This is a genomic window from Marinobacter sp. DS40M6, from assembly GCF_028581595.1.
Classification (GTDB): Bacteria; Pseudomonadota; Gammaproteobacteria; order Pseudomonadales; family Oleiphilaceae; genus Marinobacter; species Marinobacter salarius.
Genome location: NZ_JAFCAE010000008.1, coordinates 114737 through 172407, shown reverse-complemented (window position 1 = coordinate 172407; position 57671 = coordinate 114737). Strand labels below are relative to the sequence as shown.

At 56.5% G+C, this 57671-nt stretch carries 47 protein-coding genes (1 of these 47 cut by a window edge); 16 read left to right on the top strand and 31 right to left on the bottom strand.

Features of this window, described 5'->3' with window-relative positions:
• The first annotated feature begins 49 nt into the window (after positions 1–49).
• The gene (ispB, locus tag JJO78_RS18640) at positions 50–1018 is read left to right on the top strand and encodes an octaprenyl diphosphate synthase (protein ID WP_036203639.1); all 969 of its coding nucleotides are present in this window, start codon (positions 50–52) and stop codon (positions 1016–1018) included.
• Positions 1019–1034: 16 nt separating this feature from the next.
• On the opposite strand, the gene JJO78_RS18635 is transcribed toward ispB, so the two are convergent.
• Complete coding sequence (locus tag JJO78_RS18635; protein WP_151981407.1) at positions 1035–2036, bottom strand: glutathione S-transferase family protein; 1002 nt, start codon at positions 2034–2036, stop codon at positions 1035–1037.
• Between the two features lie 278 nt (positions 2037–2314).
• Between JJO78_RS18635 and JJO78_RS18630 the strand changes: the two genes are divergently transcribed.
• Positions 2315–3226, top strand: coding sequence for a LysR substrate-binding domain-containing protein (locus JJO78_RS18630; RefSeq protein WP_151981409.1), 912 nt, complete (start codon positions 2315–2317; stop codon positions 3224–3226).
• A gap of 121 nt (positions 3227–3347) precedes the next feature.
• Positions 3348–4874 (top strand): WS/DGAT/MGAT family O-acyltransferase, encoded by a 1527-nt coding sequence (locus JJO78_RS18625; protein ID WP_151981411.1) that lies wholly within the window; start codon positions 3348–3350, stop codon positions 4872–4874.
• A gap of 49 nt (positions 4875–4923) precedes the next feature.
• On the opposite strand, the gene JJO78_RS18620 is transcribed toward JJO78_RS18625, so the two are convergent.
• A complete protein-coding gene (locus tag JJO78_RS18620) occupies positions 4924–5592 on the bottom strand; it encodes a DUF2057 family protein (RefSeq protein WP_151981413.1) in 669 nt (222 codons plus the stop codon).
• Between the two features lie 269 nt (positions 5593–5861).
• Here JJO78_RS18620 and JJO78_RS18615 point away from each other — a divergent pair, with 269 nt between their 5' ends.
• Positions 5862–6065 (top strand): DUF6316 family protein, encoded by a 204-nt coding sequence (locus tag JJO78_RS18615; RefSeq protein ID WP_027830997.1) that lies wholly within the window; start codon positions 5862–5864, stop codon positions 6063–6065.
• Positions 6066–6096: 31 nt separating this feature from the next.
• Here JJO78_RS18615 and JJO78_RS18610 read toward each other — a convergent pair whose 3' ends face one another.
• The 8 genes from JJO78_RS18610 to glyA form a co-directional block, all read right to left on the bottom strand.
• Complete coding sequence (locus JJO78_RS18610; RefSeq protein ID WP_036203625.1) at positions 6097–6624, bottom strand: phosphatidylglycerophosphatase A family protein; 528 nt, start codon at positions 6622–6624, stop codon at positions 6097–6099.
• A gap of 3 nt (positions 6625–6627) precedes the next feature.
• The gene (gene thiL, locus JJO78_RS18605) at positions 6628–7578 is read right to left on the bottom strand and encodes a thiamine-phosphate kinase (RefSeq protein WP_151981415.1); all 951 of its coding nucleotides are present in this window, start codon (positions 7576–7578) and stop codon (positions 6628–6630) included.
• Between the two features lie 3 nt (positions 7579–7581).
• Positions 7582–8058: a transcription antitermination factor NusB gene (nusB, locus tag JJO78_RS18600; RefSeq protein ID WP_036203620.1), complete on the bottom strand. Its 477-nt coding sequence runs from the start codon at positions 8056–8058 to the stop codon at positions 7582–7584.
• Positions 8058–8534, bottom strand: a complete 477-nt coding sequence (ribH, locus tag JJO78_RS18595; protein ID WP_007155554.1) for a 6,7-dimethyl-8-ribityllumazine synthase — start codon at positions 8532–8534, stop codon at positions 8058–8060. The genes nusB and ribH overlap by 1 nt, the downstream gene beginning before the upstream one ends.
• A 54-nt stretch (positions 8535–8588) precedes the next feature.
• Entirely contained in the window at positions 8589–9704 is a 1116-nt protein-coding gene (gene ribBA / locus JJO78_RS18590) for a bifunctional 3,4-dihydroxy-2-butanone-4-phosphate synthase/GTP cyclohydrolase II (protein ID WP_007155555.1), read from the bottom strand.
• Positions 9705–9772: 68 nt separating this feature from the next.
• Positions 9773–10888: a bifunctional diaminohydroxyphosphoribosylaminopyrimidine deaminase/5-amino-6-(5-phosphoribosylamino)uracil reductase RibD gene (gene ribD, locus JJO78_RS18585; protein WP_036203617.1), complete on the bottom strand. Its 1116-nt coding sequence runs from the start codon at positions 10886–10888 to the stop codon at positions 9773–9775.
• The gene (nrdR, locus tag JJO78_RS18580) at positions 10885–11403 is read right to left on the bottom strand and encodes a transcriptional regulator NrdR (protein WP_007155557.1); all 519 of its coding nucleotides are present in this window, start codon (positions 11401–11403) and stop codon (positions 10885–10887) included. Before nrdR ends, ribD begins: the two co-directional genes overlap by 4 nt.
• 66 nt (positions 11404–11469) lie before the next feature.
• Positions 11470–12726 (bottom strand): serine hydroxymethyltransferase, encoded by a 1257-nt coding sequence (gene glyA, locus JJO78_RS18575; RefSeq protein ID WP_151981417.1) that lies wholly within the window; start codon positions 12724–12726, stop codon positions 11470–11472.
• A gap of 366 nt (positions 12727–13092) precedes the next feature.
• Between glyA and ettA the strand changes: the two genes are divergently transcribed.
• Together ettA and radA are read left to right on the top strand one after the other, a co-directional pair.
• Positions 13093–14754: an energy-dependent translational throttle protein EttA gene (gene ettA, locus JJO78_RS18570; protein WP_151981419.1), complete on the top strand. Its 1662-nt coding sequence runs from the start codon at positions 13093–13095 to the stop codon at positions 14752–14754.
• Entirely contained in the window at positions 14754–16130 is a 1377-nt protein-coding gene (gene radA / locus JJO78_RS18565) for a DNA repair protein RadA (protein WP_151981421.1), read from the top strand. Before ettA ends, radA begins: the two co-directional genes overlap by 1 nt.
• Before the next feature lie 178 nt (positions 16131–16308).
• Here radA and JJO78_RS18560 read toward each other — a convergent pair whose 3' ends face one another.
• The 12 genes from JJO78_RS18560 to JJO78_RS18505 form a co-directional block, all read right to left on the bottom strand.
• A complete protein-coding gene (locus tag JJO78_RS18560) occupies positions 16309–16677 on the bottom strand; it encodes a PilZ domain-containing protein (protein WP_036203604.1) in 369 nt (122 codons plus the stop codon).
• Positions 16678–16914: 237 nt separating this feature from the next.
• Positions 16915–17985 (bottom strand): uroporphyrinogen decarboxylase, encoded by a 1071-nt coding sequence (hemE, locus tag JJO78_RS18555; RefSeq protein WP_151981423.1) that lies wholly within the window; start codon positions 17983–17985, stop codon positions 16915–16917.
• 122 nt (positions 17986–18107) lie between these two features.
• Complete coding sequence (locus JJO78_RS18550; RefSeq protein ID WP_151981425.1) at positions 18108–19526, bottom strand: glutamate synthase subunit beta; 1419 nt, start codon at positions 19524–19526, stop codon at positions 18108–18110.
• A 71-nt stretch (positions 19527–19597) separates the two neighbouring features.
• A complete protein-coding gene (gltB, locus tag JJO78_RS18545) occupies positions 19598–24046 on the bottom strand; it encodes a glutamate synthase large subunit (RefSeq protein ID WP_036203599.1) in 4449 nt (1482 codons plus the stop codon).
• Positions 24047–24301: 255 nt separating this feature from the next.
• Positions 24302–25711 carry an AAA family ATPase gene (locus JJO78_RS18540; RefSeq protein ID WP_331283811.1) on the bottom strand — a complete coding sequence of 470 codons (1410 nt, stop codon included), beginning with the start codon at positions 25709–25711 and terminating at the stop codon, positions 24302–24304.
• 29 nt (positions 25712–25740) lie between these two features.
• Positions 25741–26835, bottom strand: coding sequence for a 3-dehydroquinate synthase (aroB, locus tag JJO78_RS18535; protein WP_075195818.1), 1095 nt, complete (start codon positions 26833–26835; stop codon positions 25741–25743).
• Positions 26828–27394 carry a shikimate kinase AroK gene (aroK, locus tag JJO78_RS18530; RefSeq protein ID WP_036203590.1) on the bottom strand — a complete coding sequence of 189 codons (567 nt, stop codon included), beginning with the start codon at positions 27392–27394 and terminating at the stop codon, positions 26828–26830. Before aroK ends, aroB begins: the two co-directional genes overlap by 8 nt.
• A gap of 129 nt (positions 27395–27523) precedes the next feature.
• On the bottom strand, positions 27524–29605 hold the full coding sequence (gene pilQ, locus JJO78_RS18525; protein ID WP_177190642.1) for a type IV pilus secretin PilQ: 2082 nt from the start codon (positions 29603–29605) through the stop codon (positions 27524–27526).
• A gap of 66 nt (positions 29606–29671) precedes the next feature.
• Positions 29672–30220 carry a pilus assembly protein PilP gene (locus JJO78_RS18520; RefSeq protein ID WP_036203584.1) on the bottom strand — a complete coding sequence of 183 codons (549 nt, stop codon included), beginning with the start codon at positions 30218–30220 and terminating at the stop codon, positions 29672–29674.
• Between the two features lie 2 nt (positions 30221–30222).
• Positions 30223–30834, bottom strand: coding sequence for a type 4a pilus biogenesis protein PilO (locus JJO78_RS18515; RefSeq protein WP_041335800.1), 612 nt, complete (start codon positions 30832–30834; stop codon positions 30223–30225).
• Positions 30834–31397, bottom strand: a complete 564-nt coding sequence (locus tag JJO78_RS18510; protein WP_041335802.1) for a PilN domain-containing protein — start codon at positions 31395–31397, stop codon at positions 30834–30836. Before JJO78_RS18510 ends, JJO78_RS18515 begins: the two co-directional genes overlap by 1 nt.
• Positions 31397–32461 carry a pilus assembly protein PilM gene (locus JJO78_RS18505; protein ID WP_036203576.1) on the bottom strand — a complete coding sequence of 355 codons (1065 nt, stop codon included), beginning with the start codon at positions 32459–32461 and terminating at the stop codon, positions 31397–31399. The genes JJO78_RS18510 and JJO78_RS18505 overlap by 1 nt, the downstream gene beginning before the upstream one ends.
• Before the next feature lie 214 nt (positions 32462–32675).
• Between JJO78_RS18505 and JJO78_RS18500 the strand changes: the two genes are divergently transcribed.
• On the top strand, positions 32676–35162 hold the full coding sequence (locus JJO78_RS18500) for a penicillin-binding protein 1A (RefSeq protein WP_075195819.1): 2487 nt from the start codon (positions 32676–32678) through the stop codon (positions 35160–35162).
• Positions 35163–35256: 94 nt separating this feature from the next.
• Here JJO78_RS18500 and JJO78_RS18495 read toward each other — a convergent pair whose 3' ends face one another.
• On the bottom strand, positions 35257–36522 hold the full coding sequence (locus JJO78_RS18495; protein ID WP_036203569.1) for a malic enzyme-like NAD(P)-binding protein: 1266 nt from the start codon (positions 36520–36522) through the stop codon (positions 35257–35259).
• A gap of 232 nt (positions 36523–36754) precedes the next feature.
• A complete protein-coding gene (rpmE, locus tag JJO78_RS18490; protein ID WP_007154619.1) occupies positions 36755–36976 on the bottom strand; it encodes a 50S ribosomal protein L31 in 222 nt (73 codons plus the stop codon).
• Between the two features lie 260 nt (positions 36977–37236).
• Between rpmE and JJO78_RS18485 the strand changes: the two genes are divergently transcribed.
• The 6 genes from JJO78_RS18485 (at position 37237) to hslU (ending at position 45812) form a co-directional block, all read left to right on the top strand.
• Positions 37237–39417, top strand: a complete 2181-nt coding sequence (locus tag JJO78_RS18485; RefSeq protein WP_075195820.1) for a primosomal protein N' — start codon at positions 37237–37239, stop codon at positions 39415–39417.
• 208 nt (positions 39418–39625) lie between these two features.
• On the top strand, positions 39626–41323 hold the full coding sequence (locus tag JJO78_RS18480; RefSeq protein WP_127402076.1) for an Ig-like domain-containing protein: 1698 nt from the start codon (positions 39626–39628) through the stop codon (positions 41321–41323).
• 146 nt (positions 41324–41469) lie between these two features.
• Entirely contained in the window at positions 41470–43155 is a 1686-nt protein-coding gene (gene argS / locus JJO78_RS18475; protein WP_273624412.1) for an arginine--tRNA ligase, read from the top strand.
• Positions 43156–43210: 55 nt separating this feature from the next.
• On the top strand, positions 43211–43843 hold the full coding sequence (locus tag JJO78_RS18470) for an SPOR domain-containing protein (protein ID WP_136633766.1): 633 nt from the start codon (positions 43211–43213) through the stop codon (positions 43841–43843).
• Positions 43844–43940: 97 nt separating this feature from the next.
• Positions 43941–44471, top strand: coding sequence for an ATP-dependent protease subunit HslV (hslV, locus tag JJO78_RS18465; protein WP_007154624.1), 531 nt, complete (start codon positions 43941–43943; stop codon positions 44469–44471).
• Between the two features lie 12 nt (positions 44472–44483).
• Positions 44484–45812 (top strand): ATP-dependent protease ATPase subunit HslU, encoded by a 1329-nt coding sequence (gene hslU / locus JJO78_RS18460; RefSeq protein WP_036203558.1) that lies wholly within the window; start codon positions 44484–44486, stop codon positions 45810–45812.
• Positions 45813–45870: 58 nt separating this feature from the next.
• Here hslU and JJO78_RS18455 read toward each other — a convergent pair whose 3' ends face one another.
• The 3 genes from JJO78_RS18455 to JJO78_RS18445 form a co-directional block, all read right to left on the bottom strand.
• Positions 45871–47115: a patatin-like phospholipase family protein gene (locus JJO78_RS18455; protein ID WP_036203555.1), complete on the bottom strand. Its 1245-nt coding sequence runs from the start codon at positions 47113–47115 to the stop codon at positions 45871–45873.
• A 97-nt stretch (positions 47116–47212) separates the two neighbouring features.
• Positions 47213–49519, bottom strand: coding sequence for a phosphoenolpyruvate--protein phosphotransferase (gene ptsP, locus JJO78_RS18450; protein WP_085681602.1), 2307 nt, complete (start codon positions 49517–49519; stop codon positions 47213–47215).
• A 15-nt stretch (positions 49520–49534) separates the two neighbouring features.
• Positions 49535–50065: an RNA pyrophosphohydrolase gene (locus JJO78_RS18445; RefSeq protein ID WP_036203550.1), complete on the bottom strand. Its 531-nt coding sequence runs from the start codon at positions 50063–50065 to the stop codon at positions 49535–49537.
• Between the two features lie 174 nt (positions 50066–50239).
• Between JJO78_RS18445 and JJO78_RS18440 the strand changes: the two genes are divergently transcribed.
• Positions 50240–50896, top strand: a complete 657-nt coding sequence (locus JJO78_RS18440) for an HAD family hydrolase (RefSeq protein ID WP_273624408.1) — start codon at positions 50240–50242, stop codon at positions 50894–50896.
• Positions 50897–51031: 135 nt separating this feature from the next.
• Here the strand turns inward: JJO78_RS18440 and JJO78_RS18435 are convergent, their stop codons facing one another.
• The 3 genes from JJO78_RS18435 to JJO78_RS18425 all read right to left on the bottom strand — a co-directional run bounded on the left by JJO78_RS18435 (position 51032) and on the right by JJO78_RS18425 (position 53809).
• Entirely contained in the window at positions 51032–52228 is a 1197-nt protein-coding gene (locus JJO78_RS18435; protein ID WP_273624407.1) for a class I SAM-dependent rRNA methyltransferase, read from the bottom strand.
• Positions 52229–52426: 198 nt separating this feature from the next.
• Entirely contained in the window at positions 52427–52819 is a 393-nt protein-coding gene (gcvH, locus tag JJO78_RS18430) for a glycine cleavage system protein GcvH (RefSeq protein WP_036203540.1), read from the bottom strand.
• Positions 52820–52912: 93 nt separating this feature from the next.
• Positions 52913–53809 (bottom strand): LysR family transcriptional regulator, encoded by an 897-nt coding sequence (locus tag JJO78_RS18425; protein ID WP_036203537.1) that lies wholly within the window; start codon positions 53807–53809, stop codon positions 52913–52915.
• Between the two features lie 109 nt (positions 53810–53918).
• Between JJO78_RS18425 and metE the strand changes: the two genes are divergently transcribed.
• Positions 53919–56192 (top strand): 5-methyltetrahydropteroyltriglutamate--homocysteine S-methyltransferase, encoded by a 2274-nt coding sequence (gene metE / locus JJO78_RS18420; RefSeq protein ID WP_273624406.1) that lies wholly within the window; start codon positions 53919–53921, stop codon positions 56190–56192.
• A gap of 42 nt (positions 56193–56234) precedes the next feature.
• Here the strand turns inward: metE and JJO78_RS18415 are convergent, their stop codons facing one another.
• Positions 56235–56933, bottom strand: a complete 699-nt coding sequence (locus JJO78_RS18415) for a DUF3592 domain-containing protein (RefSeq protein WP_036203531.1) — start codon at positions 56931–56933, stop codon at positions 56235–56237.
• Positions 56934–57354: 421 nt separating this feature from the next.
• On the opposite strand from JJO78_RS18415, the gene JJO78_RS18410 reads away from it, so the two are divergent.
• A protein-coding gene (locus tag JJO78_RS18410; protein WP_051946566.1) for a formylglycine-generating enzyme family protein crosses the window boundary here: on the top strand, positions 57355–57671 show its start. The gene runs 553 nt beyond the window's last position; only the first 317 of its 870 coding nucleotides appear in the window; its start codon is at positions 57355–57357; the stop codon falls past the right edge of the window.

Genomic DNA, 57671 nt, shown 5'->3' with positions numbered 1-57671 from the left:
CCGCCTATTTTTCCAACGAAAACACCAGACAAGGGATCGGACCAGCCGCATGACAGCCCAGCGTATTTACGACACCGTCGCGGACGACTTCAGCCGCGTCAACGACCTGATCATCAAACGGCTGTCATCCGACGTTCCCCTGGTGGAGAAAATCGCCCAATACATTATTGAAAGTGGTGGTAAGCGCCTGAGGCCATTACTGGTTTTACTCTCAAGCCGAGCCCTGGGCTATGAAAGGGACGATCACCTGAAACTCGCTGCGGTCATCGAGTTCCTGCACACCGCGACGCTCCTGCACGATGATGTGGTGGACACCTCGGACATGCGTCGCGGCCGCAGTACCGCCAATGCGCGCTGGGGGAACGCCCCCAGCGTACTGGTAGGTGATTTCCTCTACGCCCGGGCCTTCGAGATGATGGTGGAGCTCCAGAATCTGAAAATCATGGATGTGCTGTCTCACGCCACGGCTGTAATTGCCGAAGGGGAAGTCCTTCAATTGATGAACGTTAAAAACCCGGACGTTAGCGAAGACAAGTACATGGAAGTGATTCACAACAAGACCGCCATGCTGTTCGAAGCAGCCTCCCACACCGGCGCGCTGCTCGCCGGTGCAAATGACGATCAGGAGCGGGCTATGAGCGCCTATGGCAAACACCTGGGCCTGGCGTTCCAACTGGTGGATGATGTACTGGATTACCGCGGCGATGCGGAAGCCATGGGCAAGAATGTTGGCGACGACCTGGCCGAGGGCAAACCCACCCTGCCACTGATTTACGCTATGGCCAACGGCAGTAATGATGAGAAGCAGCTCATACGCCAGGCTGTCCGCAAAGGTGGACTGGAGGACCTACCCAGTATCCTCGATATCGTGAACCGTTCGGGCGCACTGGAATACACCATGGAACGCGCGAAAGCAGAAGCCCAGGCAGCCCTCGACTGCCTGAAAGACATTCCCGAATCTGATCACCGGGATGCGCTTACGCTACTGACCGAAGTTGCGGTCGCTCGGGTCAGCTGATCATCCCAAAACAGCCCTAGCCCTCAAAATCAGGCCCCAGCGCTTCCCGGTTGTGGGCCGATGTAAAATCCAGCCTTGGCCCCACCGGTACAATCTGCGTCGGATTGACCGTGCGCTGACTGACGTAGTAATGCCGCTTGATCTGCCGAATATCCACCGTATCCGCCACACCAGGCACTTGATAGAGATCCCGCAGATACCCGGAGAGCGCCGGAAAATCCGCAATTCGCTGACGGTTGCATTTGAAGTGACTGAAATACACTGCGTCGAATCGAATCAACGTGGTAAACAACCGCCAATCCGCTTCCGTTAAGCGGTTACCAGCCAGATAACGCTGCCCCGAGAGGCGCTCCTCCAGCCAGTCGAGAGACTCAAACAACGCCCCGTATGCCTCCTCGTATTTATCCTGGGCAGTCGCAAATCCAGCCTTATAAACACCATTGTTCACCGTGTGATAAACCCGCTCGTTCACCTCTTCAATCTCACCGTGAAGTTCTTCCGGGTGAAAGTCCAAGTCACTCCGGACACCATCCAGCCCATCGAATGCCGAGTTAAACATGCGGATAATATCCGCCGATTCATTACTGACAATTGTCTGCTTTTGCTTGTCCCACAGCGTCGGTACCGTCACCCGCCCGGAATAATCGGGCGCCGCTTTCAGATACACCTCGTACATGAAGCGCTTACCATTGGCCGAGTCCCGATGCGCCTCTTCATCCGGCCGGAACTCCCAGCCATTCTCCAGCATATCTGGATGCACAACCGACACCGAGATATGGTTCTCCAGCCCCTTCAGTGCCCGGAAAATCAACGTCCGATGGGCCCAGGGACACGCCATTGACACATACAGGTGATACCGGCCCGACTCCGCCGGAAAACCGCCCTCCCCGGCGGGCCCCGGCGAGCCATCCACCGTGACCCAGTTCCGGAACCGGGCGGCCTCACGCTCAAACTTGCCGCCGGTTTTCGAGGTGTCGTACCACTGATCATGCCATTTGCCGTCGACGAGAAGTCCCATAACCCTATACTCCTGAACCTTATGTTTTGAGAAGGCGGCTGCGATAGTTTGTGATCGCGTCAGGGATGGGTTGTAAAAACCGTGCATTGCCAAGGATGGCAATGCCGAGCCCCCAGGGATGGGTTCACGGCGTGTTTTTACGACCCATCCCTGGCGTGATCTGACTCCGAGCCTTCAAATTTCTGAATAAGCCTTACATCTTTAACAGGAAGAATACCGGCCACCCTGCTACGCTCTCAAACAATCAATTCTGGCCAACACATTCAGATAATTCGAACATGCACACAGCCATCACCATAGACGCCCTCAAAGTCCTCGATGCCATCGACCGCAAAGGCAGCTTTGCCGGCGCCGCCAACGAACTCTTCCGCGTCCCTTCGGCAATCAGCTACACCGTCCAGAAACTCGAAGAAGACCTCAACGTCGCCATCTTCGACCGCACCGGCCACCGAGCAGCCCTCACCCCAGCCGGGCGCTATTTGCTGGAAGAGGGCCGCACCCTGCTGGAAGCTGCTGAAAACCTGGCCCACACCACCCGCCAGGTGGCCCAGGGCTGGGAAACCCGACTGCGAATCGGATTCAACTCCCTGCTACCGGCCGAGTGCCTGTTTCCCGCCGTAAAAGAGTTTTACGAACTCGGCGTGCCGGTGGAAGTGCAACTGGTGGAAGAAGTCTTCGCCGGCTCCTGGGATGCGCTGCAAAGCCGACGAATTGATCTGGTTGTGGGCGCCGATCAGGTGAGCAAACCTGCAGGCTCTTTCACCACAAAACCGTTGGGAAACATGACGTTCGTCTACGCAGTAGCACCGGACCACCCTCTGACAAGGGCCTCTCAGCCATTAAAGGAGGAGGATATTGCTCGCTTCCCCGCAGCAGTAGCTGCAGATACTTCCCGCTCCTTGCCCCCCGGCCACGCCGGCATATTCCGCCGCCAGCGAACCGTGACCGTTGCCAATATCGACCAGAAGATCGCCGTGCAAGAAACCGGCCTTGCCGTCGGTTGGCTCCCGGAAGCACGGGTGCGAGATCAACTGGCGAGTGGCCGTTTGATAGCACTCAAAGTCCACGAACCCAGGCAGGCTATCCAGCTTCACCTGGCCCGCCACGCCGAGGACCAGGGCAAGGCTCTGATGTGGTTCTGGGAAAAGCTGGGAGACTCTCCAGACATTGCTGCCTGGCTGCAGCCCTGAATGACCGTCCAAAATAGTCCTGACTTCACAACACAGGCCTCCGGGGCAAAACGGCCAACAGAATAGTGGCGCAGTCGTTTATACTGCCCCCACGCAAGAACCTGTGAACGGAGCTCAAACCATGCGGCAGCTGTCGGAGCTGGATGCCTCATTCCTGTATCTGGAGTCGGAAACCGCCCCCATGCACATTGGCGGCATCTATCTTTTTGATGCCCGAGAACGCGACAAACCTCTGGCCTTCAGCACCTTTGTCGCCTATCTGCGAAGCCGGCTTCACGTGGTCCCCCTCTTCCGCCAGCGCCTGAAGGAAATACCCTTGCGGCTGGGGCGCCCCTACTGGATTGACGATCCAGACTTCAGTATCGAGCGGCACCTGGCTTATGTGAACCTCGGCAACCACGGCAAAGTCGACAGCCTGATGGAGCTGGCCTCGCGAATTCTGGAAGAACCGCTCAAACGGGATCGCCCGTTATGGCACATCACGTTCGTCGACGGATTCCAACTCGACGACGATGCAGACAGCAAGAGTTTCGCGCTCATCGTAAAACTGCATCATGCCGCCATTGATGCGTTCAGTGGCGAGGAAATCATTGGCAAACTTCTGGAATATTCACCGAAGGCGAGAGCGATAGAAACACCGCGACCCTGGTACCCACAGCCGGAACCGTCCGAAGAAAGGGTCATTCTCCAGACCGGTGCAAATCTGCTACGCAAACCCTTGCAAATGACGTCCCTCGCCATAAGTGCGGCCGAAGCCACTGCTCGCGGGCTTATACAAAAGCAGATGCGAAAGCTGCCGTTGCCGTTCCCCCTGTTTTCCGCACCTCACAGCCCGTTTAACCGCCAGATTACCGCCAACCGCAAGATCGTTTCCGCCAGCCTCGACCTGTCCAGGCTAAAGGCCATCAAAGCAACACTCGGTGATGTAACCCTGAACGACGTCGTCCTCGGCCTATGCGCTGAAACCTTAAGTCGATACCTGGACAAGAGCAATGCCACAACGGAACGCTCTCTGGTAGCGATGACCCCCATTTCCGTGCGTTCAAGCAGCCTTCGCAAGGCCACCGGCAACCAGATGTCCGCCATGCTACTGGACCTGGCCACCACCGAGCCCAATCCCGCCGAACGAATTCGGCGGATACACTGGAATGCGGTGGAATCCGAGCCCTACCGTGAAGCCATTGCGGCAGACAGGCTGACTGAGCTCCTGCCCTCCACCATGCTCGCACTCTCCGCAAGACTGTATTCCGAACTGCAGATTGCGCAACGATACCAGCCGGTATTCAACCTCCCGATCACCAACGTACCCGGGCCACAAGTGCCGCTGTACTTACAAGGTTCACGGTTGGTGCGGCAGTTCAACTCCGCCCCCCTGTTCGACAGTATGGGATTGGTGATTGTTGCAGTGAGCTATCAGGGCAGTCTGACGATCAATTTCACCCTGTGCCCCGACGTAGTGGCTGACGGCGACTCGCTGCCGGAACTGCTTGAAAACAGCCTGAAATCAATCGAATCGGCGGCCGAGACTTTGCCGCCGTATGAAGAAGACACGCGCGAGTACCCCGTCAGTCACCCGACTCTGACTGACGAGGCACTGAACGTCATGGAAGGTGCTCTGCGGAAAACGTTCAGGCGATTTCGCAACTGAACGGCAATGACGAGCGGCAGGCAGAGCCGCCGCCCGTCAGGATTGCGGGTTACTCGAAGGCCCAACGCAGGAACGCCCGTCGCTCTTCCTCATTGGCCTGACCCCAAAGCGACTTGAGCTCACCCAGAGTACCCATTGAGTCGGCGCTTTCTCCTTCGCCACCAGAGCCGACCGGCGCCCTTGCAGCAGTTCGAGTGCCGGCAGGTTGGCCATCCCAGGCGCTGGCGGTGGCTACAACATTACCGGACCCATCAACCACATCAGCAGTGAAATTATTGGCGAAAGCCTCGGCATCGCTTTTGTTGGCGGGAGGCTCGAAACTGAAACGGTAGGCATCACCCGCTTGCGCATTGATCATCACTGCCTGGGGCGCTGTTTCAACAACGTGCACTTTGGATTCGCCATTGCGGACCACGCCGCTCTTGGCCCAGATGGTCTTATAGGTAAACACAACCTGATTTTCGCCCGGTAAAAGCTCGTAATTCAGGGCCAGGTCATCCATTAGAAAGTTGCCGAGTTTGCGACCATTCACCTGCTGCACCCGGATTTCACCCGGGGACTCAAGGACGGCGGCCTGCGAGGAATCCACGGCGTCCCCCTCCCAGGTTTGGACGTTGCTCATGGTAGAGCTGCATCCCGCCAGCAAAACCATGGCAACAAGGGCCATTGCACTGAATCGTACTTTCTTGAAAAAGACTAAAACGCGATAGATACTCATGCTATATCCTTGTGCTGTTCGCCAGCTTTCACCGGCGGATAATCACTTGTGGTTGAAAGGCATTTTGAAGAGTGGCCGAGCCAAGGGCAAGACATGCAGCCTGTTTACAGTAACCCGATGACACTCCGGTTACGGGGAAGGCATCAAGTCTACCCAAAAAATGTAAAAAAATGTTGAATTCGGCAGGAATTGATTTAATTTTAAACAGTCATAGAATTGAAATAGCGCCCACACGTGTCACAAATGCACTGAAGGGCTCAGGAGACAACATGGATACCCAACGTCGGTCCGGAGAAAACGGCCCCGCACCGTTCCGAAGCAGTCGGTTCTTCTGCGTCGGGAGCAAGTGGTATTTCACCACCCGGGAGGGCTTCGACAGCGGTCCTTTTGCCTCCCGGCAACGCGCAGAAACCGGCCTCAGGCGTTTCCTGCATGTTGTGCGACTTCTTCCGGAAGAGCAACAGGTCCACTGATAGGGACTGTCCTCCAGTCTCATAACGATGCTCAGACAATGATCGGCATCAACCACCGGTCAATGGCGAGCAGGCACAGTAACGCCATGAAACCCGCCACGACATCGTCCACCATGATACCCAGCCCGCCCGGCAAGTACTCATCCAACCAACTAATCGGCCAGGGTTTGAGCACATCGAAAAGCCGAAATAACGTGAAGGCCATCAGAATGCCGTAAATGTTGTCCGGGATGAGTCCCAGCGCGATCCACATGCCCACAAACTCGTCCCAAACGATCCCCCCATGATCGTGGACCTTGAGATCGGCTGCCGTCTTGCCACACAACCAGATCCCAATCACGAAGGCCAGCAGGACAATTCCCCAGTAAGCCACGGGTGGCAACCAGGCAAAACAGAACCAGGCGGGAATCGCCGCAAGACTGCCCCAGGTACCAGGCGCCCTGGCCGCTGTACCGCTGCCAAATCCAAACGCCAACAGATGGACCGGATTACGGAGAAACCCTGGCGGCAGCAGTGCTTCAGTGAGCTCGGGTTCCTGGAGGTTGTCGTCGCTGCTCATGAATCAGTTCCTGAAATGGTCGTATCCTCCCGCTGACAGGTTCTCGATATGATCACCCCAGTCAATGGTTACACCCTCCCCGGCAACGACCTCGCCAATAACGGTCAACTCCCGCCGGACATCCTCGGGGAGACTAGCCCAAACCTGCGGAGGCAGGGTAACGCATAACTCGTAATCGTCCCCGGCGTTCAACGCCAGGCCGGCAGCAGACTGACCCACAAGGCGCTTCAGATGTTGCGACAGTGGCAGCCGACTCGCATCGATACTGCCTGCAACTCCAGAGGCCTCGAGGATATGTCCCAGGTCTGCCACCAGACCGTCAGATACATCCACCGCTGCAGTGGCGTGCCCCCGAAGAGCCCTGCCAAGCACAAGCCTGGGCTCTGGAAAGTGGTACCTTCGCAGGACCGCCTGCACGTCCGGCCCGGGATCATTATTCTCAAGGTGATCCAATGCCGCTCCTGCCTCTCCCAGCATACCGGAAACACAAATGTAATCTCCCACCTGGGCTCCAGACCTCAAGATGGCCCCACCTTTCGGTACCGTACCGTGAACCTGCATGCTCAGGGTCAATGGGCCACGCGTGGTGTCGCCGCCAGCCAGCGACAGCCCAAAGCGTCTCGCCGCACTTGCCAGTCCGTGCGCATAGGCGCTCAGCCAGTCTGGATCAGCATCGGGAAGGGTCAACGCGAGGGTAAAACACACCGGATCGGCCCCCATGGCGGCGAGATCACTCGCGGCCACGGCAAGGCTTCGCCAGCCCAGCTTTTCAGGATCGTAGTGGTGGGGAAAATGCACCCCCTCGACCAGGGCGTCCACCGAAAAGACCAGGTCCAGGCCTGGCTCAACACGCTGAATGGCGCAGTCGTCACCGGGGCCCAGCAGAACCGAGGAGGCATTTCCGACCTCGGCGATGGGAAAGAAATAACGGCGGATCAGCTCGAATTCACCCATCGCTCAGCGGGGACGGGTCTCAGCCAGTCGCAGTCGGTGACTGAGCTTGTCCAGAAGGCTGTTGACGAACTTATGACCTTCGGTGCCACCAAACCTCTTGGCCATCTCGATGCCTTCGTTGATCACCACCTTGTATGGAACGTCCAGGCGATGTTTGAGCTCGTACGCGCCCAGGCGTACGATCGCCAGCTCAATGGCATCCACCTCATGGATCGGGCGATCGAGGAATGGCTCCAGTAGACGGTCTAACTCAGCCTGCTCCCGGTGAACCCCCCGGAGGAGATCGCGGAAATAGGCCGCATCTACCTTCGACATGTCGTTGTCGACGATGAATTCGGATTCGATATCGGTGATCGAGCTCTTGCTGAAGTGGCGCTGGTAAAGGCCTTGCATCGCAAGAGCCCGGGCTCTGCGTCTATCGCCTGCCTTAGGTTGGCCCGCGGGGGCCGGTTGCGCGGCACTGTCTTCCGATGCGCTCATTATTCACCCAGCTTTTTGAAGAGGCTGACCATTTCCAGGGCCGTAATCGCCGCTTCGGCGCCTTTGTTACCGGCTTTGGTACCGGCCCGCTCGATTGCCTGCTCGATGGAATCGACCGTTAACACGCCGAACGTCACCGGCACATCCGTTTCGAGACTAACCGCACCCAGACCGCTGGAGGCTTCGCCTGCCACATAGTCGAAATGTGGTGTACCACCCCGAATAACCGCACCCAGCGCAACAATCGCATCGTGGTTGCCGGTTTCCGCCACACGCTTGACCGCAAGCGGCATCTCATAGGCGCCGGGAACCCGTACAATCGTGATATCGGAATCGGCGATACCGTGACGACGCAGGGTATCAACCGCACCCTCCACCAGGCTCTCAACCACAAAACCGTTGAAACGACCGACAACCAGTGCGTATTTACCGCTGCAGTGAGTGAAATCGCCTTCTATTACTTTAATGTCTGCCATGCATGGCTCCTTCTTGGCAGCCCCGCCGTTACGATACGGGCCTGCCGGGGTTCATTATTCGGGTGTGTAGGGCACGTATTCCACAACTTCCAGCTCAAATCCGGAAATGGCAGAAAACTTGATGGGCGGGCTCAGCAGGCGCATTTTGCCAACCCCGAGATCCCTCAGAATCTGTGAGCCGGTACCAACGGTAAAATAGACACCGGAGCTGCCCTTACCCGCGGATTTTTTATCCTGCTCGAAAAATTCGTGGATACGATCTTCAAGATTGTAGCTGTCTTCGGCGCTATTGAGCAGGACAACGACGCCGCGACCTTCACTCGCCACCTTCTCCAGAGCATGATGCAATGGCCAGCTACGGGAATCAGCGCGGCGGGCACCGAGCAGGTCACGCAGAGTATCGGTGATGTGCACACGCACCAGCACCGGATCCTCAGCCGCAATATCCCCCATCACCATGGCCAGATGGGTGGAACCTTGGATATTGTCGCGATAGGTGCGCAAGTTGAATACACCGTACTCGGTATCCAAGTCGTACTGCTCAACGCACTCAATGGTGCGCTCGTTCAATGTCCGATAGTGGATCAGATCCGCAATCGTGCCGATCTTCAGGTCGTGAGTTTCGGCAAATTTTTCCAGATCTTCACGGCGGGCCATGGACCCATCGTCGTTCATGATTTCGCAGATCACGCCGGCAGGCTCGCAGCCCGCGAGGGCTGCCAGATCACAGGATGCTTCGGTATGGCCGGCTCGGCTGAGCACCCCGCCCGGGTCCGACATCAGCGGAAAAATATGGCCTGGCTGAACCAGGTCAGACGCTTTTGCATCGCGGGCAACAGCAGCCTGGACAGTTCGCGCACGGTCGGCGGCAGAGATACCCGTCGTTACGCCTTCAGTCGCTTCAATGGAAAGGGTGAACTTGGTGCCAAAACCCGATGCATTCTGCTGCACCATCAACGGCAGGCCAAGCTGTTCGCAACGATGGCGCGTCATCGGCATGCAAATCAGCCCACGACCGAAGCGGGCCATGAAGTTGATAGCCTCTGGCGTACAGTGCTCTGCGGCCATCACCAGGTCACCTTCGTTTTCCCGGTCCTCATCGTCCATCAGGATAACCATCTTGCCCTGACGGATATCGTCGATAATGTCTTTAATGCTATTCAGTGCCATACCGTATTTGCATCCTGTTGGTCTGTCCGTCCGAGTGTCGGTGCCGGCAGCCATGAATTTAGTAACCGTTACCCCGGCGCGAGGATCAATCGCTGGTCCTCGCCCAGCTGACGGCGATCCAGCACTTTCCATTGCACCTTATCCGCCATGGATTCCAGTGGCAGATTGGCCGTGGGCCGGCCAGTGCTGCCCAGGAACACCGGCGCCTGGTAGAGCCATAGCTCATCTACCAGACGCTCGCTGATAAATGTACCGGCCAGCGTTGGACCAGCTTCCACCAACAATTCGTTGATGCCCAACTCCCCCAGTGAGTCGAGCAACTCGCGAACATCAATTCCATTATCCTTCCAGGCCACACCCGTCAGGCCCACGCCCAACGCGGCAAGGTCCTGTGCCGGCGCGGTTGCCAGTGTTGGGGAGGCGCAATACACCTGGACATTGCCACCCTGCAGGATCGTAGCGCCCGGGGGCGTACGCGCGTCCCGGTCCGCGATCACGCGCAGGGGCTGGCGGGACGGCTCCGTGGCGTCACCAATGTCACCCAATTCAGTCCGACGAACGGTCAGTGAAGGATTGTCAGCGAGAACCGTCCCCACCCCTGTCAGAATGGCATCGCTGATGGCCCTGAGACGCTGGACATCGCGGCGGGACTCCGAGCCGGTAATCCACTGACTTTCGCCGGAGGCCATGGCCGTCCTGCCGTCAAGGCTCGCAGCCATTTTAAGCCGGACATAGGGCCTGCCAACGTTCATTCGCTTCATGAAGCCGGGATTCAATCGCACGGCCTCTTCCGCCAGTAGGCCTTCCGTTACACGAATGCCTGCCTCACGGAGCATATCCAGGCCGCGACCGGATACCGAGGGATTGGGATCCTTGGTCGCCGCAAACACATGGGCGATGCCCGCTTCTATCAGCGCTTTGGCACAAGGCGGTGTACGGCCAAAATGACTGCAGGGCTCCAGCGTGACATAGGCCGTTGCGCCACGGGCATCCGGCCCAGCCAGGCTGAGTGCGCGCGCTTCTGCGTGAGCCTCGCCCGCTCGCTCATGCCAGCCTTCGCCCAAAATCTTGCTGCCTCGGGCGATGACGCACCCCACCCGCGGGTTGGGATGCGTCGAATAGCGACCACGCCAGGCAAGCTGCACCGCCCGTGCCATAAACGCCGTGTCCTGAGCGTCGATCATGCCTGCCCTTCGGAAGAATGGTTATCCGCCAGGGCCTTGGCTACATCCACCGGGTCTTCGCCCGAGGTCGCTGAAAGGCGCTCGATCTCTTCCTTGAACTCGTTGACGTCCTGAAAGCTGCGGTACACCGACGCGAAGCGCACGTAGGCCACTTTGTCCAATTGACGCAACTCCGTCATCACTTCTTCACCGAGTTGCATGGACTTGACCTCACGCTCGCCGGTCGCCCGCAACCGGAATCGGATGCGATTCAGCGCCGCCTCAATTTCCTCGATGCTCACCGGGCGCTTCTCCAGGGCTTTCATCAGGCCAGCCCGGAGTTTTTCCTCATCGAAAGGCTGACGGGTGCCGTCCTGCTTGACCACTCGAGGCATCACAAGCTCAGCCGACTCGAACGTTGTAAAACGCTCACGGCAGGACAGGCACTCCCTGCGGCGACGCACCTGATCACCCTCGGCCACCAGCCGGGAGTCGATTACCTTGGTATCCGCTTCACCACAGAAAGGACAATGCATACTCAGAAGCTCCTGCAAACCATCGGGCCAGGCAACAAGGCCTGCCCGAGGGCGCAATCAGGCTATTTAGCCGGCGTAAACCGGGAACCGCGAACACAGGCCTTCAACCTGCTCACGAACCCGGTCATTAACGGATTCATCTTCCAGGCTATCCAGGATATCGCACATCCAGCCAGCCAGATCGCGACACTCGGACTCTCCGAAACCACGAGTGGTCACCGCGGGCGTACCGATGCGCAGGCCGGAGGTGACGAACGGCGAACGCGGATCATTAGGTACTGCGTTCTTGTTCACGGTGATGTGCGCTCGGCCCAGGGCTGCGTCTGCATCCTTACCGGTGATGTCCTGTTTGATCAGGCTGACCAGGAACAGATGATTCTCTGTACCACCGGAAATCACATCGAATCCGCGGGACACAAACACCTCAGCCATGGCCTTGGCATTCTTGATCACCTGTTTCTGATACACCTTGAACTCGTCGCTCATCGCTTCCTTGAAACAAATCGCCTTGGCAGCAATAACGTGCATCAAGGGGCCGCCCTGGCCGCCAGGGAATACAGCGGAGTTAAGCTTTTTCTGCAAGTCGGCATCGTCACAGGCCAGGATCAAACCACCACGGGGGCCACGCAGGGTCTTATGGGTAGTCGTCGCAACCACGTGGGCATGAGGTACCGGGTCTGGATAAACACCAGCAGCCACAAGACCTGCCACGTGGGCCATGTCCACAAACAGATAGGCGCCAACCTTATCGGCAATCGCGCGGAACCGGGCAAAGTCCAGCTCCTGGGAGTAGGCTGAGAAACCGGCGATGATCATCTTGGGTTTGTGCTCAACGGCAAGGCTTTCCACCTCATCGTAATCGATCAGCCCCGTGTCCGGGTTCAGGCCATACTGGACGGCGTTGTAGATCTTGCCGGAGAAGTTGACGCTGGCACCATGGGTCAGGTGCCCACCATGGGCCAGGCTCATGCCCAGAACCGTATCACCCGGCTTGAGCAGCGCCATGAATACGGCAGAGTTGGCCTGTGAGCCGGAATGCGGCTGCACATTGGCGTAGGCAGCACCAAACAATTCTTTGGCCCGGCTGATGGCCAGGTCCTCGGCGATGTCGACAAACTCACAGCCGCCGTAATAACGTTTGCCGGGATAGCCTTCGGCATACTTGTTGGTCAGCGCACTACCCTGGGCTTCCATCACCCGGGGGCTGGTATAGTTCTCAGACGCGATCAGCTCGATATGAGCCTCCTGGCGTTTCTCTTCCGCCTGGATGGCGTTCCAGAGCTCGTCGTCAAAACCGGCGATTTTCATATCACGATTAAACATGGATGCGCTGCCCCTATGTGCTTAGCTGCCCGAAAAAATGGGCCGCTATTCTATCTTACAAATGGGTAAAAAATCACCCTTTATGCCGTCCGCAGATACCGACACGCCGCCGCCTGCGCTTTTTGCTCAATTGCTATCCCCGGTTGGTTTCGATACCTTACTCGGTCAATATTCATTGGTTGCGGCTACTAGCTATTGGCGTTACGGCCATCGGTCAGGGCGATCCGGGATACGCTGTGAATACGTCCCTGTACGCTCGACAAAATCATCCTTGATTTTGACGATCCCGGATCGCCCTGACCGACGGCCTTAGTCAGACACCATCAGTAATTCCGACACTTACACTCGCAAGAAGGATTCCGACACATGGCGCAATACGTATACACCATGAACCGCGTGGGCAAGGTGGTTCCGCCCAAGCGTGAAATCCTCAAAGACATTTCCCTGAGCTTTTTCCCAGGCGCGAAAATCGGCGTACTGGGCCTGAACGGCGCTGGTAAATCTACGTTGCTACGTATTATGGCCGGTATCGACCAGGATTACATTGGTGAGGCCCGCCCCCAACCCGGCATCAACGTCGGCTACCTGCCCCAGGAACCGGAACTGGACGACGCCAAGACCGTCAAGGAAATCGTCGATGAGGCGGTCTCGGGCGTCCATGACGCACTGGCGGAGCTGGATCAGGTCTATGCCGCCTATGCCGAGCCGGATGCCGACTTTGATGCCCTCGCCAAGAAACAGGGCGAACTGGAAGCCTTTATACAGGCTTCCGACGGCCACGATATTGAGCGCAAGATGGAAGTGGCGGCCGATGCCCTTCGCCTGCCGGCCTGGGACGCCATGGTAAAAAACCTCTCCGGCGGTGAGCGCCGCCGCGTGGCGCTTTGCCGTCTGCTGCTGTCCAGCCCGGACATGCTGTTGCTGGACGAGCCCACCAACCACCTGGATGCCGAATCTGTAGCCTGGTTGGAACGCTTCCTGCACGACTACACCGGCACCGTGGTTGCCATCACCCACGACCGCTACTTCCTGGACAACGTGGCCGGCTGGATTCTGGAACTGGACCGCGGCCAGGGCATTCCGTTTGAGGGCAATTACAGCCAGTGGCTGGAAAACAAGGAAAAGCGCCTGGAAGTTGAAGCCAAACAGGAAGTGTCTCGCCAGAAGACCATCAAGCACGAGCTGGAATGGGTGCGCAGTAACGCCAAGGGCCGCCAGTCCAAGAGCAAGGCCCGCCTGGCCCGCTTCGAAGAAATGAGCTCCCAGGAATTCCAGAAGCGCAACGAAACTAACGAACTATACATCCCACCTGGCCCTCGCCTGGGTGACAAGGTGATTGAGATCGATGGCATCAGCAAGTCCTTCGATGACCGCCTGCTCTACGAAGACGTCTCGCTCAGTGTGCCCCCGGGTGCGATCGTTGGCATCATCGGTGGCAACGGCGCGGGCAAGTCCACGCTGTTCCGGATGATCGGCGACTACGACAAGCCCGATTCCGGCACCATCACAGTCGGTGAAACCGTAAAACTGGCCTACGTGGACCAGATGCGGGACCTGAACGGCGACAACACCGTCTGGGAAGAGCTCAGCGACGGCAACGATATTATCAAGATCGGTAACTACGAAACCCCGTCACGAGCCTATGTAGGTCGTTTCAACTTCAAGGGCTCCGACCAGCAGAAGCGTGTGGCCGACTTGTCGGGCGGTGAACGCAACCGCCTGCACCTGGCGAAACTGCTCAAGGAAGGTGGCAACGTGCTGCTGTTGGACGAACCGACCAACGATCTCGACGTGGAAACCCTGCGTGCCCTGGAGGAAGCCCTGCTCAACTTCCCAGGCTCCGCTTTGGTGATCTCGCACGACCGCTGGTTCCTGGACCGTGTGGCCACTCACATCCTGGCGTTTGAGGACGACGGTGAAGTGGTCTACTTCGAAGGCAACTTCAGCGAATACGATGAGGATCACAAGAAGCGGAAGGGCGACTCTGCCATGGTTCCCCAGCGCATGAAGTATAAGAAGCTGGCCTGATGGCAAAAGCAAAAACCGCCTATGTTTGCTCAGAATGCGGCGCAGATTATTCAAAGTGGCAGGGGCAATGCACCGCCTGCCAGGCCTGGAATACGATCAGCGAGGTCCGCGGCATCAGTGGCAACGCCAAGGGTGCCCGCGGCGCCCGCTTTGAGGGCTTTGCGGGCAGTCTCTCAGAGGTAAAAAGCCTGGACGACGTCAGCCTTGCCGAACAGCCGCGCATCAGCTCCGGCATGCAGGAGTTTGACCGCGTTCTGGGCGGCGGGCTTGTGGAAGGTTCCGCCATCCTGATGGGCGGCCATCCTGGCGCTGGTAAGAGCACCCTCTTGCTTCAGGCGGTCTGCCACCTGGCGTCCAGCGTTCCAGCCCTGTACGTCACAGGCGAGGAATCGCTGCAACAGGTCGCCATGCGCGCCAAGCGTCTGGGGCTGCCCACCAAAGACCTGAAGATGCTCTCGGAAACGAGTGTCGAGCGGGTCATGCAGGTTGCCGAGGCTGAAAAGCCGCGCATTCTGGTGGTGGACAGTATCCAGGTTATGCATGTCGCCGAGTCGGAATCCGCTCCGGGCAGTGTCTCCCAAGTTCGCGAAAGCGCAGCTTACCTGACCCGCTTTGCCAAGCAGACCGGCACTATTCTATTCCTGGTGGGTCACGTTACCAAGGATGGCAGCCTGGCTGGGCCGAAAGTACTGGAGCATATGATCGACTGCTCCATCCTGCTGGAAGGCTCCAGCGATAGCCGTTACCGCACCCTGAGGGGCATCAAGAACCGCTTTGGCGCGGTTAACGAGTTGGGCGTGTTTGCGATGCTGGAACAGGGCCTGAAGGAAGTGAAGAACCCCAGTGCCATCTTCCTGAACCGCGGCGAGGAGGCAGCTCCCGGCAGCGTGGTGATGGTGGTCTGGGAAGGCACTCGGCCTATGCTGGTGGAGATTCAGGCGCTGGTGGATATGGCCCAGGGGGGATATCCGAGACGCGTTGCTGTGGGCCTGGATCAGAACCGGCTGGCGATGCTGCTGGCGGTGCTGCATCGCCATGGTGGCATGCATGTGTCGGATCAGGATGTGTTTGTGAATGTGGTGGGCGGCGTGAAGGTTAACGAGACCAGTGCGGATTTGGCGCTGCTTGCGGCCATCGTGTCGTCCTTCCGCGACCGTGCCCTGCCTCAGGATCTGGTGATCTTCGGTGAGGTTGGCCTTTCTGGTGAGATTCGGCCGGTGCCCAGTGGCCAAGAGCGCATTTACGAAGCTGCCAAGCATGGGTTTACCCGCGCTTTGGTGCCTAAGTCTAATGCGCCTCGTAAGGCTATTGAGGGGATGAAGGTTATTCCCGTGACCAAGCTTAGTGATGCGTTGTCGGCTTTGGAGGAGCTTTGAGACTTGGTTTCTAGCCTGGTTTTTTGGTGCCAGGCAGGATTGGAAGGGCCTTTCCAAAAAACGCTTCAAGCACATCCATGTGCGCTTGGGCTCCGCCATCCATGGCTCCGCACATTTTTGGAAAGGCCCTTCCAATCCTGCCTACCAGCTTCGCAGTTACCTCCGGAAATCCCTAGCCTCAATCAATCAGATGTGCAAACTCCCTCTCCAATAACGCTTGGTCCCCCAGATTCAGTTCCACCAGGCGTTTTAGGTGGGTCGCACTTTCAAGATCGATATATTGGCATTTGAACCCCAACCGCTCTTCCTCAATGTGCCGTAACTCCACCGCCATCACGATCCCGGTTTCGTGATCGTCGAGATGGATGATCACTTCGCAAGGCTGCTTCAGCGGAACCCTCCACTCCAACGGCCGCTTTACCAGTACGCCCTTCAGTGAAATATCCAACACCTCACTCACCCACACTTCGTCCTGCCAATGCAGTTCGCATTCGGCATCGAAGGAGATTCTGTGGAAGCGGCGTTTTTCGGGGGCTTTGGTTGGCAAGGGTTACTCCTGTTGACCGGTCTCGTCTGTTATGACTATAGACCGCACAGAAGCTTCTATCTAGCGCTAACACCAAACAGAGGCTCTGCGGAGCGTTAACGCAGAAGCCGGACAGAGGGCGGTTGTTGGGGCTTTCCAAAACCGTTGAGCGCCAGGGATGGCGCGACCGAGCCCTACATGGACGTATTAACGGGCGTGTTTTGGAAAGCCCCAACAACCGCCCGCTATTCCCAACCATCAGTCTTGCGGGTGATACTCCGGACTCAGCTCAGTCACCGCACGTATAAACGCCCCGGCGTGCTCCGGATCAACGTCCGGGGTAATGCCGTGCCCGAGGTTGAAGATATGGCCCGGGCCGGTGCCGTAGCGGGACAGGATATCGGCCACTTCCTGGCGAATCCGCTCCGGCGGCGCGTAAAGCATGGCCGGATCCATGTTGCCCTGCAGGGCAACCTGATCGCCAATGCGAGCACGGGCTTTGCCAATGTCCGTCGTCCAATCCAGACCGACCGCGTCAGCACCGGATTCCGCTATCGACTCCAGCCACTGGCCGCCATTCTTTGTGAACAGGATAACGGGTACGCGACGCCCGTCGTTCTCTCGAATCAGGCCGGCGACGATTTTTTTCATGTAGTTGAGGGAAAACTCCTGATACGCCCAACTACTCAGCACGCCGCCCCAGGTATCGAAGATCTGGACCGCCTGGGCGCCGGCTCGAATCTGTCCGTTCAGGTAATCAATCACCGAATCCGCCAAATGGTCCAGCAACTGATGCATCACCTCCGGCTGGCCGTACATCAGCTTCTTGGCCTCGCGGAAGTCCTTGGAGGAACCACCTTCAATTATGTACGTGGCAAGCGTCCAGGGACTGCCAGAGAAGCCGATCAGCGGAACGCTGCCATTAAGTGCGCCACGGATGGTGGACACGGCATTCATCACATAATCCAGGTCTACTTCCGCATTGATTTTGGGCAACGCGGCTACGTCTGCAGCGGAGCGGACAGTGTTACGGAATTTCGGGCCCTCGCCAGTTTCGAAGTACAGGCCAAGCCCAAGCGCATCAGGAATGGTGAGGATGTCTGAAAACAGGATGGCAGCGTCCAGCGGGAACCGCTCCAACGGCTGTAACGTCACTTCACAGGCCAGCGGTGTGTTTTTGCACAGACTGAGAAAGTCTCCGGCTTTGGCCCGAGTCGCTCGGTATTCCGGCAGGTATCGACCTGCCTGGCGCATCATCCACACTGGCGTGCGATCAACGGGCTGACGCATCAGCGCACGCAGGAAACGGTCATTTTTCAGCTCGGTCATAGCATTCCCAGTCTGCTGTCTGTCAAAGTTTAGGAGGGCAATGATACCCGGTTTGTGGCAATAAAAAAGGGCGGCCCGCCGTCTGCAAGCCGCCCTTCCAACCCGGATGAAACCGGGGGCTGTCAGATATCCAGGTAATCCATGATACCTTCCGCCGCCTGGCGACCCTCCCAGATAGCCGTTACGACCAGATCCGAACCACGGACCATATCGCCACCGGCAAATATCTTGGGATTGCTGGTCTGGAAGCCGAACTCCACTTCCTCCGGAGCGCTGACACGGCCAGAGTCGTCGGTGTTAACCTTTAACTCGTCAAACCAGTCGGCCGGGCTCGGACGGAATCCGAAGGCCACCAGAACTGCATCGGCCGGAATCACTTCCTCACTGCCAGCGACCACTTCCGGACGACGGCGGCCGTTTTCGTCGGGCTCGCCGAGGCGAGTCTGAACCACCTTGACTCCCTCAACCCGGTCTTCGCCAATAATGGCGATCGGTTGACGGTTGAACATGAACTTAACGCCTTCTTCCTTGGCGTTGGACACTTCCCGGCGCGAGCCCGGCATGTTCTGTTCGTCACGACGGTAGGCACAGGTAACACTCGCTGCCTGTTGACGAATCGAGGTGCGGTTACAGTCCATGGCGGTATCGCCGCCGCCGAGCACAACCACTCGCTTGCCTTTCATATCGATAAAATCGTCGGCGTCTTTCTCAAACCCAAGACGACGATTCACATTCGAGACCAGGAAGGGCAGCGCATCATGAACGCCTGGCAGATCTTCGCCCGGGAAACCGCCTTTCATGTAGGTGTAGGTTCCCATCCCCATAAAGACAGCGTCGTACTCCTCGAGGATGTCGGCCATCATCACGTCCTTGCCCACCTCCGTGGACAGGCGGAATTCTACGCCCATTTCCTCGAACACTTTGCGGCGACGGGTCATGACCGACTTCTCAAGCTTGAACTCGGGGATCCCGAAGGTCAGAAGACCGCCAATTTCCGGGTAAATATCAAACACCACCGGCTTTACACCGTTGCGCACCAGGACGTCAGCACAGCCAAGGCCGGCCGGACCAGCACCGATCACTGCCACTTTTCTGTCGGTCCATTTGACGGCGGACATATCCGGCTTCCAGCCCAGAGCAAAGGCTGTATCGGTAATGTATTTTTCCACCGACCCGATGGTTACTGCGCCATAGCCGTCGTTCAGGGTACAGGCCCCTTCACACAGACGATCCTGGGGGCAAACGCGGCCACAGACTTCCGGCAGGGAGTTGGTCTGGTGACAGAGCTCAACTGCCCTCATGATGTTGCCTTCCGACACCAGCTTCAGCCAGTTCGGGATGTAGTTGTGTACCGGGCACTTCCACTCACAATACGGATTGCCGCATTCCAGGCAACGGTGCGATTGCGACGCGGCATTATCCTGGGTGAATGGATGGTAAATTTCACCAAACTCTTTTTTGCGCTTCTTTGCCGGTACTTTTTTCGGGTCGACACGCCCTACTTCGACAAACTGGAAGTCGTTACTCAGTCGTTCTTTCATTGTGACGCTCTCATCAGACTCAATTTCGACGCGGGCACTGCAGCAATGCCCTCTACCTGTTTCAACCGCCTTTACTCGGGACGCGCCCGGGTGCTGGCCAGCAGGCTGCGAAGGTTCGCCGCCTTGGGTTTGACCAGCCAGAAGCGGCCAATGTAGTCATCGAAATTGTCAAGAATATGCTCTGCCCACTCGCTCGCGGTTTCAGAAATATGCTCGCGGACCACACCGCGCAGGTGATTACGGTAGGACTCCATTTCCTCGCTGGATATCCGCTGAATCTCGACCAACTCATGGTTGTACTTGTCCACGAAGGTGTTGTTCAAGTCCAGCACGTAGGCAAAACCACCCGTCATGCCAGCACCGAAGTTGTGACCGGTGCTGCCAAGAACTGTGACCAAACCACCCGTCATGTATTCGCAGCAGTGATCGCCCACACCTTCTATCACCGCATGGGCGCCGGAGTTACGAACACCGAAGCGTTCACCGGCGGTGCCAGCGGCAAACAGTTTGCCACCGGTTGCACCATAGAGGCAGGTGTTACCTACGATCGAGGTATCCTGGGTTTTAAAGTCGCTTCCGGACGGTGGCCGAATCACCAACTTGCCACCGGTCATGCCTTTGCCGACATAGTCGTTGGCATCGCCTTCCAGAAGCAGGTTGAGACCGCCCACGTTCCAGACACCGAAGCTCTGGCCGGCGGTGCCAGTCAGATCCAGAGTGATGGGCGCCGAGACCATGCCCTGGTTGCCGTGCAACTGGGCAATCTCTCCGGACAGGCGAGCACCAATCGACCGGTCACAGTTGGTAACCCTGTAGGACCAGGTACCACCAGCCTTGCTGGCTATCGCATCCGCTGTGTCTTTCACCATCTGCTCGGCAAGCTTGCCTTCATCAAACGGATGATTGCGCTCCACCTGACAGGTGTTGGGCTTGTCCGCCGGAATGTGGTCGTTAGACAACAGACGCGTCAGATCCAGCTTCTTCTGGCGCGGGGTGTCGCCGGGCAGACGCTCCAGCAGATCAACACGCCCTACTAGTTCTTCCAGGTTGCGAACGCCCAGCTTGGCCATCCACTCTCGGGTCTCGGTCGCAACGAACCGGAAGAAGTTCATCGCCATTTCAACGGTGCCTTTGAAGTGTTCTTCCCGCAGGTGCTCGTTTTGGGTCGCGACGCCGGTGGCACAGTTGTTCAGGTGACAGATACGCAGATACTTACAACCCAGAGCCACCATTGGCGTGGTGCCGAAACCGAAGCTTTCAGCGCCCAGAATAGCGCCCTTGACCACATCCAGACCGGTCTTGATACCGCCGTCCGTCTGCAAGCGGATCTTGCCCCTCAGGTCGTTAGCGCGCAGCGCTTGCTGGGTTTCACTCAGGCCCAGTTCCCAGGGCGAGCCGGCGTAACGGATGGAGGTTAGCGGGCTGGCCGCTGTACCACCGTCGTAGCCCGAAACCGTGATCAGATCGGCATAGGCTTTGGCCACACCAGCAGCGATGGTGCCTACACCAGGCTCCGACACCAGTTTTACAGACACCAGTGCGCTCGGGTTAACTTGCTTGAGATCGAAAATCAGCTGCGCCAGATCCTCGATCGAATAAATATCGTGGTGCGGTGGTGGCGAAATCAGCGTCACACCGGGCACTGAGTAGCGCAGGCGGGCAATCAGGTCATTGACCTTGCCACCGGGTAGCTGACCGCCCTCACCGGGCTTGGCACCCTGGGCCACCTTGATCTGCATGACATCGGCACTGCGCAGGTACTCAGCGGTGACGCCGAAGCGGCCAGACGCCACCTGTTTGATCTTGGAACGTTTCTCCGTGCCATAACGGGCCGGATCTTCCCCGCCTTCACCGGAGTTGGAGCGACCACCCAAGGTGTTCATTGCTACCGCCAGGGCTTCGTGAGCCTCCGGAGACAACGCACCCAAGGACATGGCCGCCGAGTCGAAGCGCGGGAAGATATTCTCCACTGGCTCCACCTCGGACAGATCAATCGCCTTGATATCCTTGCGGAACCCAAGAAGGTCCCTAAGCGTGGACACCGGGCGCTCGTTTACCAGCCCGGCGTACTCCATGTACTGCCCGTAATCACCACTGGTCACGGCTTCCTGGAGCTTACCCACTACATCCGGGTTGAAAGCGTGGTACTCCTGACCGTGGACATACTTCAACAGGCCACCCTGGGTGATGGGCTTGCGATGCTTCCAGGCCACCGCCGCCAGCTGTTCCTGATCCTGCTGGAAATCAAAGAAACCGGCGCCCTGGATACGGCTGGGAACACCTTTGAAACACAGGTCCACCACATCATCTGCCAGGCCAATCGCCTCAAATAGCTGCGCCCCCCGGTAGGAGGTGATGGTGGAGATCCCCATCTTGGACAGGATCTTCAGCAGGCCCTTGTTGACACCCTTGCGATAGTTGTTCTTCGCATCAATGGGGTCCATCATCAGTTCGCCGGTGCGAATCAGGTCGTTAAGCACCTGGTAGGCCAAGTACGGATAGACCGCCGTAGCGCCAAAGCCAAACAACACAGCAAACTGGTGCGGGTCTCGGGCCCAACCGGTTTCAACCAGGATGTTGGAGTCACACCGGAGGCCTTTCTTGACCAGGTGATGGTGAACGGCGCCCGTTGCCATCATGGCATTGACCGGCAGCTCCCCCTCTTTCAGATCCTTGTCGGTCAGGATCAGGATCACCTTGCCGCTGCGGACTGCCTGCTCAGCCTCGTCGCACACGTTACGCACAGCTTGTTCAAGCCCCATTTCCGGGCTGTAGCTCATGTTGATCCGAGCAACTTCGAATCCGGGCCGATCATTGTTGGCGATCTTCAGGTACTTGGCCGGCGAGAGCACCGGTGTTGTCAGGATGATGCGGTTAGCGTGCTCCGGCGTTTCCTCGAACACGTTACGCTCCGCGCCAATACACGTCTCCAGGGACATCACGATGGACTCCCGAAGCGGATCGATGGCCGGGTTGGTCACCTGGGCAAATTTCTGACGGAAGTAGTCAGCCACGTGCCTGACACGGCTCGAGAGCACGGCCATGGGCGTATCGTCCCCCATCGACCCTACTGCTTCCTGGCCGTTCTCAGCCAGAGGGCGCAGAACCTGGTCACGCTCCTCGTAGGAGACCATGAACATTTTCTGGTGTATATGGAGCTCGTCGGACTGCATCAGCTTGAAGTCAGGTGTGTCCTGATTCAGCGTGGTTTCAACCCGCAGGGAGTTCTCCCGCAGCCAGCGCTTGTAGGGCTGGGCCGACTTCAGGCGATTATCCACGTCTTTCGTATGCAGGACTTCGCCGGACTCGGTATCAATAGCAAGCATTTGCCCCGGACCGACACGTCCCTTGGCCACCACGTCTTCGGGCTTATAGTCGTAAGTACCGATCTCGGACGCCAGGGTAATGAAGTCGTCTTTGGTGATTACCCAACGAGCCGGGCGAAGTCCGTTCCGATCCAGCATACAGACGGCGTAGCGACCGTCGGAGAGAACCAGGCCGGCTGGACCATCCCACGGTTCCATATGCATGGAGTTGTACTCATAGAATGCCCGCAACTCGGAATCCATGGTATCCACATTCTGCCAGGCAGGCGGGATCATCATTCTCACGGCACGGAACAGGTCGACACCACCGGCCAGCAGTACTTCCAGCATATTGTCCATGCTGGAGGAATCTGAGCCCGTCAGGTTAACCAGCGGCTGCAGCGTCTGTAGGTCTGGCAGTTCCGGTGCGCTGAATTTGGCGGCACGGGCAATCGCCCAGTTACGGTTGCCGTCAACGGTATTGATCTCGCCATTGTGGGCGAGATAGCGGAACGGCTGCGCCAGCGGCCAACGCGGCATGGTGTTTGTGGAAAAGCGCTGGTGGAAGACACAGATAGCGGTCTGCAGGTCCGGATCGCCCAGATCCTTGTAGAAGTTCGCCAGGTCCGCCGGCATCATCAGGCCCTTGTAGGCCAATGTTCGGTGAGACAGGCTACAGATATAGAATTCGGAGTCATCGGCCATGTCCCGCTCAGCGTGGCGGCGCCCAACAAACAGCGAGATGGCGAATTCCTGCTCGGTTTTACCGGCGGGAACCACAAACACCTGCTCAATCCAGGGCAAACAGTCAAGCGCCATCGGCCCAAGGCAGCTGTCGTCCGTTGGCACCTTCCGCCAACCCATGATTTCCAGGCCCTGCTCTGCGAGGCGCTTTTCCACGGCAGCACGGCCGGCAGCGGCCTTGTTCTCGTCCGGGTTAAGGAATACCTGGCCCACAGCGAACAGCTCTTCAGGCTCCTTGCCAAATTCCGCTTTGGCGGCCTTGCGCAAAAAGGCATCCGGGCTCTGGATCAGGAGGCCACAACCATCGCCGGTCTTTCCGTCTGCAGCGATACCACCACGGTGGGTCATGCAGGTCAGTGACTCGATGGCAGTTTGCAACAACTTGTGGCTGGCCTCGCCCTTCATATGGGCGATCAGACCGAAGCCGCAGTTGTCCCTGAATTCGTCGGGATGATACAAACCTGTCATCATAAGCGTTCTCTCGCGTAGAAATGCTTTTCAATCAAAGGGTTATTTGCATACAGACAATAAACTCACCCTTCGACACTGAAAATGGGGGCTGGCTATTTTACACGCGTAGAAATACGTACTCAAACCAAAGCGTTTTTATTTTAGGGGGCAAGCACGTTCAATACGAATGCTGCGCCAGACAGCGCACACCATAAAACAGAGAGTCAGGTTATTGTTTTTATAGAATAAAACACGAAAAAAGGCAGGCACAGAAAATCAGAAATCGCGTGATTGCCTGATCCAGGGAGACTGGTCCCGCAGGGCCTGGGGAAGACGCTCAACTGCTTTTCGGGCCTCATCACGCGAGGAAAACTCGCCGTAGAAGCCAACAAACCAGTCCTGCCCCTGCCTTTGGGTCTGGGTGTAGAGTATACCGGAAATGGATTCGTACTGATCCATCAGATTCAGCACCGTTTGTTCCTGATTCCCGGCAATTAACTGAACTGTCCAGCCTTCACGCGCCCTTACGCTCTCAAGATCCACAAATGCAGATGGACGGGAGGGAGAGAAACCGGGCTCTGGCTCTGGCTCTGGCTCTGGCTCTGGCTCTGGCTCTGGCTCTGGCTCTGGAACAGCCTGATCAGATTCTTCCACGCTGGGCAACTTGGTCTCGACGACCGGTTCCGACAACTCTACATCGGTCTCAATCGGTTCAATATCCGGGCTGTCAGGGCCGATGGTGATGCTTTTGCGTACGGTTTCCGGCTCAGGTTCTGACTGCTCCCTTGCAACAGAGTCGTCATACTGCTGCGATACAAGCCACCAGGAACCAGCGAGTATGACCAAGGCCAGCGCGGGCCAACGCAGATTAATCGGCATCGAAAACGTCCGCTTGGCGCCACCTCCGGTCGATGCCATATCCAACCATACGGCTGGTGTTACACGCTTGAGACGGGAAAAACTCCCCTGACTCAAACTGTGTAATTGTGACAATTTCCCTGGCGACAGCAACTCCTTGGGCTTACCACCAGCTCGGTGAATTCGGGGCTCGAGATAAGCGGCGACTTCTTCTTTTGTCAGTGGGCGAAGATGAACCTGATGCACGCCGGCACCGTCCCCTGACAACCCAAGCATCTCAATCAACCGCCCGCTGCCACTGAACACAGGAACCGCCGCCGCAGATCGATCTGCGGCTTCAAAAGCAGAAAACAACAATCTCAGTAGCTCGGTGGGTGCACGATCCGCATCATCGATCAGCAGGACCATCCGCTGCCCCTTCCGAGCCCTGATTTCAGACCATCGGAAAAAGCCGTAAATGGCGTCACGCGCACCTTCGCCAGGATTCAACCCTTTGTGCGCAATACCGAGCAGCGCCCGTGACAGCGCCTGAGTACTCGTCAGCGCCGCAGCTGGTACCCGATGAAAATCCAGACGGGAAGACTCACTTCTCACCAGTTCCGCAAGCAACCGACTTTTGCCCGCCCCCACATCACCAGTGAGAAGCAAAGCGAGGTCACCAAAACCACAGAGGTGACGAAGCGTTTCCAGGGCGTGGTGGCGAGAGGCATCCGGAAAGAAGGGTGTTTCCATATCCAACGGATCGGCCCTTAACCCATAACGCTCCTGGAGTCGCGGAAACAAACCACCACCGTCATGACTATTGAGTCCTTCGTTGTTCACCGTCATTCCCTGCTTTATCCCAGATCAATACCTGTTCAGACTTCTCTACAAAAGCCCCGAAGCGTGGCATCCAGTTCTCGCCTATCCACCGCATCCGTCACCACAGCATCCCCGAGCCTGCGAAGGAGGACCAAGCGCAACGAACCATCCACATTCTTCTTGTCGACTGCCATCAATCGCAGAAAATCATCGGGAGACATCCCCGTGGGTGCAAGCGCCGGAAGCTTGGCTCTCTCGATAATGCGCACAACCCTGGCACGATCCTCTTCGGTTATCATGCCCTGGCGCAAGGAAAGATCCGCAGCCATCATCATGCCAGTACCAACAGCCTCGCCGTGCAGCCAGTTGCCGTATCCAGCGAAGGTCTCAATGGCATGACCAAACGTGTGCCCAAGGTTGAGTATTGCCCGTAAACCACCTTCTCTTTCATCTTTTGCTACAACGTCCGCCTTGCAGGCGCATGAGCGATAGATAGCTTCCACCAGGGCTGTTGTTTCCAGATCAATGAGCGACGTAATTTCTTTCTCAAGCCAGGCCAGAAAATCGGTGTCCCGAATCAGGCCATACTTGATAACTTCCGCAAGGCCAGCAGACACCTCCCTTGGAGAAAGGCTCCTCAGACTGTCGGTATCGATCAGTACAACTTCCGGTTGGTGGAAGGCACCGATCATATTCTTGCCCAACGGGTGATTGATACCGGTCTTTCCTCCGACCGAGGAGTCCACCTGCGACAACAATGTCGTCGGGATCTGGATAAAAGAGACACCACGCTGGTAGGAAGCGGCGGCAAACCCGGTCATATCCCCAACCACGCCACCCCCCAAAGCAACCAGCGTGGTTTTGCGGGAGTGACGCTTCCCCAGCAAACCGTCGAAGATACGGTTTAGCGTCTGCCAATCCTTGTATTTTTCACCGTCTGGAAGCACAACCGTATCTACCTGCTTTCCAGGGAAACAGGCTCGGGCTGACTCAAGATACAAGGGCGCAACCGTTTCGTTGGTGACGATCATGACTTGTGAACCAGAGACAAAGGGACTCAGATCATAGCTACCCAGCAGCCCCTGACCGATAACGATTGGGTAACTTCGATCGCCCAGCTCAACCGTCAACTCCCGCAGTGAGTCACGCATGATTTCTGCCTTCCTTACGTATTTGCCTTTTGTGGCGAGGTGTCCTCGGATTAATCCGGTTCACCAATTGCCGTACGACCAGCCTGGGGCTCTTGCGGTCAGTAAACATGACGACATCGGCCAAGAGCGAATAGATAGGGTCCCGCACGGCAAACAGATTTCTAAGGACCGCCTCGGGGTCGTCATTCTGCAACAGGGGACGATTGCGATCCCGCCTCGTTCTTTCAACTTGCTGCTCAATCGAGGTTTTCAGGTACACCACGACGGAATCGCGTTTAAGATGCGCGTGATTCTCTTCTTTCATCACCGCGCCACCGCCCGTCGCCAGCACTGTCTGTGGATATTCCGACAGTTCAGCCAACATGGCCGTTTCACGATGCCGAAAGCCGTCTTCCCCTTCTACGTCGAAGATCCAGGGAATATTGGCGCCGCACCGCTCTTCAATAATTCGATCGGAATCGAGAAAGCGATAGCCCAGCTCTTTGGCCAGCATGCGACCAATTGTGCTTTTTCCCGCACCCATTGGGCCGACCAGGACAACTCGTTTTGGCAAGGACATAACTTCCGCTCATCTACATTCCGGCGCGTGAGAATATCACAGGGTAACGTTTTCCATAAGTTTCAGGAAATGAACCAACAAAAAAACCGCCGTGCGGAACACGGCGGTTTTTTTTCGGAGGCAACCCGATTACTGAATCAGGTCGCTCTTGATGATCTTCGGTGTGATGAAGATCAACAGTTCGCTACGCTCATCAACATGCTCAGTGCGCTTGAAGAGGCGGCCGAGGTAGGGAATATCACCCAGGAACGGAGTCTTGGTAGTCGTCGTCGTAACCTCTGACTGGAAAATACCGCCCAGAACGACGGTTTCGCCATTTCCAACCAACACCTGAGTGGTTACCTCATTAGTGTTGATGGCAGGAATACCGGCGGTCACTTCACCACGGGAGTCCTGATTAACCACCAGATCCATGATGATTTTGTCATCCGGGGTGATCTGAGGGGTTACTTCAAGAGCCAACGCCGCTTCCTTGAAAGATACTGACGTCGCACCGCTGGAAGAAGCCTCTTGATAAGGGATCTCCTCACCGGACTTAATCTTGGCGGTCTGGCGATCGGCAGTAACAACGCGGGGCTGGGAAACAACTTCCGCCTGTCCGTCACTCTCCAGTGCAGAGAGTTCCAGGTCCACAAGAAAATCATCACTGCCCAAGCCGATGGCAAATGAGGAAGCACCTTGGCCGGTGACACCCAAATCTACCGCCAGAGCGTCCGGGAAGGTGATCGTGTTGTTGGTACCACCAGCGGCTTGACGCGCCTCCTCAACCGCGTTCTGCGAACCACCCACTGAGAAAACGTTATCACCACTGACATCGTAGGCGGCACCACCCCAACGAACACCGAGATTTTCGGCAACGTTGGTTTGCGCTCTTACAATTCGAGCCTCAATGGAAACCTGACGAACAGGAACATCCCAGGTCGAAACCAGGCGGCGAATTTCATCAAGCTTTTCCGAAGTTTCACGAACACTGATCGTGTTGGTACGCGCATCTGAAGAGACGAATCCCCGAGAGGAGATAAGTTCTTCATCCGCCCTAATCAGTTCAACGACATCGGCAGCCTTGGCGTAATTCACCTGAATGATATCCAGGCGAACCGGTGCGAGCTCAGCGATCTGCTTGGACGTCTCCAGCTCAAGCTTTTCACGGGCGGCGATTTCATCGGCCGGAGCAACCAGCAGTACGTTACCAATCTGACGCTTGTCCAATCCCTTGGTCTTAAGGATCAGGTCCAGAGCCTGGTCCCAGGGCACATTCTGCAAACGCAGCGTGATGCTGCCACTGACCGTATCGCTGGCAACAAGGTTCAGACCAGTAAAGTCGGCAATCAACTGCAATACCGAACGAACTTCGATGTCCTGGAAGTTGAGAGAGAGCTTGTCGCCGGTGTACGGGAACTTCTCCTCTCGACGAGACTCAGCTTCCTCTTCTGTCAGCCTTTCCACGCTGACGGTAAACTGCGAACCGGACTGGTAGGCAATGTAGTCGTAGTTGCCTTCCGGACGAATTTCCACAACCGCATTACCATCTTCCGTGTAGGTATCAACCCGGGTTACCGGTGTCGCGAAATCGGTAACATCAAGGCGGCGACGAAGATTGTCCGGCACACTGGTACCGTCCATCGTCAAGCGAATCTTGCCCCCGAGCTCGGACAGATCCACGGATGCATTGGCACTACCCAGATCTACAATCACGCGTCCTTCGCCATTCTGCCCACGCCTAAAATCGACTCCCGCCAGGTCGTTGCCTGCCGATGAGACCGACTGTCCTCCCGATGCAGTAGTCATCGGTGTAGAGGAAGAAGTCGAGCCTGACGCTGCGACACCACTACCCTGACTGCCGATTGTGACGACCAGGCTGTTCTGGGTACGCACCGTCTCATAGGGAGCCAGCTCTGCCAGGTTGAAGATCAGGCGAGTGCGATCCTTGGTTTCGACAACCGTCATGCTCTGGGCGTTACCTCCCCCGAGCGAGATGTTGCGACTGTCGAGACCGCTGGTCGTGTCCCGGAGGTCCACTGCGATTCTGGCAGGTCGCTCGATCGTGTACCCGGTCGGTTCTGGTGGCTGGCCGTCAAACGCCAGCGTCACCTCGACCCGATCCCCGGACAGCGACGAAAACGACACGTCTTCCAGCGTGACCGCATTGGCCAGGCCGGATAACAACCCAAAAGCAATCACGCCGACGTATACATTGAGTTTTCTGAACATCGCTAGCCTCGACCCCAAACTTTTTTGTTCATGCATGTTTCTTTCAATAATCATAATGCCGCTCCCTTAGCCCTCATTCTCATCCAGCGACAGCGAGCGTGGACGCTCGACCCACCCGCCCCGGCCATTGGGAACGATTTCAATCAGTTCAACCCGGGTTTCATTGACGCCAATAATCCGGCCGTAATTCTGCCCTACATAGTTTCCGGTGCGCACCCTATGAATGCCGCCCATACCATCCTTGATCAGGGCAAAAAGGCTCCCGGATGCGTCACTTAAAGTGCCTACCATAGAGAGTTCCTTCAAATCGAAATTTTCGAGAACCTCTCTCGGCCGATCCAGATCCGGCTCGATATCGCTTTCCGGTTCCTGATCAACCATTGTGAGCTGGATATCAATCGGCGGTTCGAAGGGCGCTCTGCGATCCGCTGCAGAATAGCTGAAAGCCTCATACGCCTTGAACTCTGGTAAGGGTTCGACATGCCCCCGAGGCTTAGCTCGAGTGTCCGCCATAAACTTGTCAAGATCGGAAAAACCACTTCCCTGGGAGCACGCAGTCAGGAAAGATACCAGACAAATACTCATCCAGGCTTTTATTGCATGCTGTCTCGCCATGCTCATTCTCCAGCCCGGTAGCGGTAGGTACGTGCAAGAACCTGCATATTCAGCTGCTCTCCATCACCGCCTGTTGGTGTTATCGTTAGGTCGTGCAACGTCACGATGCGAGGCAGACTTGCCACACTGCTCACAAACGTCGCCAATTCATGATAGGAGCCTGTAACCCGAATATTGATCGGTAGCTCTGCATAAAAGTCGCGCCGCTGCTCGCCTTGCAACTTAACCTCTTGAAGCTCAAGACCGCTGCCCAACGCTGTGTTGGTGATATCTTCAAGAAGTCCTGGCACCTCGGTTTCACTCGGCAACTGACGCACCAGTGCCCCGAAGGTCTCTTCCATTTCTTCCATTTGCGCCTTGAACACTTCCAGATTTGCTACTTGGTATGCCTTGTCTTCATAGCGTTTCCGTAACTCCTGCTCCGTCTTTTCGACTCGCTCCAGTTGAGCGTATTGGTCCTTGATGAAGAACCAATAACCACCGCCGAGAATCAGGCCAAAGATGATGATCGCCACGATGGCCTTGACTGGCGCAGGCCAGATGCCGGCATTATTGACATCCAAGTCGTTAATATCGAATTCATTGAGGTTTTTCAGTGAGTCCGCGAGGCTCATTACTTATCCCCCCCTTCGGGCTCTGGTGTTTGCTGCTTTACCGAAAGATTGAACTGACTGTACCCGGCACGTTGGTTATCGGCAGCAGACACATTTGACAGATTGGGATCAGTGAACCAGTCAGATTCCTCAAAACGCCTCATCAGCGCTGAAATCCGACTGTTGGATTCCGACATCCCAACAATCTCAACCCGCTCACTCTTTTTGGTAAGGCTAGTGTAGAAAAGCCCGTCCGGCAGCGTACGAACCAACTCATCAAAGACCCGCACGATAATCGGACGCTTACCCTGGAGATCCTGAATAACCTGCATCCGCGAAAGAAGCTCATCACGCTTGCGTTTAAGGTTTTCAATCTCCTTGATCTGCTTATCCAGCTGTTTGGTCGCGGTCTCGATGTAGGCGTTCCTGGATTCCTGGTAGGCAATACGGTTGTCCATATCGGTTTTCCAGAGAAAGGTCAGACCAGCAGCAATAAAGGCCGCCCCCAGAATCATCACCACAAACTGTTTTTGCTTCTCCGCCCGGAGTTCTTCGCGCCAGGGTCTGAGGTTAATCTTTGCCATCAGTCAAAGCTCCTCATTGCCAGCCCACAGGCAATCATGAGTGAAGGCGCATCATTGCTCAGCGAAGACGCATTCACCCTTGATCCCACTGCCATGTCCGCGAACGGATTTGCAACCAGCGTGGGTGTGCCCGTTTTTTCCTCGACCATTTCTGTCAGCCCCTGGATAGATGCCGTGCCGCCAGCCAGAACTACGTAGTCAACCGCATTGTACTGGCTTGCGCCGAAGAAGAACTGCAGCGCCCTCGCAACCTGCTGAACTACCGCTTCCCGGAAAGGCGTCAGCACTTCGGAGTCGTAGTCATCGGGGAGGCCACCCTGCTTCTTGGCAAGGCCGGCCTCTTCAAGGGACAGACCATAACGACGCTGAATTTCCTCGGTGAGTTGTTTCCCCCCGAAAATCTGCTCGCGAGTGTAAACCGTCTTGCCTTCAGCCAACACGCTCAGTGTGGTCATGGTTGCGCCGATATCGACGATCGCCACAACGAGTTCTTCACCCTGGGAATCAAGCTGAGGCTCGATGAGGGCGTATGCCCGCTCGAGTGCGTATGCTTCGACGTCCACAATCTTGGTGGTCAAGGAAGCAATCTCCAGAGCGTCTTCCCGAATATCGACGTTTTCTTTGCGACACGCAGCCAGAAGTACATCGACCTGATCCGGGTTAGCCTCAGAGGGCCCCTGAACCTCGAAGTCGATTGCCACTTCATCCAACGGATAGGGAATATACTGATCGGCCTCGAGCGTGATCTGGTCTTCCATCTCAAACTCGTTAAGACCACCGTCCATCTGGATCAGCTTGGTAATAACGGCGGAACCGGAGACGGCCACAGCCACCTGCTTGACGCTCGTACGTGATTTGGACGCGACACGTTTGAGCACTTCGCCCACCGCCTCGACATCCGTGATGTTTTTCTCTACCACAGCATTGGCCGGTAGCGGCTCCACTGCGTAGCTCTCGACCTTGTAACGGTCGCCCTGCTTCGATAGTTCCAGTAACTTGACCGAGCTGGAACTGATATCCACGCCCAGCACCGAACTGGATTTTTTTCCTAACAATCCGAACACGCGCTCACCCTATACCTGGTTACATGCACCGGGTTATGAAAACTCCCGACGGAGTTCTTTCATATGTGTTTTTTATTTAAGAGAATTTCTTTAGTTTTCCGTCTACAATGCTCGTTCTTCTTTAATTGAGGAGCATTGCACCCGGGAAGCGGCTAGCCCTTCCTAAAGCAATTTCTCAAATGATAGACCTATATCCAACAGTTGTCAGAAAAAAATGTCTCATTTGTTGCGTACATCTCGCCTGTTTGCATGGCTCTTTCTCACTGGACTCAGTCTCGCCACAATCGTGGCGTCAGGATTTTACCTATATCTCCGCCCCGGATTGCCTCCTGTTGAGCAACTCCTGGACATCAAGTTGCAGACCCCATTGAGGGTCTACAGCGCAGACGACAAATTAATAGCAGAATTCGGTGAAAAGAGAAGGGCACCGGTCACAATAGAACAGATCCCTACAATTCAGTTACATGCCTTTATGGCAGCGGAGGACGCCCGTTTTTACGAACACTTCGGGGTCGACTTTAAAGGCCTGATGCGGGCTGCCATCGAACTGGTCTCCACCGGCGAGATCCAGTCCGGCGGCAGTACCATCACAATGCAGGTTGCAAAAAATTACTTTTTGTCACGCGATCGGACGTTTATTCGCAAGTTCAACGAGATACTTCTGGCTCTTCAGATCGAGCGTGAACTGGACAAAAACCGCATCATGGAGCTCTATCTCAACAAAATTTACCTGGGCAATCGAGCTTACGGCATTGCCGCCGCCGCCCAGGTTTATTACGACAAACCCGTGACCGAGCTTTCTCTGGCAGAAATGGCCATGCTTGCCGGGCTACCAAAAGCTCCCTCAGCCTATAATCCCCTGGCAAACCCCGAACGGGCACAGATCCGTCGTGACTGGATACTCGGTCGCATGCGCGACCTTCAATACATCACCAATGATGCCTATGAACTGGCGACCAACGCTCCGCTGACTGCAAGTTTTAACGCACCGTCCACTGAAGTTGATGCGGACCACGTTGCGGAAATGGCCCGGGCTGAGCTGGTCCGGCGGTTTGGCGATGCCGCCTACACCGACGGCTACGAAGTCAGACTGACTGTCGAGAGCGAGAAACAGCAGGAGGCGACCAGGGCACTCAGGGCCGGACTGGAAGCGTATGACCGGCGTCATGGCTTTCGCGGCCCCATTGGACAGGTGGATGAAGATCAGCTGAAACCGGACAACCTCGGCAACCTGATGGCGAATTACCCCCGCGTAGCCGAACTCGTGCCTGCAGTTGTAACCCGGGTAAGAGACAAAGACAGCGAAGTTGATCTTTACGCCCGCCAGCTTGGCGAGTCCGTAATGGCATTCTCCACAATGACCTGGGCCAAACGATACAAAACCGAAAACCTGACCGGGCCCGAACCAGAAAAGCCATCTGACGTGGTCACTGTGGGTGACATCGTTTATGTAAAGCCCATGGTGGTGATGACCCCAGAGCAGCCAAATGAATCTGACACCCAGGAGCAAAGCGATGAACAGCAAGCCCTGGATATCGCCGAAGTCAGGCGCGTTGCCCTCTCCCAGGTACCCGAGGTGCAGGGCGCACTAATCTCCCTTGACGCAAAAACCGGCGCCATTGAAGCACTCGCCGGCGGATACAGCTTCAGCCAGAACAAATACAATCGCGCCACCCAGGCGAGAAGGCAGCCAGGCTCAACCTTCAAGCCATTCCTGTACCTGAGCGCGCTTGAAAGCGGCATGACACCCGCAACCATCTACAACGATGCACCTATAGTGTTTGACGACTCCGAACTGGAGACCACATGGCGCCCCCAAAACTCATCAGGACAGTTTTACGGCCCTACTCGCCTGAGAGAAGCCCTGTACCGGTCCCGCAACCTGGTGTCAGTACGCTTGCTTCGGGACCTGGGCATCCAGAACACCATAGACTACCTTGAGCAGCTTCAGATCCCCACGGAAGACATGCAAAAAGACCTGTCACTCTCATTGGGCAGCGGACTTCTGACACCAATGGACCTGGCCCGAGGGTTCGCAGTAATCGCCAACGGCGGCTACGATGTCGAGCCCTACCTCATCAGCCAGATTTCGGACATCAACAACGAAACAATCTTCGAAGCACCGGACGTCAAACTCTGCGATGAAAACTGCACAGAGAAACAGGAGAACAACTCCGACGACGAGAAAGAAGTTCGCATTGCCAGGCGTCTGGCCGATGAACGCTCGGTATACATCCTGCATTCCATGATGCGGGATGTAATCAGACGAGGCACCGGCCGACGCGCTCAGGCCCTGGGACGGGATGACATCAGCGGCAAAACCGGCACCACCAATGAACAGAGAGACACCTGGTTCGGCGGCTTCAACCATGACGTAGCCACCACAGTATGGGTTGGCTTTGATCAACCACAACCTCTTGGCCGCCGAGAGTTCGGCGCCAGCACTGCCCTGCCCGTCTGGCTTGATTACATGAAAGTGGCACTAAATGGCGAGCCATCGTCATTGATGGCGAGACCCAATGGCATCGTTAACATCCGCATCGACCCTGAAACAGGCCGGCGTGCAAGACCGGGACAAGAAGGCGCCATGTTCGAAATATTCCGCGAGGAAGATGCCCCGCCACCACTTGACCCACAAGATGATTCATCGGGTGGCAGTAACAATGGCAGCAGCGATGACCTGTCGAGACAGATCTTCTGACACCAGCAAGCTGGACGGGGAATTCCACCGACAAAAAAACCGGCGATTCAACAATCGCCGGTTTTTTTTGTTTCCGAAACTCGATTGGGCTATATCAGATGATATCGTCCATCGATTTCAGTGGATAATGGGCCGGGTAGCCGTTACGAGCAACGCCTGAGTCAACCGCCGCGCGTGCGACTGCCGCCGGAACAACTTCCAGCAGGCGCACGTCCATCGGCTTGGGAATGATGTACTCCCGCCCAAACTCGAAACTTGCAACGTCATAGGCTTCACAGATTTCCTGCGGAACCGGCTCTTTCGCCAACTCGCGAATCGCATGAACCGCCGCCACTTTCATTTCTTCGTTGATCGCGGTCGCCCTCACGTCCAGAGCACCACGGAAAATGAACGGGAAGCCAAGCACGTTGTTCACCTGGTTCGGGTAGTCCGAGCGGCCCGTAGCCATGATCAGGTCATCACGAGTAGCCAATGCCACTTCAGGACTGATCTCAGGATCCGGATTGGAACAGGCGAACACAATCGGATTCGGCGCCATGAGTTTTAGCTGCTCAGCACTCAACAGATCCGGGCCGGACAGACCAAGAAATACATCGGCACCGTCCATAGCGTCATCAAGCGTACGCTTGTCGGTCTCGTTGGCAAACATTGCCTTGTACTGGTTCAGGTCATCGCGACCGGAATGAATCACACCCTTGCGGTCCAGCATGTAGATGTTTTCGGACCGAACGCCACAGCTGATCAGCAGCTTCATGCAAGCGATAGCCGCTGCGCCAGCTCCGAGGCAAACCACTTTGGCTTCATCGATTTTCTTACCCTGCAACTCCAGGGCATTGATCATGCCCGCAGCTGTTACGATCGCGGTGCCATGCTGGTCATCATGGAAGATGGGTACACTGCACTTTTCGATCAGCGCGCGTTCGATTTCAAAGCACTCAGGGGCCTTAATGTCCTCAAGATTGATACCGCCGAAGGTATCAGCAATACGCTCGACCGTTTCAATGAATGCCTGGGGGCTTTCGGAATTGACTTCGATATCGAACACATCAATTCCAGCAAAGCGCTTGAACAGTACGCCCTTGCCTTCCATAACCGGCTTGCTCGCCAGCGGACCGAGGTTACCCAGACCGAGGATTGCAGTGCCGTCTGAAATCACGGCTACCAGGTTACCCTTGGCGGTATATTTGTATGCGTTCTCGGGGTCCTTAGCGATCTCGCGGACCGGCTCGGCAACCCCGGGGCTGTACGCCAGCGAAAGGTCGCGGGAGGTCTTGGTGGGCTTGGTGATTTCCACACTCAGCTTACCAGGCCGCGGCTTGGCGTGGTATTCAAGGGCTGCTTCTTTCAGATCTTGAGACATTGCCACTGTTCCGTTTGTCACGTTTAAGAGGTAATAAGCCACCGGGCCTTGCCCAGCGGAGCGCGACATTATGGCGCGAAGGACTGCATCAGACAAGGCCAGTTTGACCACTCGCTAATCAGTCAATACGGCTTTTTGCGTATACATTCGCATCAGACGCGCCCTTCAGGACGAGCCTGCAGATACAAAAAAAGCGCCTCGCAAGGCGCTTTTTTCGTTATCAACATTCGAATCAGGCTTTCTTGCCACCGATGCGACCACCGAAACGCTTCTGGAAACGGTCGATACGGCCACCGGTATCCATCACTTTCTGCTTGCCTGTGTAGAACGGGTGACACTGGGAGCACACATCCAGAGTCAGGTCCTGAGTGAACGTGGAACGTGTCTTGAGAACATTACCGCAGGAACAGGTAGCGGTAATCTCGGCATACTTGGGGTGAATACCTTCTTTCATGGCGAACCTCTATCGGTCATGCCGCTACCAGATCACGGGACTGCCTGGTTTTCATAGCAATCCGGGTGTCGGGCACCGCATGTTTGAATCAATTGAGAAGACGGGGCACAATCATGCCCTGCCGGAAACAGACCGCGAATCTTACTTGCAAATGCGGTATCAGGCAAGCCCCGGACCGTCATATCATCCCGCCCGACACGGGACACGCCGGTTTTCAGCTCCTTAAAAGGATAGGCAGATACCGTGACACCTTCATCGCCATGGAGCCACATGTGCCCCGAACTGCGCGTATAGCATTGAACCGCCCTATCCGGCGGCTGTTCGATTATCTGGTGCCGGATCACATTGCACTGCAACCAGGCCAACGTGTAACGGTCCCCTTCGGACGTCAATCGGCTACCGGGCTGGTGGTCGAAACAGACGCAAAACCACCGGAGGGCATCACCCTTAAACCCGTCCGGTCCGCTGCCGAGGCGTGGCCAGCACTGCCCCCGGAAACCTTTCGCCTTCTTAGCTGGGCATCTGATTACTATCAGCACCCACTAGGAGAGTGCCTTTTTACCGCACTACCACCAGCGCTCCGTCGCGGCAGACCTGCCGTGGAGAATGCCGATCCCTACTGGCAAGCCTGCGGCGATCCTGCGCTGCTGCCCGGCAACGCAACACGACAGAGAGAACTGCTGGCGTGGCTAAACCGCCAACCCGGCGGCGCAGGCAGCAAGCAGATTGTGCGGGCCGGTTTCACGCAGTCGCAAATCCGAAGCCTTCAGGAAAAAGAACTGATCCGCGAGATCACGCCACCCACCCCAGATGGCGTAACAGAGGAAACCCGGAATCGTATCCCCGTGCTGTCTCCAGCCCAACAAGAAGCCGCCAACCAACTTCCATCGCCAGACAACGGTTTCGCGACAGCGCTCCTGTTTGGCATTACAGGCAGCGGGAAGACCGAGCTCTACCTTCATTACCTGAAGACTCACCTGGACGACCGACACCAGGCGCTCGTCCTGGTACCAGAGATCAACCTGACGCCGCAGACCGTAGCCCGCTTCCAATACTATTTCGGGTCACGCATCGCGGTATGGCACTCGGCGCTAAAAGACAGCGAACGACTCTCAACCTGGCTAAGGATCCGCAATGGAGAGCCGGTCATCCTGATAGGCACGCGCTCGGCTGTATTACTCCCCTTTACCGACCTGAAAACCATCATCGTGGACGAAGAACACGACAGCTCCTATAAACAGGGGGAAGGGTTCCGCTATTCCGGCAGGGACACCGCGGTCTATCGCGCGCACCTTAATAATTGCCCAGTTATTCTTGGCTCGGCGACGCCCTCCATGGAGTCATACCAAAATGCCTTGTCTGGCAAGTACCGCCTGGTTCGACTCGAAGAGAGAGCGGGTAACGCCAAGCCTCCAACGATCAAACTTCTGGATATCCGCAGTCGTCCTCTGGAAGGCGGTCTTTCCCGTCCAGCCCTGCAAGCCATCGAGAAATGCCTCAGCAATGGGCAACAGGCGTTGGTATTCGTGAATCGGAGAGGATTCGCTCCGGTCATGATGTGTTTCGACTGCGGCCATATGGTGGAGTGCCCTCACTGCGACACACGCCTGACTTACCACCGCCGCGACCGGGCCATGCGCTGCCATCACTGCGATTTTCAGACCGCCGCGACGGACCATTGCCCAAAGTGTGATAGTGAGGCATTCAAACCCGTCGGCCAGGGCACGGAACGCACCGAGGACATTCTAACCTCACAGTTTCCGGATACTCCTGTCGTGCGGGTCGACCGGGACAGCACCCAGCGCAAGGGCAGCATCCAGGGCATCCTCAAAAAAGTGAACAGCGGGCGCCCCTGCATTCTGGTTGGCACGCAAATGCTGGCCAAGGGCCACGACTTCCCGAACGTTACGCTGGTGGTTGTCGTCAATGCCGATGGCGGACTTTTCAGCGTGGACTTCCGGGCTCCGGAACAACTGATCCAGACATTACTGCAAGTGAGCGGCCGGGCCGGCCGTGGGGAGAAACCCGGCGAAGTATTGGTTCAGACCTGTCATAGCGACCACCCCCTGCTGCATTCCCTGGCTGAGGGACACTACCTTCCAGTCGCCGACCAACTGCTCGCAGAACGCGAAACGGGACAGCTTCCCCCCTTTCGAGCGATGGCGATCTTCAGGGCGGAGGCTGAGACGATGGAAAAAAGCCTGCAGTTACTGGACACCATAAAACAACAAGCCCGCTACCAGCAGATAGAGATCTGGGGCCCCCTGCCCGCGCTGATTGCTCGCCGCGCTGATCGCCTTAGAGCTCAACTGGTTCTGCTTTGCAGTAATCGAAAGTACCTCAACCACACGCTCGGCGTTCTGTGTGAAACGCTGGACCAGAGCCGGCTTCCAGCCGGACTAAAATGGGCCATTGACGTAGACCCGCAGGAAACCGGTTAACTTACTCACCTCCCCTTACTGAAGCCACGCATCAAATTACAAAGTTTTTCAAAAATGAATACCGATCAACATTGCATAGACGCATCCTGTGCTATGATTTTCAGCAAATTGACAATGAAATCTATAAATCTACGTAAGCTTGCGTGTCTCATGCAGGGAATGCGCAGCGATTTGGCTTTGCTGTAACGAAAAACTGGAGATCAGAATAATGTCAGGGAAAATCCTTGCGCGTGCGTCAGCTATATCGCTTTCAATACTCCTCGCCGCATGCGGCGGCGACGATAGCTCATCTTCGCTAGCCGGTACTGGCAGCGAAGGGGATGGAGGAAGTGGGGACGGCTCATCGGGAGGCGGTGAACAAACCGTTTCACTGGAACTCGGTACCGGCAGCGGCTCCGGCTTCCAATCAGGACAAATGAATGCATCCGCAACCAACCTGTCTTCCGGTGGGTCAACTAGACTCGAATTTAACGTGGTAAATGCTTCCGCTGGAAACTCAATATACAACTCAGTTGAGACCTCAGTAACCATCTCGTCTTTGTGTCAAAATGCTGTTTTCGATACACCGATCACTACGACTTCGGGCTCATTCAGCACCACGTATGAAGCCGGATGTGCTGGCACGGATACCATAACTGCCAGACTTCCCAACGGTTCAACTGCAACTGCTAACGTTAACGTTGCGGCTCCAGAGATCGGAGAGCTTGAATTTTTAACGGTAACCCCCGACTCGATCGCACTCAGCGGTAGCTCGACCAGCGGCAGGCCGAGTGTTTCAGATGTTACATTCCAGCTAAACGATAAGAATGGCAACCCAATTACCACTGGGGAAGGTATTGCATTCACTCTGTCTACGACTGTCGGTGGAATCTCGCTATCCCAAGCATCAACTGAGACCGACGAGAATGGCGTAGCGTCAACAAGGGTAAATGCCGGGACAGTGGCTACTGTTGTCAGCGTAACCGCGACATACACTCCCGACACAGGCCCTGTCATTCAAACAACTTCTGCGCCTATTTCAATAAGCGCTACGATCCCTGACCAAGATAGTTTTTCACTGTCGGTTGAAGAAAACTTTTTGCCAAACGCCAGAAATTATGACGGCGTATCCGTGCCAATTACGATACGGGCAGCGGATCGAAATAATAATCGCATTAGCGATGCTGTGGTGAACTTTGTTACGAACTCCGGCTCGGTACAAAGTGAGTGCATCCTCCAAGATGGCGCATGCTCAATCGAATGGATCAGCCAGAATCCCCGAGCTGATGACGGTGTGGCCCTAATTCTCGCACGCACAGTCGGTGAAGAAAGCTTTAGAGATCTGAACAGCGATGGCAAATATGTTCAGTCTGAAGATGACTTCAACGTTGCCCAGAACGACCTTGGGGAGGCTTTCTTGGACCGGAACCGAAACGGGAATTTCGACTCAGGTGAGGAGTACTTTGATTACAACAGCAACGGTCAATATGACCCCGCGAACGGCATATACAACGGCACTGCATGCACGGATACGAGTGGAGTAGAGTGCACCACCTCGCTACTGGAGATAACCCGGACTGGTAAACTGTTTCTGGCAAGCGACAATATCCAAATCACTTTTACAACAACCGTACAACCGGGACAAGTCTGCGCAGAAATTGCCGGTGTCTTTACGAATGATAGCGGAGCCACCATCGAGGGCCCTCCACCAGGCGGAACAGATATTGCCTTCTCAACTACTAATGGCTCAGTTGTTGCCCCGAGCAGCTTCAGCTCACCCACATCTTACCGCGAAACGCCTGTAGAGCGGTGCGTAACAGTTGAGGGAGACGGTACGTCTTCAACTGGCACATTCACAGTAGAAGTCACTCCGCCCGCTCCATACAATAGCGATCCATTTGTCGCTCAGGCGGCGATTTCAGACTGATCCTTCCACAACGGAGGCCCCGCGCAGACAACGCGGGGCCTCAAATTTGAGCCACACCCCTCTTTCAGTGATAATATCTGCCTTCCGAATAATTGGGTTCCCGGCCCTTAGCTTCCATTCTCTTATAACCTGAGTCATCCGACAGCATGAAAGAGACCGTATCCGAACTGCTCCAGTCTGCGCTGGCGACCCTGCAATCTGAAGGCACCTTGCCAGCAGATCAGACCTTTACACCACAGGTAGGCAACACCAAGGACAAATCCCACGGTGACTACGCCTGCAACATTGCTCTGGTCGCATCGAAGGCGGCGGGTTGCCCGCCACGGAAGCTGGCAGAGGCATTGGTGGAACGGTTGCCAGACACCAGCGCTGTCGAGAAAGTTGAGATTGCAGGCCCCGGCTTTATCAACTTTTTCATGAGCACGGCCAGTGCCTTTGAGGTGGTTAACACCATTCTCGACAACGCCGGGCAGTACGGTCGTAACAACAACGGCAAGGGCGAGAAGGTCCAGGTGGAGTTTGTCTCCGCCAACCCCACCGGCCCCCTGCACGTGGGCCATGGCCGTGGTGCGGCTATTGGCGACTGCCTGAGTCGTTTGCTGGAAGCCAATGGTTACGAAGTCACCCGCGAGTTTTACTACAACGATGCAGGCGCGCAGATCAGCAATCTGGCGCTTTCAGTGCAGTCACGGGTGAAAGGGCTGACACCGGACGACGAAAACTGGCCGGCCGATGGCTACCGCGGTGACTACATCACCGATGTGGCCAATGCCTATCTCGCCGGCGAAACCGTTACCGCGGACGACCGGGAAGTCACCGGTAAAGCCGATCCGGACGATCAACAAGCCATCCAGGAGTTTGCGGTTGCCTACCTGCGTCGTGAGCAGGACCTGGACCTGAAAGCTTTTGGCGTGGAGTTCGACGTGTATTTCCTCGAGTCATCGCTGTACGAAGATGGCAAGGTAGAGGAAACCGTCGAGCGCCTGCAGGAAAACGGCTATACCTACGAACACGACGGCGCCATGTGGCTGAAAACCACCGAATTCGGCGACGACAAAGACCGCGTGATGCGCAAGAAGGATGGCGGCTATACCTATTTCCTGCCGGACGTGGCCTACCACCTGAACAAGTGGCAACGGGGTTTCACCACGGTTATCAATGAGCAGGGTGCCGACCACCACTCCACCGTCACACGGGTTCGTGCCGGCCTGCAAGCGCTGAACGCCGACATCCCCCAGGATTGGCCGGATTACGTGCTTCACCAGATGGTGATGGTGACCCGATCCGGGCAGGAAGTGAAGATTTCCAAGCGCGCAGGCAGTTACGTGACGGTCCGTGACCTGATCGACGAAGTGGGCCGCGACGCCACCCGCTTTTTCCTTGCGGCTCGCAGAGTCGACTCCCAGTTGACTTTCGATATCGATCTGGCCCGCTCCCAGACCAATGAAAACCCGGTCTATTACATTCAGTATGCCCATGCACGTATTTGCAGTGTGCTCAGAAAACTGAAAGAGGAAGGGGTTGAGCGCGGCCTGAACGAGTGCGTGGGAGATCTGTCCTTACTGACGCTCGACGAGGAAAAGGATCTCGCTAACCAGTTGGCCAAGTACCCCGAGCTTATAGAAAGTTCAGCCAAATTGCGGGAACCACATCACCTGACGCACTATCTCAGGGATCTTGCCGGGCAGTTCCACACCTACTACAACGCCCACAAAGTTCTGATCGAGGATACTGCTGTCCGGGACGCTCGCGTTTCCCTGTATCTTGCCGTGCGGCAGGTGATTGCCAATGGTCTCGATCTGCTTGGCGTGAGCGCTCCCGACGAAATGTAGCAAGTCAGGCTTCATGATCTGAATATTCAGGCACGCAACAGGAACTAACCCGGCCATGTCCCGAGACTATGCCCGCAAATCAAGAACGGCCAGCAAACCGGCAACATCAACAAAATCCGCGAGGCCTGCGCGTAAACAAAAGCAGCCCCCAAAACGCCCTGCTGCGGCCAAGTCACAGCGGGGCGGCTTGTCATTGAAGTGGATTCTGTCACTGGCAGCCGTGGGTGGTTTTATCGGCTTTATTGCCTATCTCAACTCACTTCCTACATCCGAGCCTCGCCAGGGTGAAAAAGCCACAACAGCCGAACCACCTGCGGTAAAGGAGAAGCCTTCGGAAACCGCCGCAAAAGAAAAACCCGGCTTTCGCTTTTACGACATGCTTCCTGACTCGGAGGTGGTTCCTCCCGAGGTCGAGGAATATACCCCTGGGCCAGGACAGCAAACGTTTGATTACCTGGTGCAGACGGGCTCTTTCCGACAACAGCAAGATGCAGAGAGGCAGCGGGCCGAAATCGCGTTCCAGGGCCTCCGTGCAAAGGTCAAACGCATCGACCTCGACAGCGGAAGCATCTGGTACCGCGTCAATGTAGGCCCCTTCACCTCTCGCAGCCAGATGAATGCGGCTATCGACAAGCTGGTCAATCTCAACATTCAGCCTCTGGTCAGGAAGATTCCCAAGGAGGGCTGAGCTGCCCTCCCGACTCTCTTTCCTCCCGCCCTTGAAAACCGCCCCCTCGCCTCCATAACTGCTGAATACCGTTTTCTATCAGGCAAATGGAGCCAGAATGACTACCATACTCTCTGTCAGGCGTGACGATGAAGTTGCCATGGGTGGCGACGGCCAGGTCTCCCTCGGCAATACCGTAATGAAGGGCAATGCCCGCAAGGTTCGCCGGCTCTATAACGACAAGGTGCTGGCCGGTTTTGCGGGTGGTACCGCCGACGCATTCACCCTGTTCGAGCGTTTTGAAGCCCAACTCGAGAAACACCAGGGCAACCTTACCCGCGCTGCTGTCGAACTGGCCAAAGACTGGCGAACGGACCGAGCTCTCCGCCGGCTGGAGGCCCTGCTGGCCGTTGCCGACAAGACAGCATCCCTCATCATTACTGGCAATGGCGACGTTATCGAACCCGAGCAGGGGCTGATTGCCATTGGCTCAGGCGGTCCGTTTGCCCAAGCATCCGCAAGGGCCTTGCTGGAGAACACCGATCTGAAAGCCAACGAGATTGTGGAGAAGGGCCTGGATATCGCGGCCGACATCTGCATCTACACCAACCACAATCGCACCCTCGAAGTGCTCTCAGCCAACGATTGATCCGGAGCTAGCATGTCTGCAATGACCCCCCGTGAGATTGTCCACGAGCTCAACAAACACATCGTGGGCCAGGAAGAGGCCAAGCGTTCCGTGGCCATCGCCCTGCGCAACCGCTGGCGCAGGATGCAGCTGGACAGTGGTCTGCGCGAAGAAATCACACCAAAAAACATCCTTATGATCGGCCCCACCGGTGTGGGTAAAACTGAAATCGCACGCCGTCTTGCCAAACTGGCCGACGCCCCCTTCCTGAAAGTGGAAGCGACCAAGTTTACCGAAGTGGGCTATGTGGGCCGGGACGTCGAGTCCATTATCCGTGACCTGGCGGACATGGCCATCAAGATGCTGCGCGAGAAGGAAATGAAGCGCCACGAGCATCGCGCCATGGACGCCGCCGAGGAACGCATTCTGGATGCCCTGATCCCGCCACCCCGGGACTTCAAGGAAGACAGCCAGAAAACCGAAGACTCTTCCACCCGCCAGCTGTTCCGCAAGAAACTGCGCGAGGGCGAGCTGGACGACAAGGAAATCGAAATCGACCTGCGTAACAGCGGCGCCGGCGTTGAAATCATGGCACCTCCCGGTATGGAGGAGATGACCAGCCAGCTACAGAACATGTTCTCGAGCATGTCCTCTGATAAGCGCAAGACCCGCAAGATGAAAGTCGCTGACGCCATGAAGCACGTTCGCGACGAGGAAGCCGCCAAACTGGTCAATGAAGAGGAAATCAAGCAGAAAGCCATCCAGACCGTCGAGCAGAATGGCATCGTCTTCATCGACGAAATCGACAAGGTGGCCAAGCGCTCCGAGAACACGTCATCCGATGTTTCCCGGGAAGGTGTGCAACGGGACCTACTGCCCCTGATCGAAGGCAGCACCGTCAGCACCAAGTATGGCTCCGTACGAACGGATCACATCCTGTTTATCGCGTCCGGCGCGTTTCACCTGTCGAAGCCGTCTGACCTGATCCCGGAGTTACAGGGCCGCCTGCCGATCCGTGTTGAGCTGCAGGCACTGACCCCGGATGACTTCAAACGTATCCTCACGGAGCCAGATGCCTCTCTGGTACAGCAGTACGAAGCCCTGATGGGCACCGAGGGTGTCAAACTGACCTTCACAGAGGACGCCATCGCCCGTATTGCGGAAGTCGCCTACAAGGTCAACGAAACCACGGAAAATATCGGTGCAAGACGCCTACATACGGTGCTGGAACGACTGCTGGAGAGTCTGTCTTACGAGGCAGGTGATCAGGTTACCGACAGCTTCGAGGTTACCGCGGCGTTTGTGGACGAAAAACTGGGTGAGTTGGCTGAAGACGAAGATCTGAGCCGCTATATCCTGTGACCCGCAAGGGCAGGAAGGCCCGAATGTATCCTATTGGGGCGCGCGTTCTTCGCGCCCCCTACAAGGCCTTACTGAACAGCTCCGACACATTATCAAAGCCGGTTGCCAACTTTCCTTTCTGAGCCCGTTTCTTACGGCCTTTTGCCACATAAAGGGGCAGCATCTCACCGTACAGGCTGGTACTGATGGTGCGCTGCTCGTCTTCCAGACGATCCCGACGCAGACGAATACCATACTTCGCAAGTTTAGGCTCCAACTCGTCCGCACGGTTCAGAAGATCACGCCGCGTCATCTGGTAGGCGTGCTCACACACCATCCGGCGGGACTGGAAACTGAACACATTGGAGAAGAACAGCTTGGCATCATCGCGGGTCGGCTCGAACAGCAGAATATCCTTGTCCGGGTAATCCCGGGTGTACTGCGCAATGCCCGATTGCATTCGGGAGTACACCATAGTGCGGAACATCTGGGACAGCAGGTTTGGCATACCCGACCGGGTCAGATCGCCCGGCCCCATGGTACCGGCTCGCACAGCTGAGCTTGCATCAATGGGAACCTGTGGATTGACCGCGAAAACCAGATCCGCACCGTCCTCAAACGCCACGGAGGCATGCAACCCCTTTCTCAGAGTACCGTCCACGTAGTAACGCCCGTCGATGGTGACCGGAACATAGATACCCGGAGACGAGGTACTCGCCTGAATCGCTTTTGATATGGGCACGTGATCAAAACCGGGGGCACCAAAGCAGACCGCCTCAGTGCTTTCCACATCCGCCGCAACAATATAAAGACTGCGCTTAAGCTGCCGGAAATCGTTGGTGCGACCGAGCATGGTAAAGGCCCGCTGCAGATACTCGTGCAGGCCTTCGTTATCGAAAAGGCCCGCAGGCGCAGCCTGCGCAAGAATCGTCAGCGCTTCCAGCAAGCTCTGGTCATAAGGGTTATTTACGAACCGTCGCACAGCCGTCGTCACCAGACCCGGAACCGCCAGCAAGCGACTGCCCAGTTCCCGGAACGCCGGGCGATAGAATACTTCCGGATGGAAGGGGTGCACTTCCGCTTCATTGCGCACAAAAATCCGACACAACTGGGCGGTGGTCATCTGGTTGGCCAGATTGGCCGCAACAAAGGAGCCCGCGTTCACGCCGACGTAAACATCAATATTATTGAAATCAAGGCCATCCAGCGCCTCATCGAGCGCGCGCAATGCCCCGATTTCGTAGATACCTCCCAACGGGCCACCGCCGCCGAGGGCCAGGCCGATGCGAGGTTCGGGCTTAATCGCTGTTGTGGTTGCCGTCATTCAATATCCCCATGCGGGTGCGGTTGGCTATTGTTTTCAACATTAGCAGCCAGTTTTAGAGTACACACCCTATATAGGACCAATTGGCTATACGCCTTCACGAAAGGGCCTTTTCGGCATGGGCAATGGCACTGGACTTGCCCGGGCGCAGATAGCGGCCAAATCCGGCATTGCGCAGGGCCAGATCCACACAACTCTTGATAACGTGCGGCGAATCCAGCAACAGCACATCTTCCAGTAGCTGCGCTGACCATTCGCGGCTAACACTGCGAATGACCGACTTGACCTTGGGCAGGCTGGCCGCGTTCATGGAGAGCGAATCGTAACCCATCGCCATCAACAGCAGCGCGCCGCCAGGGTCACCCGCCAGTTCACCGCAGATACCGACAGGCTTGCCGACCGCATGGGCGTCCTGTGCTACGCGCACCAGCGCCTGCAACACGGCGGGATGATAGGAATGGTACAGCTGCGCGACCCTGGGATTGTTGCGATCCACCGCCAGCAGGTATTGGGTCAGGTCGTTTGAGCCAACAGAGAGGAAATCCACGCGATCCGCCAACTCGCGAATCTGATACACCGCCGCCGGAATCTCCACCATTACCCCGACCTTGGGCATATGGATGTTGTAACCTTCCTCCCTGACCTCATGATAAACCCGGTAAATCAGGTGGAGGGATTCTTCCACTTCTGAGATATTGCTGATCATCGGCAGCATGATCTGCAGATTGTTCAGGCCCTCACTCGCCTTGAGCATCGCCCTCACCTGAACCAGGAATATCTCTGGATGATCCAGGGTTACCCGGATACCGCGCCAACCCAGAAACGGGTTCTCTTCCTGGATCGGGAAGTACGTCAGCGCCTTATCGCCGCCGATGTCCAGCGTACGCATGGTGACAGGGTTCGGGGCAAAGGCTTCCAGTTGCTCGCGGTAGTATTCGCGCTGTTCCTGTTCTGACGGGAACCGGTCCTTGATCATGAACGGCACTTCGGTGCGGTACAGACCGATACCTTCAGCACCGTGGCTCAGAGAGCGCACCACATCGGTCATCAAACCGGTATTCACCAGCAGCGACACGCGGTGGTTGTCGGTGGTTTCGCAAGGCAGGTCCCGCAGGGCTTCCAGCCCTTTGACCAACTCGTCTTCCTCGTCACAGATTTCCTGGTAGAAGTTCCTCAGGTCCGTGGAGGGTGACGCAAATATCTGCCCTTCAAAGCCATCAACAATCAGGTCCTTGCCATCCAGTTGGTTGACTGGAATATCTACCAGACCCATGACCGTGGGCACCCCCATGGCACGTGCCAGGATGGCAACGTGGGAGTTGCTGGACCCCTTGACCGACACCAAACCGACCAGTTGCCCTTTGGGCACTTCCCCAAGCATGGCCGGTGTCAGTTCTTCACTGACCAGGACCGTGTTCTCAGGGTAGACCGTGTCCTTCTGCTCACCTTCCTGCAAGTGGGACAACAAACGGCGGCCGAGATCCCGGATGTCGACAGCCCGCTCCTGCAGGTAGTGGTCGTCCATCATTTCAAAGTGACGAACGTACTGCTGAACCACCTGTTTCAGCGCGCCCTGGGCCCAGAAACCTTCCTTGATCCGGTTGCCCACCTCACCGGGCATTGCGTCATCGCCCAGCATACGCAAATAGACATCGAACAGAGCCTGCTCTTCCGGGCGAAGCTGGGAAGCGAGCCGGGCCGCCACCCGCTCAATATCTTCCCGAACCGCAGTTACCGCGCCATCAAACAGCGACAGTTCCAATTCAATATCATCGGTGGGCTTCTCAGGCACTACGTCCAAGTCGGCGGCAGGGTACACCACCACACCCTTGCCAATGGCAACGCCCGGCGCACCAGGCACACCACTGAAACTGACATCGGTCGCTTCTTCACCGGTCAGGGAAAGACCGCTGATGGCGCCCGTTGCCTCGCTGTGGGCGATAACGCCGGCCAATTGAGCCGAAACGGTAACCAGGAAGGCTTCTTCACCCTCGTCAAAGCAGCGCGAACTTTCCCGTTGCTGAACAACAAGAACACCAAGAACCCGGCGATGGTGAATGATAGGAACACCCAGGAACGAGCGGAAACGCTCTTCGCCAGTCTCAGGAAAGTAACGATAGCGGGGGTGGGATGGAGCATCTTCAAGGTTGATAGGCTCCTCCCGGGAGCCAACCAGACCAATCAGGCCCTCGGAATAAGCCAGGCTGACCTGCCCTACTGCTTGCTGGTACAAGCCTTCCGTAGCCATTAATATGTAGCGATTTGTGGCTGGATCAAGCAAATAAACCGAGCAAACCTCGGTATCCATGGCTTTCTGCACCCGCGAAACAATGACATCCAGCGCCTCCTGCAAATCGCGGGCACTGTTTACCTCTTGTACAAGACTTCGCAGTATGCTCAGCATGGCGGGTTCAATCCGTCATTTCTGTGTGTCCTTCGCGCGTCGGGAAGGCTCGCTCTGGCGCCACTGTTCCATGTTGTAAAACAGCCGCGGCGCGAGCTCTCGCAGCGCACGTCGATAGACCTCGCGTTTAAACGATACGACCTGCCCAAGCGGGTACCAGTAGCTAACCCACTGCCAGCCGTCGAATTCCGGCGAGTCCGTGCCGTCTACGCGCACCTGCGCGTCCGGCGAAAGCATCCTCAGCAGGAACCATTTCTGTTTTTGTCCCACGCAGACCGGGTGCGAATTGTGGCGCACCATCCTGCGAGGGAGGCGGTATCTCAGCCAGCCACGGGTACAGCTGATGATTTCCACATCGCCTGTACCGAGACCAATTTCCTCCGCCAGTTCCCTGTAAAGGGCCTCTTCCGGTGATTCGTCGTGCTTGATACCACCTTGAGGGAACTGCCAGGAGTCCTGCCCTATTCGCCTTGCCCAGAGGACTTCCCCCCTGTGATTGGCCAGAATGATTCCGACGTTGGGTCTGAAACCGTCCGAATCGATCACGGCACAGTCCTCTTAAAAGTCGGTTGGCCGGATTAAAAATTCACCGGCCGGATTTATCCAAGTTGCTCTCATTCTTACAGAATCCCAAGGCTTCGGCAAACGAAGCCGACGGCGGCGCGTCATGCTAGACTGTTGCGCCTGTGACAGTCGTCGTTTTTGCCGGAGGTATCCAAGTTGACGCTCGCGATTTTTGATCTCGATAACACCCTGCTCGCCGGAGACAGCGACCATGCCTGGGGGGAATTCCTGGTAGAAGAGTCGATTGTGGATGCGGAGGAATACCGGCTGGCAAACGACCGCTTCTATGAGGAGTATCTGAATGGCGAGCTGGACATCATGCGCTACCTGAGCTTTGCCCTTCAGCCTCTTGCACAGCATGACACGGAACAGCTGCTGGCCTGGCGCGAACAGTTTATGGCGAAGAAAATCCAGCCTATGATGCTCGAAAAAGCCAAGGCATTGCTGGATAGCCATCGGGCCGATGGCCATACCTTGATGATCATCACTGCAACCAACCGGTTCGTTACCGAGCCAGTGGCTAAGCTGCTGGACATTGATCACCTGATTGCCACTGAGCCAGAGATGGTCAATGGGCGCTATACGGGGGAGGTTGCAGGTATTCCCAGCTTCCAGGACGGGAAGGTAGCCCGCCTGAATGACTGGCTGGAATCAACTGGAGAAAGTCTCGAGGGCGCCTGGTTCTATAGCGACTCCCACAACGATGCCCCCTTACTGCGCAAAGTCGCAAATCCGGTAGCGGTAGACCCGGATCCGACGCTTGAAAACATTGCGAAAGAAAATGGCTGGAAGATTATGAGCCTTCGAGGTTAACTGCCATCGTCTGGGCCAGTCAGCGGGGGCGCTACTCCGGGAGCGTCAAAAACATGGATGTTTTTGTCGAGCGTACAGGGACGTATTTACAGCGTATCCCGGAGTAGCGCCCCCGCTGACTGACCTCCCCCAAGCTCAAAGAAACCCAGTCAACGACCGAACAAAACAGCTTTTAATATAATCCGTCTCCGGAATCCCCGGTACTACCGGATGATCCGGCGCTTGATGGCCTTGCTCCAATAATTGAACAAACCGGTCAATCTTGCGGCCGCTGCTGCGGATAATATCCGTCAGCTTCTCTTGGGACAGATGCATAGAGCAGGAAGCCGACACCAGTAGTCCATCCCGATCAAGCAGCCGAAGTCCCAACTGGTTCAGGCGCGCATAAGCCTCTTCCCCAGCCTTCTGGTCACGCCGCCGGGGGATCAGTGCCGGTGGGTCGAGGACAACGATGTCGAACTTTTCCTTCTCATCGCACAGCGCTTTCAGGGCGTCGAAGGCATCACCCTCTATCGTCTCGATGTTATCAAGGCCATTGATCTTCGCATTGTGATGAACAGAGTCGATGGCACCAGAGGAACTGTCCACACAGGTCACCTGCGTAGCCCCGGCACAGGCAGCCTGGATACCCCAGCCACCCACATAGCTGAACACGTCCAGGACCCGCTTGCCCGGCGCATAGGCCTGCAACCGCTGCCGGTTCATGCGGTGATCATAAAACCACCCCGTTTTCTGCCCGCCTTCCATGGGCACCTCGAATCGCACGCCATTCTCCTCAACCGGCAGGAGATCAATCTCCGGGCCATGAGCCTGCTCAACGTAGGTATCCAGCCCTTCTACCTTACGCATCTTGCCGTCGTTCTTGAGGATAATCGCCCGAGGATGTGCCAGCCGCTGCACCGCCCGAACAATCGACTCCTTCATCTGTTCCATGCCGGCCGTGGAAATCTGAACCACTACAACATCATCAAACCGATCAATCACCAGCCCGGACAGCCCGTCACTGTCACCAAACACCCAGCGATAAAACGGCTTATCAAACAACCGCTCCCGCAACGCCAGCGCCGTCTCAACCCGTTCGGTGAGCCGTTGCGGCGTCATGCCATGGGCGGAATTCCGGCTGATCAGCCGGCCGCAGATCAGAGCATGAGGGTTCACAAACACCGTTCCCATGGGCTTATCATTGGCCGCGCGCAGCTCAGCCTGGACACCGGCTTCAAACTCGGTCAGCGGGGAGCGATGGGTATCCACTTCATTGCTGTAGACCCAAAGGTGCCCAGCCCTGAGCCTGCGCTCGGCGCCTTTGCGAAGGTATAAAACCGGAAAACTCATAAATGACCGCCTAAAGAATTGAAGAAGGAGAGGAAATTAAGGACGAATCCAGCACCGAAGTCCGGGGATCAAGCCGGGAGGGCCTTCCAAAACTGTGCGGAGCCATGGATGGCGGAGCCCAAGCCGCACAAGGACGTCTTGAGGCGTGTTTTGGAAGGCCCTCCCGGCTTGATCCTAACTCCGAAGCAATCTGCGGGGTCACTCCTCGGCAGCCACATGCTCCGCATAGGCCACAGAATCCATCAGGCCATCCAGCTCACCGGCATCCGCCAACCGCACCCGGAACAACCAGCCATCACCATAAGGATCCTCATTCACCTTCTCAGGCTCATCCTCCAGGCTCTCATTGACCTCAATCACCTCACCGGTCACCGGACTGAACACATCAGACGCCGACTTCACCGACTCGGCAACACCCGCCTCTTCAGCACCAGTTACCGTCGAACCCACATCCGGAACACCAATAAAAACGATATCCCCCAGTTGATCCTGGGCAAAATCCGTGATTCCGACGGTTGCGGTGCCGTCGTCGGCCACACGCACCCACTGGTGCGTTTCAATGTATTTCAGATCTGCGGGTGTTTCGCTCATGGTCACATGTCCCCGATGAATAATTTCGCGCATTTTAACCGAAGAACGACGCCCCCGCGAACATCTCAACCAAAGTTGCGACGGATTCCAGCTTCAATCCAGCCCCCAGGTCGTTTCCCGCGCCATCGTCATGAACGACTGAAGATAGGCCACATCCACATCCCGCTCACGGAGGCCCAGGAAAATCTGCTTATCAATACCCTCCCGCCCCAGCCGTACCGGGCTGATCGGCATCTGATGGGCGTACTCTTCCACCAGCCAACGGGGCAGTGCCGATACCCCCCGCCCTGCCGCGACCATTTGCAGCATGATGTCCGTGGTTTCAATGGTCTTATGCCGGGCCGGGCTGCTGTGGGCCGGCACCAGAAACCGGGTATAGATGTCCAGCCGCTCGGCATCCACCGGATAGGTAATCAGAGTCTCACTTTCAAGATCAGATGGCTCCGCCCAAGGCCTGGAGGCCAGCGGGTGATCGCTCGGCACTACGAGAACCTGCTCGTAATCAAAGACCGGCTCGTAAACGAGCCCCTTGCGGTGCAATGGGTCCGGCGTCACCAACACATCGATGTCGTAGCCAAACAAAGCACCGATACCACCAAACTGGAAGCGCTGCTTCACATCCACATCCACGCCTGGCCATTGCTCAAGATACGGCCCAACCACCTTGAGCAGCCACTGGTAACAGGGATGACATTCCATACCGATTCGCAGGCTGCCCCGCTGCCCTCGGGCAATCTGACCCACCAATTCCTCGGCATGCTCAAACTGCGGCAACAAACGATTCGCGAGTGACAGTAAATACAACCCGGATTGAGTTGGCCGCAGTTTACGGCCTTCACGCACCCACACGGGCGTTCCCAGCTGCTGCTCCAGCTTCTTCATGGCATGACTGAGGGCAGACTGGGTGAGGCACAGCGCGTCCGCCGCCGCCGTCAATGAGCCGCTCCGATCCACTTCACGGACGATCTCCAGATGATTGCGCTCTATCATTGGCCGACCTTAGTTGAAAAAAATTCATGGATTCATGAGATTTTACCATTATTTTTCATGTCAGATCAGCACTAGCCTTGAAGGCCTGAATGACGACAGGAGATTCATCATGGTAACCACCCATAACCTGGGCTTTCCCAGAATTGGCCAACGTCGCGAACTCAAATTTGCCCTTGAGGGTTATTGGAAAGGCGAGTTAAGCGAAGACAACCTACAGCAAACCGCGGCAGGGCTCCGCGCCAGCAACTGGCAGAGGCAGCGCCCGCTCACGCTGGCGCCGGTCGGCGACTTCTCGCTCTACGACCAGGTACTGGACATGAGCGCCACACTCGGCAACCTGCCCAAGCGCTCAGGCAAGGCCGATGACCACGAACTGGACCGCTACTTCCGCATTGCCCGTGGCCGGTCCCCGGCTGATAACGATTGCTGTGGCGTCCATGCCGGTGAAATGACCAAGTGGTTCGACACCAACTACCACTATATTGTCCCGGAATTCGACGCGGACACACGGTTCAGCCTGAATTCCACACGTTTACTGGAACAACTGGCCGAAGCCAGGGCCGTAGGCGTCAATGCCAAGCCAGCTATCATCGGCCCTGTCACCTACCTCTGGCTTGGCAAATCCAAGGACGATACAGACCGGCTCAGCCTGCTGGATGACTTACTGCCGGTCTATGCGGAGCTGTTGCAGCTTCTTGCCGACAATGGCGCGGAGTGGGTGCAGATTGACGAGCCCATCCTGGTCACCGAACTGGGAGGCGATTGGCGGCACGCCCTGAACCTGGCTTACCACAACCTCAAGGCCAGCCCGGTAAAACTGCTTCTGACCACCTACTTCGGCCAACTGCGGGAAAACCTGCAACTGGCCTGTGAGCTACCGGTTGCCGGCCTACACCTGGATGCAACAAACGCCCGTGACGAAGTGTCCCGCGTGACGGACTGGCTGCCGGGGCACAAGGTTCTCTCACTGGGCGTGATCGACGGTCGCAATATATGGAAGACAGACCTGCAGGCAACCCTCGACTGGCTCGAACCGGTCTACCAGAAGCTGCAAGAACGGCTGTGGATAGCGCCATCCTGCTCCCTTCTCCATGTGCCGGTGGACCTGAACAACGAAACCACCATGGACCCGGAAATACGCTCCTGGCTGGCCTTTGCGCGGCAAAAGCTGGAAGAACTGCAGTTACTGGCAACGGCACTTACCGATGGCCAGGATGCGGTGGCCCGGGAACTGAAGAGCAATGCAGACGCCATACTCAGTCGCAGGAACTCAACCCGCGTAACGGACCCAGAGGTTCGCGGGGCAGTCGCAGCCATTACGCCTGAGCTGGGCCAGCGCAAAAGCAGCTATCAGCAGCGCTCCGCGATCCAGGCCAGCCACCTGAAGCTGCCACGCTACCCCACAACCACCATCGGCTCGTTCCCCCAGACCAAGGATATCCGCCAAACGCGGCTCAAGTACCGCAAGGGCGAACTCGCACCCGAGGAATACCAGGAGCGAATCCGCGCAGAAATCCGCCACTGCGTCCAAGAGCAGGAACAACTGGGGCTGGACGTGCTAGTCCACGGCGAGGTGGAACGCAACGACATGGTGGAGTACTTCGGCGAGCAACTGGAGGGCTACGTGTTCAGCCGCTTTGGCTGGGTGCAATCCTACGGCTCCCGCTGCGTGAAACCGCCCATCCTGTTCGGCGATATTTCCCGGCCCAAAGCCATGACCGTGGAATGGATTCGCTACGCCCAGTCCCTGACCGACAAGCCCCTCAAAGGCATGCTCACCGGCCCGGTCACCATCCTCAACTGGTCCTTCGTGCGCGATGACCAGCCCCGGAAAGACACCTGCCTGCAACTGGCACTGGCGATCCGCGAGGAAGTACTGGACCTGGAACAGGCTGGCGTGAACATCATTCAGATCGACGAAGCCGCCCTTCGAGAAGGCCTGCCCCTGCGCCAGAGCGATTGGCAGACCTACCTGGACTGGGCCATCGAAGCCTTCCGGATTACCGCCAATGGCGTGCAAAACGAAACCCAGATACACACCCATATGTGCTATTCGGAATTCAACGACATCATCGAAGCCATCGCCCGCATGGACGCCGATGTCATCACCATCGAAACCTCCCGATCTGACATGGAGCTGCTGGATGCCTTCAAGGGATTCCAGTATCCCAATGATATTGGTCCGGGTGTCTACGATATTCACTCGCCCAACGTGCCGGGGACTGAGCAGATCGTGTCGCTGATGAACAAGGCCGCGGAAAGAATCCCCGCCGAAAGGCTCTGGATCAACCCGGACTGCGGGTTGAAAACCCGGTCGTGGGATGAGGTGATTCCGGCGTTGAGGGGAATGGTGGCTGCGGCTCGGGAGTTGCGGGAGGCGTGAGCTTGGGGGGAGAGACATGGATGGTCTCTCCCCACTTCAATTTCAGGACGCCAATTTTGGCAGAAAGGAGGTATCTACCCAATACTGCCCGGGGTTTGTCGGGTTGATATAAACAGGGATCGAATCACCAAGGATATGGCTTGAGGGATTGAACCACAGGTTACCGCTCCTGAATACGTGGATATCTGAAGTAACCGGGTTCTGCCACTGACACACAATCTGATATGGGCTCTTACCATTCATAACGAGCCTCTCGTTTCTTTCCACCCCCTGATAGCGGGATTGAACCAGCTGTCCCGTTTTGCGCAGTTTTGCCGCACTCCCGTTCCTGATGGCAGGCACCACAAACATACCAGCGCCAACCAAAAAGAACGCTGCTCCAATCCCGCCGACAATAAGGGCCACGCCCCAAAGCGAGAAGAAATCATCGATACGTGCCGACTCCGGTTCACCCGGCGCAAAAAGTACACGTACTTCCTCTCCACGACTGTAACTCGCAGGGTTGCTGCCGCTTGAGGACTGAAATTCCACCGGTCTGCCCGACTCATACTCAAATCGGACAATGGGATAATAGGCGTTGGAATCACTGGACCGTGAGCGAATCAGGTCAGATACAACCCCGGGCTTGGCTGTTGCGGTTTCAAGAAAGGTTGAAGTGCTCTGGAATGCGAAAAAGGCGCCGGCCAGCATGCCGAGGCCTACGAGCGTAAAGATAAGACGCAGGGTTTTAAAAGTTTTCATCTCAGTTCCTTTGATCGTTTCGTCCGTAGCCGAAAACGACCTGTTTTCGGCTATGGGAATTATACGCGGATGGGCTCCTATTGAAATGGTGAAGTTTGATCCCTACCTGTCTCCGACACAGTTCGCGTTAAAGGTGCCGGCTTCGACAGAAATTATGCCTACCGGACTGCAGCGATGTTTGTTTGATATACCACTCATGCGAGACCAAGATGAATTAGATCAATACCCTTTGCAGTCAACCGCCCCTGACTCCTTGCTCGATATCTCTCCGCTACTGAGCATCGGCGCATATGATCTTCCAGTTTGTCAGAACGGACGAAAGCAACGTGTTTGTTACCTGCCAGTCGAAGCTTGGCCCTTGTCAGCCAGACAGGTAGAATACCCGCGTACATGGAATGTCACTCAATGGACTGGAATGACTATGACCACCCGCCGTACCCAGCAATCCTTTTTGCTTGCGTTATCATTGACGGCCCTGACTGGCTGCGATGCCATCAACGACTGGCACGCCATTGAGATGGTCCAGCGCAACATGGACAACATGGTGTTCGTTGAAGGAGGTGAATTCCTGATGGGCAACCCAGGCGGATGGGCCATGGGGGCCGATACCGTTCCCGCTCATGATGTAGTGCTTGATGACTTTCATATCCAAAAGTACGAAGTCACCCAAGGGGATTTTGAGACTTTTGTGGAAGCCTCTGGTCATGTGATAAAAGCCCGCAGTTATGAAGACGATAG

Excerpts from the sequence above, each read along its gene's own strand:
- hslU (WP_036203558.1), top strand. The coding sequence starts at position 44,484 with ATGTCTGCAATGACCCCCCGTGAGATTGTCCACGAGCTCAACAAACAC.
- JJO78_RS18630 (WP_151981409.1), top strand. The coding sequence starts at position 2,315 with ATGCACACAGCCATCACCATAGACGCCCTCAAAGTCCTCGATGCCATC.
- JJO78_RS18455 (WP_036203555.1), bottom strand. The coding sequence starts at position 47,115 with ATGACGGCAACCACAACAGCGATTAAGCCCGAACCTCGCATCGGCCTG.
- JJO78_RS18470 (WP_136633766.1), top strand. The coding sequence starts at position 43,211 with ATGTCCCGAGACTATGCCCGCAAATCAAGAACGGCCAGCAAACCGGCA.
- thiL (WP_151981415.1), bottom strand. The coding sequence starts at position 7,578 with ATGGGTGAATTCGAGCTGATCCGCCGTTATTTCTTTCCCATCGCCGAG.
- ispB (WP_036203639.1), top strand. The coding sequence starts at position 50 with ATGACAGCCCAGCGTATTTACGACACCGTCGCGGACGACTTCAGCCGC.
- JJO78_RS18520 (WP_036203584.1), bottom strand. The coding sequence starts at position 30,220 with ATGGCGAGACAGCATGCAATAAAAGCCTGGATGAGTATTTGTCTGGTA.
- aroK (WP_036203590.1), bottom strand. The coding sequence starts at position 27,394 with ATGTCCTTGCCAAAACGAGTTGTCCTGGTCGGCCCAATGGGTGCGGGA.
- JJO78_RS18540 (WP_331283811.1), bottom strand. The coding sequence starts at position 25,711 with ATGACGGTGAACAACGAAGGACTCAATAGTCATGACGGTGGTGGTTTG.
- rpmE (WP_007154619.1), bottom strand. The coding sequence starts at position 36,976 with ATGAAAGAAGGTATTCACCCCAAGTATGCCGAGATTACCGCTACCTGT.
- ribH (WP_007155554.1), bottom strand. The coding sequence starts at position 8,534 with ATGGCAGACATTAAAGTAATAGAAGGCGATTTCACTCACTGCAGCGGT.
- JJO78_RS18620 (WP_151981413.1), bottom strand. The coding sequence starts at position 5,592 with ATGAGTATCTATCGCGTTTTAGTCTTTTTCAAGAAAGTACGATTCAGT.
- ribD (WP_036203617.1), bottom strand. The coding sequence starts at position 10,888 with ATGATCGACGCTCAGGACACGGCGTTTATGGCACGGGCGGTGCAGCTT.
- JJO78_RS18635 (WP_151981407.1), bottom strand. The coding sequence starts at position 2,036 with ATGGGACTTCTCGTCGACGGCAAATGGCATGATCAGTGGTACGACACC.
- gcvH (WP_036203540.1), bottom strand. The coding sequence starts at position 52,819 with ATGAGCGAAACACCCGCAGATCTGAAATACATTGAAACGCACCAGTGG.
- glyA (WP_151981417.1), bottom strand. The coding sequence starts at position 12,726 with ATGTTTAATCGTGATATGAAAATCGCCGGTTTTGACGACGAGCTCTGG.
- JJO78_RS18610 (WP_036203625.1), bottom strand. The coding sequence starts at position 6,624 with ATGAGCAGCGACGACAACCTCCAGGAACCCGAGCTCACTGAAGCACTG.
- ettA (WP_151981419.1), top strand. The coding sequence starts at position 13,093 with ATGGCGCAATACGTATACACCATGAACCGCGTGGGCAAGGTGGTTCCG.
- JJO78_RS18415 (WP_036203531.1), bottom strand. The coding sequence starts at position 56,933 with ATGAAAACTTTTAAAACCCTGCGTCTTATCTTTACGCTCGTAGGCCTC.
- JJO78_RS18515 (WP_041335800.1), bottom strand. The coding sequence starts at position 30,834 with ATGAGCCTCGCGGACTCACTGAAAAACCTCAATGAATTCGATATTAAC.
- JJO78_RS18510 (WP_041335802.1), bottom strand. The coding sequence starts at position 31,397 with ATGGCAAAGATTAACCTCAGACCCTGGCGCGAAGAACTCCGGGCGGAG.
- hemE (WP_151981423.1), bottom strand. The coding sequence starts at position 17,985 with ATGACCGAGCTGAAAAATGACCGTTTCCTGCGTGCGCTGATGCGTCAG.
- argS (WP_273624412.1), top strand. The coding sequence starts at position 41,470 with ATGAAAGAGACCGTATCCGAACTGCTCCAGTCTGCGCTGGCGACCCTG.
- JJO78_RS18625 (WP_151981411.1), top strand. The coding sequence starts at position 3,348 with ATGCGGCAGCTGTCGGAGCTGGATGCCTCATTCCTGTATCTGGAGTCG.
- radA (WP_151981421.1), top strand. The coding sequence starts at position 14,754 with ATGGCAAAAGCAAAAACCGCCTATGTTTGCTCAGAATGCGGCGCAGAT.
- JJO78_RS18435 (WP_273624407.1), bottom strand. The coding sequence starts at position 52,228 with ATGAGTTTTCCGGTTTTATACCTTCGCAAAGGCGCCGAGCGCAGGCTC.
- JJO78_RS18500 (WP_075195819.1), top strand. The coding sequence starts at position 32,676 with ATGTCTCATTTGTTGCGTACATCTCGCCTGTTTGCATGGCTCTTTCTC.
- JJO78_RS18550 (WP_151981425.1), bottom strand. The coding sequence starts at position 19,526 with ATGAAAGAACGACTGAGTAACGACTTCCAGTTTGTCGAAGTAGGGCGT.
- pilQ (WP_177190642.1), bottom strand. The coding sequence starts at position 29,605 with ATGTTCAGAAAACTCAATGTATACGTCGGCGTGATTGCTTTTGGGTTG.
- metE (WP_273624406.1), top strand. The coding sequence starts at position 53,919 with ATGGTAACCACCCATAACCTGGGCTTTCCCAGAATTGGCCAACGTCGC.
- nrdR (WP_007155557.1), bottom strand. The coding sequence starts at position 11,403 with ATGCATTGTCCTTTCTGTGGTGAAGCGGATACCAAGGTAATCGACTCC.
- JJO78_RS18485 (WP_075195820.1), top strand. The coding sequence starts at position 37,237 with ATGGAGCCACATGTGCCCCGAACTGCGCGTATAGCATTGAACCGCCCT.
- aroB (WP_075195818.1), bottom strand. The coding sequence starts at position 26,835 with ATGCGTGACTCACTGCGGGAGTTGACGGTTGAGCTGGGCGATCGAAGT.
- JJO78_RS18615 (WP_027830997.1), top strand. The coding sequence starts at position 5,862 with ATGGATACCCAACGTCGGTCCGGAGAAAACGGCCCCGCACCGTTCCGA.
- hslV (WP_007154624.1), top strand. The coding sequence starts at position 43,941 with ATGACTACCATACTCTCTGTCAGGCGTGACGATGAAGTTGCCATGGGT.
- gltB (WP_036203599.1), bottom strand. The coding sequence starts at position 24,046 with ATGATGACAGGTTTGTATCATCCCGACGAATTCAGGGACAACTGCGGC.
- nusB (WP_036203620.1), bottom strand. The coding sequence starts at position 8,058 with ATGAGCGCATCGGAAGACAGTGCCGCGCAACCGGCCCCCGCGGGCCAA.
- JJO78_RS18495 (WP_036203569.1), bottom strand. The coding sequence starts at position 36,522 with ATGTCTCAAGATCTGAAAGAAGCAGCCCTTGAATACCACGCCAAGCCG.
- ptsP (WP_085681602.1), bottom strand. The coding sequence starts at position 49,519 with ATGCTGAGCATACTGCGAAGTCTTGTACAAGAGGTAAACAGTGCCCGC.
- ribBA (WP_007155555.1), bottom strand. The coding sequence starts at position 9,704 with ATGGCACTGAATAGCATTAAAGACATTATCGACGATATCCGTCAGGGC.
- JJO78_RS18425 (WP_036203537.1), bottom strand. The coding sequence starts at position 53,809 with ATGATAGAGCGCAATCATCTGGAGATCGTCCGTGAAGTGGATCGGAGC.
- JJO78_RS18480 (WP_127402076.1), top strand. The coding sequence starts at position 39,626 with ATGTCAGGGAAAATCCTTGCGCGTGCGTCAGCTATATCGCTTTCAATA.